Below are 56051 nucleotides of genomic sequence, written 5' to 3'. Positions count from 1 at the left end.
CTACCTGAAGCAGTACGAGGTGGCCCTGGACCCGGAGCGGCTGCGCTCGCTGGGCGTGACCATCAACGAGGTGTACCAGGCCGTGGCCGCCAACAACCAGAACGCCGGCGGGGCCTACCTCGACCAGAACCCCACCGCCGCCTTCATCCGCACCGAAGGGCTGGCTACGAGTCCGGCCGACATCGGCAACATCGTCGTCCGCAGCACCAGCACGGGCCTGCCCGTGCTGGTGCGCGACGTGGCCGAGGTACGCTTCGGCGCGGCCGTGCGCTACGGGGCCATGACGCTGAACAACCAGGGCGAAGTAACCGGCGGGCTGGTGCTCATGCTCAAGGGCGCCAACGCCGCCGAGGTTATCAAGGCCGTGAAGACGCGCATGGCCACCATCCGCAAAACCCTGCCCGAAGGGGTGACGGTGGAGCCCTTTCTCGACCGCTCCGCCCTGGTGAACCGGGCCATTAGCACGGTCACCAAGAACCTGCTGGAGGGGGCGCTGATTGTGATTTTCGTGCTGGTCCTGTTTCTGGGCAACTGGCGCGCGGGCCTGGTGGTGGCCTCGGTGATTCCGCTGGCCATGCTCTTTGCCGTGAGCATGATGCGCCTGTTCGGCGTGTCGGGCAACCTGATGAGCCTCGGGGCCATTGACTTCGGGCTGATTGTCGACGGGGCGGTCATCATCGTCGAGGCCATCGTGCACCGCCTGCACGGCGGGCACGCCCCGGGCCACGCCGAGGGCGGCCGCCTCACGTCGGAAGAAATGAACGATGAAACTTACCAGGCGGCGAGCAAAATCCGCTCCTCGGCCGCGTTCGGGGAAATCATCATCCTCATTGTCTACCTGCCGCTGCTGGCCCTGGCCGGCATCGAGGGCAAGATGTTCCGGCCCATGGCCGAAACCGTGGCCTTTGCCATTCTGGGGGCTTTCATCCTGAGTCTGACCTACGTGCCGATGATGTCGGCGCTGGCCCTGAGCCGGTCCACGGCATCCGGCAAGACCTTTTCCGACCGGATGATGGCCTTCTACACCCGGCTCTACCACCCCCTGCTCAAGGGCGCGCTCCGGCACCAGGCGGTGGTGCTGACGGCGGCAGTGGGCCTGCTGGTGGGCGCTTTTTTCCTGTTCCGCACCCTGGGCGGCGAGTTCATTCCCCAGCTCACCGAAGGCGACTTCGCCGTGGAGATGCGCACGCTCACGGGCTCCTCGCTGAGCTACACCATTGAGAAAAGCCAGCAGGCGGCGGGCATCCTCAAACAGCAGTTTCCCGAGGTCAAGGAAGTGGTGGCCAAGCTCGGCTCCAGTGAAATTCCCACCGACCCCATGCCGGTGGAAGCCGGTGATTTGATGATTATCCTCAAGGACCAGAAGGAGTGGACCTCGGCCCATTCCCGCGAGGAGCTGGCCGATAAGATGGCGGCGGCCGTGAGCGTGATTCCGGGCGTCACCTTCAGCTTCCAGCAGCCCATTCAGATGCGCTTCAACGAGCTGATTTCGGGGGCCAAGCAGGACGTGGTGCTCAAAATCTACGGCGAGGACCTGCAGCAGCTGGCCGACTACGCCCAGCAGGCCGGCCGGCTCGCCCGCCAGGTCAAGGGGGCCGAGGACGTCTACATCGAGCAGGTCACCGGCCTGCCCCAGATTGTGGTGCAGCTCGACCGCAACCGCCTCGCCCAGTTCGGCCTGAACGTGGCCGACGTGAACCGCACCGTGCAAACGGCCTTCGCCGGCGAAACCGCCGGCCAGGTGTTCGAGCAGGAGCGCCGCTTCGACCTGGTGCTGCGCCTGCGCCAGGACTTGCGCAAGGACATCAACAGCGTGCGCCGCCTGTTCGTGGCTGCCCCGGATGGCCGGCAGGTGCCCCTGGAGCAGGTGGCCAGCGTGGAGCTGCGCGAAGGCCCCAACCAGATTCAGCGCGACGACGCCAAGCGCCGCATCACGGTGGCCTTCAACGTGCGGGGCCGCGACGTGGAAACAGTGGTCCACGAGCTGCAGGGCAAAATTGACCGCCAGCTCCGGTTCGCGCCGGGCTACTACACCACCTACGGCGGCCAGTTCGAGAACCTGCGCCAGGCCACCGAGCGGCTGGCCGTAGCCGTGCCGGTGGCGCTGCTGCTCATTTTCGTGCTGCTGTTTTTCACCTTCCGCTCGCTCCGGCAGTCGGTGCTCATTTTCACGGCCATTCCGCTCTCGGCCATCGGCGGGGTGCTGGCCCTGTGGCTGCGCGGCATGCCCTTCAGCATCTCGGCCGGGGTGGGATTCATTGCCCTGTTCGGGGTGGCCGTGCTCAACGGCATCGTGCTCATCGGCTACTTCAACCAGCTCAAAGCCGAGGGCGTCACCGACCTGATGGAGCGCATCCTGCGCGGCACGGAAGTGCGCCTGCGCCCGGTGCTGATGACGGCCACCGTGGCCTCGCTGGGCTTTCTGCCCATGGCCCTGGCTCAATCGGCCGGCGCCGAGGTCCAGCGCCCCCTGGCCACGGTCGTCATTGGGGGCCTGATTTCGGCCACCCTGCTCACCCTGCTGGTGCTGCCCGTGCTCTACGCCCTCTCAGAGCGCAAACAAGTGCCGAACTCCGCCCCGCAACCCGCTCCATCGGGCAAGGCCCTCCCCGTGGCCTCCCTGCTGCTCCTGCTGATGCTGCTGCCCCGTTTAGGGCAGGCGCAGGGTCCCCTTACCGCGCCGCAGGCCGTTACTCAGGCGCTGCAAACCAATGGTACGGTGCTGGCCGGGCAGCGGGCCCTGGAAGCGCAGCAGGCCATTCGCAAAACCGCCTACGACTTTGGCCGGACCACGCTCAGCGGCAGTTACGGGCAGTATAACTCTCAAAACCGGGACAATCAGTTCACGCTCACGCAGTCCGTGGCCCTGCCCGGCGTGTACCAAAGCGCCGCCGGCCTGGCGGATGCGCGCATTACCGGCCAGCGGGCCCGGCTGGTGCAGGTGCAGGCGGAATTGCGCCGGCAGGTGCGGCTCACCTACGAGCAGGCCGTGCACGCCCGCCAGCGCCTGCGGGTGCTGCGCGGGCAGGACAGCGTTTACACCGAGTTTCTGCGCTCGGCCAACCTGCGCTTTAAAACCGGCGAAGCCGCCCGTCTCGAACCCGCCACCGCATTGGTGCAGCAGGGCGAAATCCGCACCCAGCTGCTGGCGGCCCGCACGGATTTCCGGGTCGCCCAGCGCCAGCTGCAGGCCCTGCTCCAAGTGCCCGCCGCCGTGAGCGTAGCCGACAGCGTGCTGCATCCGCTGGCGCTGCTGGGGGCCGCCACGCTGGCGGACTCTACCGCGCCCGCCCTGGCGGATACGCTGCTGAAAATCAACAACCCCCAGGCCCGGGTGCTGGCCCAGCAGGTGGCCGAGCGCCGCGCCGAAACCCGGGTGGCGCAGGCCGCGGGCCTGCCCGAGTTCACGGTGGGCTACTTCAACCAGAGCATCATCGGCTACCAGCGCCTCGACGCGGCGGGCACGGAGCGCTACTTCGGCCCCGGGGCCCGCTTTCAGGGCGTGCAGGCCGGCGTGGCCGTGCCGCTGTGGCGGGGACCGCAGAAGGCCCGGGTGCAGGCCGCCCGCCTGCAGGAGCAGGTGGCCCAGGCCGGCTACGAGCGGTACCGGGCCGAAGCGGCCGGCCAGGTGGATGAGCTGCTGGCCCGCCGCGCCGAGCAGCAGCAGCGCCTGCGCTACTTCGAAACCACCGCCCTGCCGCAGGCCACGGTCATCACCCGCCTGTCCACCATCGCCTACAAAGCCGGCGAAACGGGCTACTCCGAATACCTGCTAAACCTGGAGCGGGCCCGCCGCCTGCGCCTCGACTACCTCGACGCGCTGCTGCAACACAATCAAACCATCATCGAGCTGGAATACCTGCTCGGCGGCCAATAGGGTGCCCCGGCACCCATCGAAACCCACCAAAACATGAAGTCATTACCGATGTATCTGCTCCTGCTGTTCGGCCTGCTGGCGGGCTGTGGGGAGAAAAAAGAACCGCAGGACGAGGCGGCGAAACCGGCTGCTGCTCCCGGGCCCGGGGCCGAGGCGGAAAAGGCCACCCCGGACCGCGTAACCCTGACGGCCGCCGAGCGGCAGATGGGCGGCGTGCGGCTGGGCACCCTCACCGAGCGCCCGATGAGCGGCGGCCTGAAAGTGAACGGCGTGCTCGATGTGCCCCCGGAAAACCTGGCCTCCGTCAGCGCCCCGCTGGGCGGGTTCGTGGACCGCACCGACCTGCTGCAGGGCTCGCGGGTGCGCAAGGGCCAGGTGCTGGCCGTCATCCGCAACCCCGACTTCGTGCAGCTCCAGCAGGACTACCTCGAAACCCGCACCCAGCTCACGCTGGCGCAAGCTGAATACGAGCGGCAGGCGGAGCTCTACCGCCAGGAAGTAGCGCCCCAGAAAAACTACCAGCGCGCCCGGGCCGAGTACCAGGGCCTGCAGGTAAAAAGCAGCGCCCAGGCCGCCCGGCTGCGGCTGGCGGGCCTGCCCGTGGGCGGCGCCATCGTGAGCACGGCCAGCGTGCGGGCCCCGAAAAGCGGGTTCGTGAAGGCCGTGAACGTGAGCGTGGGCCAAAGCGTGACGCCCACCGACGTGCTGTTTGAAATTGTGAACCCCGATCACCTGCACGTCGAGCTCACCGTGTTTGAGAAGGACGTGCCCCAGCTCAAGGAAGGCCAGCTGGTGCGCTTCACGCTGGGCAACGACTCGGTGAGCCGCGAGCGCACGGCCCACATCTACCTCATCAGCAAAACCATCAGCGCGGAGCGCACCGTGCGCATTCACGCCCACCAGGACCGCGAGGATGAGCAGCTGCTGCCGGGCACCTTCGTGCGGGCTGTCATCGAAACCAACCGGGTGACCGTGCCCACGCTGCCCGAAAAAGCCGTGGTGCAGTTCGGCGCGCAGGCCTACGTATTTGTCGCGGCGGACTCGGCCGCCAAGGCGGGCACCGCAACTTACCGCATGGTGCCCGTGACGCGGGGCGTGAGCGAGGACGGCTATACCGAAGTGCATTTGAACGCCGCCGAGCAGGGCAAGCCCTTGCGCTTTGTGACCGAAGGCGCGTACTCGTTGCTCAGCAAGCTTAAAAACGCCGAAGAGGAAGAATAAGCCCCGTCCTGTACCATGCTCCCCCTCATCCGACCCTTACTGGTATTCCTGCTCGCCGGCCTCTGCGAAATTGGCGGGGGCTACCTGATGTGGCAGTGGCTCAAGGCCGACCGGCCCGGCTGGATGGGCGCGGTGGGGGCCGTACTGCTCATGCTCTACGGGTGGGTGGCTACCTGGCAGCCCACTTCCTTCGGCAAGACTTACGCCGTATACGGCGGCATTTTCATCGTCATGTCCATTGCCTGGGCCTGGTACTTTGACGGCTTCCGGCCCGACCGGTTCGACGTCATCGGCGGGGTCGTCTGCTTCGTCGGCATCGGCATTATCCTGTTCTGGCCCCGCCCCTGATTTTTATGCCTGCTTCCTCGCTATTCGCGCCCTTCCGCAGCCTGCGCAACCCCGTCTTTGCCCGGCTTTATGCCGCGCAAACCACCTCGCTGCTCGGCGATGCCCTGACCTGGGTAGGCCTAGCCCTGCTGGCCTTCGAGCTGGGCGGCAGCCATTCGGCGCAGATTCTGGCCTTCGCCCTGACCCTGCGCGTGACGGCCTTCGTGCTGCTCGCGCCCCTAGCCGGGCTGCTGGCCGACCGCCTGAACCGCAAAACGATTATGGTCACGGCTGACATCGTGCGCATGGTCATCATCGGCCTGCTGCCCTTCGTCACCCAGGTCTGGCAGGTGTACGTGCTCATGTTCACCGTCAATGCCTTCACGGCCTTTTTCACGCCTACCTTCCAGGCCACCCTGCCGGCCGTGACCACGGCCGACGAAATGCCGCAGGCCCTGAGTTTGTCCAGCGCCACCAACGAGCTGCTGGGCGTGCTCGGGCCGGGCATCGCCGGGGCGGTGGCCGCGTTCCTGGGAACCCGCGACATCTTCTACATTGATGCGGCCACCTTCCTGATTTCCGGCATCCTGATTTTCACGCTGCCGGCCCGGCTGCGCAATGAGGAGGCTTCGGTGAATGACGACGAGCGCGTGACCGTGGCCGCCGTGCTCGAAGGCACCCGCCTGCTCTGGCGCAACGCCGTGATGCGCTACGCCCTGCTGCTGGAGCTGGTGGCCGCCGTGAGCGGCGCCCTGATTCTGGTGAACACCGTGGGCCTGGTGCGCGGCCAGCTGCACCTGCCCGAAGCGCAGTACGGCTGGGTGATGGCCGCCTTCGGCATTGGGGCCACGGCGGCGGCCCTGCTGGCGGGCGCGCTCACCCGGCGCATCGCCCATACTACTTTTCTCATCCTCGGGGCGGTGCTCACCAGTCTGGCCGTGCTGCCGGCCAACCACGCCGGCCTCTGGCCGCTGATGGGCCTGTGGCTGCTGGCCGGCGCGGGCCAGAACGCCGTCAACCTCGCTACCCAAACCCTCATTGCCGAGCAAACCGACGAGGCCCACCAGGGCCGCGTGTACGGCGCCCACTTCGCCTGGAGCCACCTGTGGTGGGCCTTTGCCTACCCGCTGGCCGGCTTTCTGGGCACGCGCTTCGCCACGGGCTCCTTTCTCTACGGCGGGCTGGTGGCCCTGGCCCTGCTGGCCGGCACCGGGCTGCTGCGGCGCGGGGTGATGGCCGCCGCCACGTCCAAGATTCACCCCACAACCCCCTGACTTGAGGCGGGAACTCCTCATCGGGGCCGTGCTCGTGGGGGTCGGCATCGCCATCTTTTTTCGTGGACTGGTAAGCCCGGTGGCTTCCCTCCAATTCAGCTAACTCACCTGACCTTATTGCCATGCCTGACCCCACTTCCTCCAATACCGACGAAGAGCTGAACACCGCCAAGCAGGTGCAGCCCGAAAACGTGGGCGCGCTCAGCCGCGACCAGCTCACGCCCGAAGCCGCCGCCCAGCCCCAGGGCCACGACGTGCCCGGCCACGACCACGCCCCGACCGCAGGCCCGGATGGCCGCGCCGGGCAGGCCCGGGGCACTTCCCAGCGGCCCCGCCCGCCCGCTGACTCCTGCTGCAGCGTGGAGCCGCCCGCCCGGGCCGCCGTGGAAGCCGATGACCACGACCACGACGACCACGACGACCACGACCACGGCCCGGCTGGCGACAACCCCTACCTGGTGCCGGGCATCAGCTTCGCGCTGCTACTGGCTGGCATCGCGCTGGACTACTACAAAGTCGGCTTTTTCAGCGGCTACGTGCGCCTGGGCTGGTACGGGCTGGCCTTTGTGCTGGTGGGCTGGAAGGTGGTGAAAGCCGCCGTGCTCAGCATTCCCAGCGGCAACATCTTCAACGAGTTTCTGCTCATGAGCCTGGCCACGCTCGGGGCCTTTGCCATCGGCGAGTACCCGGAGGGCGTGGCCGTGATGCTGTTCTACACCGTGGGCGAGCTGTTTCAGGACGCGGCCGTGAACCGGGCCAAGCGCAGCATTCGGGCCCTGCTCGAAATCCAGGCCACCGAAGTGACGGTGGTGCGCGACGGCCAACCGCTCGTGCTCGACCCGAAAGCCGTGCAGGTGGGCGACGTGATGGAAGTGAAGCCCGGCGAGAAAGTAGCCCTCGACGGGACGCTGAATACCGCGGCGGCCAACTTCAACACGGCCGCGCTCACCGGGGAGTCGGCCCCCCAAACCAAGCAGCCGGGCGAGGCCGTGCTGGCCGGCATGATTAACCTGGAAAGCCTGATTCAGGTGAGCGTGACGGCGGCTTTCCAGGACACCAAGCTCTCGAAAATCCTGGCCATGGTGCAGGACGCGGTGGGCCGCAAGGCCAAAACCCAGCAGTTCATCACCAAGTTTGCCAAAATCTACACGCCCATCGTGGTGGGGCTGGCCGTGCTGCTTGTGCTGGTACCCTACTTCGTGGTTGGCGACTACGTGTTCCGCGACTGGCTCTACCGGGCGCTGGTGTTTCTGGTCATTTCCTGCCCCTGCGCGCTGGTTATCAGCATTCCGCTGGGCTACTTCGGCGGCATCGGGGCGGCCTCCAAAGCGGGCATTCTGTTTAAGGGCTCCAACTTCCTCGACGTGCTGCGCGAGATTGATACCGTGGTAATGGACAAGACCGGCACGCTCACCCAGGGCGTATTTGCCGTGCAGCAGGTGCAGCCGGCGGCCGGCACCACCCCCGAGCAGCTGCTGCGCCTGGTGGGGGCGCTGGAAACCAAATCGACCCACCCCATCGCCAAGGCGGTGGTGGCCCACGTCGGGGCGGCCGCGACGGGGGTGCCCGTCGATAACGTGGAGGAAATCGCCGGCCACGGCCTGCGCGGCAAAGTAGATGGCCGCGACGTACTGGCGGGCAACACCAAGCTGCTGGCCAAGTTCAGCGTGGCCTACCCGCCGGAAGTCGACCAGGTGGTGGACAGCATCGTGGTGGCCGCCGTGGACGGCCAGTACGCCGGCTACCTCACCGTGGCCGACGCTCCGAAGGAGGACGCGTCCCGCGCCGTGCAGGAGCTGAAAGCCGACGGCATCCGCAAGCTGGTCATGCTCTCCGGCGACAAGGACAGCATCGTGCAGCGCGTGGCCAAAGAGCTGGGCATCACCGAAGCCCACGGTGGGCTGCTGCCCGAGGACAAGGCCCGGTACGTGCAGCAGTACCTCGATGCGGGCCACAAGCTGGCCTTCGTGGGCGACGGCGTGAACGACGCGCCCGTGGTGGCCCTGGCCGACGTGGGCATCGCCATGGGCGGGCTGGGCTCGGATGCCACCATCGAAACCGCCGACGTGGTGATTCAGACCGACCACCCGAGCAAGATTGCCACCGCCCGCCGCATCGCCCGCGCCACCCACCGCGTAGTGTGGCAGAACATCTGGCTGGCCTTTATCGTGAAGGGCATCGTGCTGGCGCTGGGGGCCGGCGGCGTGGCCACCATGTGGGAAGCCGTGTTTGCCGACGTGGGCGTGGCCCTGCTGGCCATCCTCAACGCCGTGCGGATTCAGCGCATGAAATTCTGATGGGTCGCTTCGCCTACCTCACTCGGGCCGTCTGGCTACTCTCGCTCATCAGCCTGTTTACCGACCTGGCCAGCGAGATGCTCTACCCGGTCATGCCGCTGTATTTGCAATCCATTGGCTTTTCCGTGTTCTTCATCGGGCTGCTCGAAGGCGTGGCCGAAGCGGTGGCCGGCCTGAGCAAGGGCTACTTCGGCCAATGGTCCGACCGCCTCGGCCGGCGCGTGCCCTTCGTGCAGGGGGGCTACGGCCTGAGTGCGCTCTCCAAGCCCCTGCTCGCCGTGCTGGCCACGCCCGCCTGGGTGCTGCTGGCCCGCACGCTCGACCGCCTCGGCAAAGGCCTGCGCACCGGGGCCCGCGACGCCCTGCTGGCCGACGAAACCACGCCCGCCGACCGGGGCAAGGTGTTTGGTTTCCACCGGTCGATGGACACGTTGGGGGCCGTGTTCGGCCCCTTGGCCGCCCTGGCCTGGCTGGCCGCCCACCCCGGCCAGTTCCGGCCCTTATTTCTGTGGGCGTTCGTGCCGGGGGTGCTGGCCGTGGGCATCAGCTTTGCGTTGCGGGAGCGGCAAGCCGTGCCCTCGGGCCGGCCGGTGGTGCCCGTCTGGGCCTCGTTTGGCTATTGGCGGGTGGCCCCGCCGGCGTACCGGCGCGTGGTGGGCGCGCTGCTGGTGTTTGCCTTGTTCAACTCCTCCGATGCCTTTCTGCTGCTGCTGGCCCGGCAGCGGGGCCTCTCGGCCACGGCCGTCATCGGCTGCTACGTGCTCTACAACCTGACCTACGTGCTGAGCGCCTGGCCCCTGGGCCATCTAGCCGACCGCCTGGGCCCGCGGCGCTTGCTGGTCGCGGGCTTTCTGGTGTTCGCGGGCGTGTACGGGGGCATGGCGCTGGCCACCAACGCGTGGGCCATTGGCTCGCTGTTCGCCGTTTACGGGCTTTACGCGGCCGCCACCGAAGGCATTGGCAAAGCCTGGGTGAGCACCCTCTGCGCCAAAGCCGATGCGGGCGCGGCCCTGGGCACCCTCGGGGGCCTGAGCAGCATCGCGGCCCTGGTTGCCAGTGCCTTTGCCGGTTTGCTGTGGCAGTGGCAGGGCCCTTTGCTGCCCTTTGGGCTGGCGGCGGCTGTTGGCATTGGCGTAGCCCTGTACCTGTCCCAAATTCGTTTAAGCCCATTCGTTACTACTTAATCCATGTCCACTTCCACTCAAGCCGCTCCCACCAACCGCGAACGGGCCGAGCGCGGCCAAACTTCCACTCTCATTGGCATTGGGGCCAACATTGCGCTGGTGCTCGGCAAGGGCACGGCCGGCGTCCTGGGCCATTCCTACGCCCTCATTGCCGAAGCCATCGAGTCCGGCACCGATATTTTTAGCTCCCTCATCGTGTGGCTCGGCCTGCGCCATGCCGCCCGCGAGCCCGACGAGAACCACCCCTACGGCCACGGCAAAGCCGAGCCGTTGGCCGCCATCATGGTCGCCGTGGCCCTGCTCGGGGCGGCGGCTTACATCGCCACCGAAGGCATTATTCACATCATTACGCCCCACCAGCTGCCCGCGCCCTTCACGCTGGCGGTGCTGGCCGTGGTGATTATCATCAAGGAAACGCTTTACCGGCGCGTTAATAAAGTCGGCGAGGAGGTCGACAGCAACGCCGTGAAAGCCGACGCCTGGCACCACCGGGCCGATGTCATTACCTCCTGCACGGCCTTCGTGGGCATCAGCATTGCCCTGCTCGGCGGCAAAGGATGGGAGGCCGCCGACGATTGGGCCGCGCTGGTGGCCTGCTGCTTCATCGTCTACAACGCCTACCACATCTTCCGGCCGGCCTTTGGCGAAATCATGGATGAGGCCCCCGAAGGCACCTGGACCGAGGATATCCGCGCCCTGGCAGCAACCGTGCCCGGCGTGCTGGCCACCGAGAAGTGCTTCGTGCGCAAAATGGGCTTTGAGTACTTTGCTGACCTGCACGTGATTGTTGACGGCGACATCAGCGTGCGGGACGGGCACTTTATTTCCGGGGCCGTCAAAGCCGCCATCATCCGGGCCAAGCCGGCCGTGTACAACGTGCTGGTCCACATCGAGCCACTGGAGTAAGCCCCGTTCATAACCATCCACTGCCATGAAAACGCACCCTATCTTTTTGCTGCTGCTCGGTGTGAGCCTGGCCATGGGCAGCTGCAGCTCCCGGCACGACACCGACGAGCACGAGCAGGAAATTCACGCCGGCGCCAAACCCGCGCCGGCGGCGAAGCGCCCAACCTTGCTGCGCGACACGCTGCAGCTGCTCGGACGGCAGCTTGATACCGTGCGGCGCATTGGCTGCTGGGACCAGGACTTTGCCCGCCTGATGCAGGTGCACCACGTGGGGGCCCAGCGCCTGGCAGCCGTCGAAGTGGCGCAGGGCAAGGATTCGACGCTGCGCGCGCTGGCGCAGCACGTGCTCAAAGGCCACGAGCGCGACAACCACGTCCTCACCCTGGCCCTGACGCGGGAGCCGCCCGGCGGGCAGGAATACCGGCCCGGCAATGCCCGGGACCCGTTTGTCAGGCACATCGCGGCCGCCCTGGCACCGCTGCGTGAGCTGCCGCTCCCCTTGGGGACCCTTGACGCAGACTTTGCCACCCTCATGCAGGTGCACCACCAAACCGGCGCGGCCTTGGCCCAGGTCGAGCTGGCCTTCGGCAAAGACGCCGAGCTGAAGGACGCCGCCCGCCGCATTGTCCGCGACGAGCAGGCCGAAATCAAGCAGTACCAGCGCTGGCTCAAAGCCCACCCCACCAACTAGCTCCCCCATGCTGCTCACCATTCCCACCGCCGTCACCCCGCCCTGGACCACCATGCTCGGCTTCTCGGTGCTGCCGGCCGTCGTCATGATTGCCGGGGCGGCCCTGGCCGTGTGGCGCGCCCCCGGCCCGCAGCTGCGCAGCGCCATCCTGCACTTCGCGGCCGGCGTCATCTTCTCCGTGGTCGCCGTCGAGCTACTGCCCGACATCGTCCAGCACCACGCCCCCTACGAAGTGGCCCTTGGTTTCGGCCTCGGCGTAGCCACCATGCTCGGGCTGCGCTACTTCACCCAACGCCTCGAAAAAAAGGAAGCCGCCGGCAAAGAAGCCCAGCCAACAGCCACCGGTTCCGGCCCCACCCAGGCCACTGCCGCCGCGCTGCCGTGGGGCCTGCTCGTGGCCATTGGCATCGACATTTTCATCGACGGCTTGCTGCTCGGCATCGGCTTTGCTGCCGGGGCCAAGGAAGGCACGCTGCTGGCCATTGCCCTCACCATCGAGCTGCTCTCGCTGGGCCTGGCCACCGCCGTGGAGCTGCGCCAGGACGGCCACGGCAAGGGCCGGGCCGTGGCCATTGTGGCGGGCACCTCGCTCATGCTGCTCATTGGGGCGGGCATCGGCACCACCGTGCTGCGGGGGGCTACCGGCAATATGCTCGAAATCGTGCTTTCCTTCGGCCTGGCCGCGCTCCTCTTTCTCGTTACGGAGGAGCTGCTGACCGAGGCCCACGAAGAACCCGAAACCCCGCTCATGACGCTGGCCTTTTTTGTGGGCTTTCTGCTGTTTCTCCTGCTGGGCATGGTTGCCTAGCTCATTTCTCTATTCTCCTATTATGCACACCGCCAAAATCGACCTGACCCTGGAGCCCACCGGCCGCCACATTGATTTTTCCAAAGAAATGCTGGAAGTCGCTCACGTGTTTCGTCGCGTGGGGGGCGAGGCCGCGCCCTGGCAGCGCGTGGCCGTGAACGCCCGCTCGCCCTTCCTCGATACCGACACTTTTGCCCCGGGCACCTTGCTGGAATACTATGTGCAACACGAAACGCAGCAGGGCGAGCCCGAGGCCTGCAGTCACGTCGTCAGTACGACCACGGCATGAGCAATCCATCCACCGGCCACCGGCTCTTGCTTCTGCCCGTCCGCGCTTTCGTAAGCATGGTACTGGCCCTTGCCCTGCTGGCCAGCGGCTGCCAGGGGTCGGCTGATGATACCAACGGGACCGGGGTAAGTGAGCTGCCGCCGACCATGATGGCGGCTTTGCATACCATGGTGGAACGCTCCCGGGCCTTGCCGCTGACCGACAACCTCGACCTATACTTTGCCTTGCTGCTGCGGGAAAACCACCGGGCCGCGGTGGCCATGTCGGCCCTGGAACTGAATAAAGGGCAAGACCCGGCCTTACGTTCTGCGGCCGAGCACATCAACCACGACCACCAGCAACTCATTCTCAGCCTGGAATCGGCAATCCGCCGCCTGCGGGCGCTGCCCCTTGCCTTTCCGGAGCACACGATGCAAAGCGAACGGTTTGGCCGCTTGCTGGACGCGGCTACCAGTGGCCTGCATCCCGCCGCCCACCGCAGTATTGCCCGGCTGGACGCCGGCGCGGACTCCCTCCACGCGCCCAGCAGTCCGCAGCAGGAAGATGCCGGCACGGGCAGCACCGACCGCGACTTTGCGGCCCTGCTGGTGCCCCACCACCAGAACTCCATCACCCTGGCGCGGGCCGAGCTGGAGCTCGGGCGGGACGAGGCCCTGCAAAAAGTGGCCTACCTCATCCTGCAGGACCAGCAGCGGGAAATAGAGCAGGTGCAGGCCTGGCTCCGCCACCATCCCGAGAAGCGAAAATGAGGCGCACTGTTATTGCCTTGAATAACAAGCTCAATACCCGCACTCGCAAAACGCTTAACTGAATGTGTAGTGGTAAAAGCCCCGCCTCCCTGCCCGGCCGTGGCTGTTCACGGCTGAAGTAGCCTAGCGGGCCAATTTCGCCAGCTGCTCCAATGAGGCCTTGAACTCGGGCGTATCGTACTCGGCCATGCCATCGTGGCGGGCGGCCACCCGCCCATCGGGCCCGAGGATAACGGTGGACGGGATAGAGTTGGAATCGAATGGCGCGGGCAGGTTGCCGGTGCGCAGGAACACGGGAAAGGTGTAGCCCTGACTCTGCACGAACTTGCGGGCCTTGGCCGCGTCATCATCGAGCGAGAGCATCACGAAGGCAATTTTCGAGTGGTCGACTTTTTTGTACAGGGCTTCAATGCCCGGCATTTCGGCGCGGCAGGGCGGACACCAGCTGGCCCACAAGTTCACGAATACGACCTTGCCTTTTAGGTCGCTCAGGTTAATCGCCTTGCCATCGAGCGTAACCAGGGGCAGGTTGTGGGGGTAATTTGCGCCGCCGGTGAGCACCACCGGCATTTTGGCGGCCGGAGTCGCGGGCGCGGCAGCGTTCCATAGGCCGGTGGCCAGCAGGCCCCGCTGCAAGCCGCCGAGCACGATGGGCCGCAGGGGCGTGAAAAGGACGAGGGCAAACAGGGCCAGCGGCAACCAGGAGGTGAGGGACTTGCGGTTCATGGGCGGAAAATGAAGGAGTGGGCCGGGATATTTATCAAGTTCCTTTGGCCCCAGCCGATGGAAATAGAACCAGGAAAGATGAGCTGGCGGGAACAAATGTAGGGGCAACACTTGTATGAATGAACAAATGTTCATAAGTTTGTACGAGTTATGACTGCAGCGACCCCTCCTTCCGTTGATATGGGCCTCTCCGTTGAAAAAATGGAGAAAGTGGCCTTCATTCTTAAAACCACGGCCCACCCCACGCGCATTGCCATCGTGCAACTATTGGCTGCTCACGACAACCTGTCCGTGACCGACATCAGTGAGCGGCTGAACGTAGAGCAAAGCCTGCTGTCGCACCACCTTTCGGGCATGAAGCTCAAGGGCATCCTGAGTAGCTTCCGCGAGGGAAAGAACATCTTTTATTCGCTGAAAATGCGCGAAGTCATTGATGTGATTCAGTGCCTGGCTGCGTGCACCTTTCTGTAAGCGGCGCGGCTTTTTTTTACCAAAACACATGAACAAACTATCATAATTTCATACGTTTCTTCTCACCCGCCATGCTTCACTACTTCGGCTACTTCGCCGCCATCTTCATTGGCCTCTCGCTCGGCATTATGGGCGGGGGCGGCTCCATCCTCACCGTGCCGGTGCTGGTGTATTTGATGGGCGTAAGCCCGGTGCTGAGCACGGCTTACTCGCTGTTTGTGGTGGGCAGCACCTCGGTGGTCGGTGCTTCGGGCTACTTCCGCAAGGGGCTGGTGTCGCTGAAAACCGCCATCGTCTTTCTGATTCCTTCCCTAATGGCGGTGTTTGCGGTGCGCAAGGTGCTCATGCCGGCCATTCCGCACGTGCTGTTCACGGTGGGCAGCATCGTCTTCACTAAGGATTTGCTGGTGCTCGTGGCTTTTGCGGTATTGATGGTGGGGGCGGCCACGTCGATGATTCGCAGCAAGCAGGCCGAAGTGGTGCTGGACGAAGAGCTGCACCATAAGCACGCCTTCAACTACCCGCTCATTCTCACCATTGGCCTGGTGGTGGGCACGCTCACGGGCTTCGTGGGGGCGGGCGGCGGCTTCCTCATCATTCCGGCGCTGGTGCTGGGCGCGCGCCTGCCCATGAAGCTGGCCGTGGGCACCTCCCTGGCCATCATTGCCCTGAACTCACTCATCGGCTTTACCGGCGACCTCAGCGCGGGCACGCCCATCGCTTGGTCGTTTTTACTGGGCTTCCTCGCCTTTGCCCTCGGCGGCATTGTGCTCGGCACCTACCTGGCCCGCTTCATTCCGGGGGCCAAGCTGAAGCCGGCGTTCGGTTGGTTCACGCTGGCCATGGGCACGTTCATTCTGACCAAAGAGCTGCTGTTCCACCACGTCTAATCAATCAATTACCGCTTTTCCACTCCCGTTTCTTTCACCCGTTTTTTCGTTGCCAACCATGAAAATCGAACAGTTTGAAGACAAGGGCCTGGCCCACTTCTCCTACGCCATCCTCAGCGAGTGCGCCCGCGAAATCGTCCTCATCGACCCGGCCCGCAACCCGCAGCAATACTACGACTACGCCAAGGCCAATGAGGCCAAAATCGTGGCCGTCATCGAAACCCACCCCCACGCCGACTTCGTGTCGTCGCACCTGGAAATCGCGCAGGCTACCGGAGCCGTTATCCGCGTGAGCAAGCTGCTTGGGGCTGATTATGCCCACGAGGGATTCGACGAGGGCCAGGAGTTCACCGTGGGCAAGCTCACCTTCCGCGCCCTGAACACCCCCGGCCACTCGCCCGATTCGCTCAGCATCGTGCTCAGCCGCGAGGGTAAGGACGTGGCCGTGTTCACCGGCGATACGCTCTTCATCGGCGACGTGGGCCGGCCCGACCTGCGCGAAAAGGCGGGTAACCTGACCGCCAAGCGCGAGGAGCTGGCCAGGCAGATGTACCACTCGCTGCGCGATAAGTTGATGCCGCTGGCCGCCGACGTGCTGGTGTACCCCGCCCACGGCGCGGGCTCGCTCTGCGGCAAGGCCCTGAGCGGGGCCAACAGCAGCAGCATTGGGGCCGAAAAAGCCGGCAACCCCATGCTGCGTCCCATGAGTGAGGAGGAGTTCGTGCAAGAGCTGCTGGCCGACCAGCCGTTCATTCCCAAATACTTCGGCTACGACGTGGCCCTAAATAAGGCCGGCGCGCCCGCCTACGCCCTGAGCGTGCAGCAGGTGCCGCGCCTGGCCCCCGGCACGACGCTGGAAGCCGGTGCAGTGGTCATCGACACCCGGCCCGAAGCCGAGTTCAAAAAGGGCCACGTGGACGGGGCCATCAACATCCAGCAGGGCGGCAAGTTCGAAACCTGGCTGGGCTCCATCGTGGGGCCGGAGGAGTCGTTCTACCTGATTGCGGCCGACGAGGCCACGCGGGAAGACCTGATTCAAAAAACTGCCAAAATCGGCTACGAGCCGCTGATTAAGGGCGCGCTGGTGGGCACGCCCGCCACCGAGGCCACCATGCCGGTACTCGATGTGCCGACCTTCCGCGAGCACCCGGAGAACTATACCATCGTGGACATCCGCAACCCCGTGGAGCACCGCGACGAGCCCATTTTCGAGGGCTCTATCAACATTCCCCTGCCCGAGCTGCGCGAGCGGGCCGGCGAGATTCCGACCGATAAGCCGGTGGTGGTGCACTGCGCCGGCGGCTACCGCTCGGCGGCCGGCAGCAGCATCGTGGCCGACGCCCTGCCCGGCACCGAGGTGCTGGATTTGAGCGAGGCCGTTAAGTCCTTCCAGACCGCGACGGCGGCACACTAATCCCTTTGACGGGTTGGCTCCGGCATCAGTTCCGGGGCCATTATCCGCTAATTCTCATGCTTTCCTTTTCACTTCTGATACTCCTCCGTCATGTTCGGTTTCAATAAAACTTCCGCTCCTGCTTTTCAAAACCTTACGCCCGCGCAGTTTGCCGAGGGCCTGCGCCAGCCCGGCGCGGTGCTCGTGGACGTGCGCCGGCCCGACGAATTCGCCGCCGGCCACCTGCCCGGCGCCGTCAACATCGAAGTCACCGCGCCCGACTTCGGCCAGCGCGTGGCCGCCCTGGACAAAACCAAGCCCACCTACGTGTACTGCCGCAGCGGCGCGCGCTCGGCCAACGCGGCCGGCCAGCTCACCACCGCCGGCTTCGCGCAGGTAAGCAACCTGCTCGGCGGGGTGCTCGACTGGCCGGAGCAGCTGACCACTAAATAAATAGCTTATCTCCTTACGACCTCTGTTTTCATGCTTGAACTCCTGCAACAACCCTGGCCCTGGTACGTGGCCGGCCCTTTGATTGGCCTGACGGTGCCCGCGCTGCTGCTCGTGGGGAATAAGGCGCTGGGCATCAGCTCCTCGCTGCGCCACGTGTGCGCGGCCTGCGTGCCGGCCGGCATTCCCTTTCTGACTTATAACTGGCGGGCCGAAATCTGGAACCTGGTGTTCGTGCTCGGCATCGCGCTGGGCGGCTTCATCGGCTACCGGCTCATGGGCCACCCCGACGTTATCGGCATCTCGGCCGCCACGGTGCGGGACCTGAAAGCCGAAATGCACCTCACGGACTTCACCGGCCTGCTGCCCCGCGAGCTGTTTGCCCTCGACAACCTCGCCAACTGGAAAGGCTGGGTGTTCCTGGTGCTGGGCGGCTTTCTGGTGGGCTTCGGCACGCGCTACGCCGGCGGCTGCACCTCGGGCCATGCTATTTCGGGCCTCTCGAACCTGCAATGGGTATCGCTGGTGGCCGTCATCGGCTTCTTCGCCGGCGGCCTGCTCATGACCTGGGTGATTTATCCGATGCTGTTTTAATCCCTTTAATCACCGTTTTATGGAAGCGCTTGCCCCCACCGCCGTTGATTTCTGGGATGCCCGCTACGAGGGCGAAACCTACGCCTACGGCACCGAGCCGAATGCTTACTTCCGCCAGCAGCTGGAGGCGCTGCCGCCGGGCCGCCTGCTGCTGCTGGCCGAGGGCGAGGGCCGCAACGCGGTGTACGCCGCCAAGCGCGGCTGGCAGGTGACGGCCGTGGATTTCAGCGACGAGGGCCGCGCCAAGGCCCTGCGCCTGGCCGTGGCCCAGGGCGTGCGCCTCAACTACCAGGTGGCGGACCTGACGGCGCTGGGCTGGCTACGCCCCGGCCACTACGACGCCGTGGGCCTCATTTATGCCCACCTAGCGCCCGAAGACCGCCGGGCGGTGCACGCCGGCGCTACCGCCAGCCTGGCTTCCGGCGGCCACCTCATCCTGGAAGCCTTCAGTTCCCGCCAGCTGGGCCTGCCCTCGGGCGGCCCCAAGTCCGCCGACCTGCTCTACGAGCCGGCCACGCTGGCCGAAGACTTTGCCGGGCTGAATATCCTGGAAAACCACGCGCTGGGCGTGGTGCTGCACGAAGGCAGCTTCCACGCCGGCCCGGCCAACGTGGTGCGCCTGCTGGGCGTGCGCGATTCCTCCTCCGAACTCACTTACTGCATATGAAATATTTCAAATACCTGGTGCTGGGCACGTTGTTCGGCATCATTCTCACCAAAAGCGAAGTCATCAGTTGGTTCCGGATTCAGGAGATGTTCCGCTTCCAGAGCTTCCACATGTACGGCGTCATCGGCTCGGCCATTCTGGTGGGCATGATTTCCATTCAGCTCATCAAGCGCAACCGCCTCAAGTCGATTGATGGGGAAGAAATCAAGCTGGCCGACAAGCAATTCAACCACGGCATCTGGATTGGGGGCTTCATCTTCGGCCTCGGCTGGGCACTCACCGGGGCCTGCCCCGGCCCGCTGTTCGCGCAGCTGGGCAGCGGCGTCGGCTCGGCCGCCGTGCTCATTCTGGCCGCCCTGGCTGGCACCTGGACCTACAGCGCCCTACGCGAAAAGCTGCCCTACTAACCGCTTCACTTTTAACGCCTCCCCGCCATGAAACCCACCGATGAACGGGTGCAGCAGCTGCCCCAACTCGTGCGCCTGCTGATGGTGCTGACGGCGGCCGTGGTGCTGGTCATCGTGGTCGTGGTTACCCAGCTCTACGGGCCGCCGGCCGCGCCCGCGCCCGTGGCGACGGAGGACGAAGCCAACCAGGGGCCGCCCCCGGTGGGCAGCTACCACCGCCCGGCCACGCCGGCCCCGGACACGGCCACCATTCCGCGCACAGCCGCCGGCCGCCAGATTCGCTACGGGCGGGAGCTGATTGCCCACACGGCTCAGTACCTAGGCCCCAACGGCTCGGTGGCCCACCTCACCAACGGGATGAACTGCCAGAACTGCCACCTGCAGGCCGGCACCCAGGGCTTCGCCAACAACTACCTGGCCGTGGCTTCGACGTATCCCAAAATGCGCGCCCGCTCGGGGTCGGTGGTGGGCATCGAGCAGCGGGTGGGCGACTGCATGGAGCGCAGCCTCAACGGCCGCGCCGTGCCCGACAGCAGCCGCGAGATGCGCGCCATCGTGGCCTACATCAAGTGGCTGGGGAAGGACATTCCCAAAGGGAAAAAGGTGTACGGCACGGGCTTTATGAAGCTGCCCTACCTCGACCGGGCCGCCGACCCGGTGATTGGCGAAGCGGTGTTCGCGGCCAAGTGCCAGAGCTGTCACGGCCCCGCCGGCCAGGGTCAGCAGCTGGCCGATAACAGCGGCTACCAGTACCCGCCGCTGTGGGGACCGGCCAGCTACAACGACGACGCGGGCCTGTTCCGGGTGTCGAATTTTGCCAAATACGTGAAGGCGGCCATGCCCTTCGGGGCCACCTTCGACCACCCGCAGCTAACCAACAAGCAGGCCTGGGACGTGGCCGCGTTCGTGAATTCACAGCCCCGCCCCCATATGGCCACGCCGCGCGACTGGCCCGACATCAGTAAAAAGCCGGTGGACCATCCCTTCGGGCCTTACGCGGATAAGTTCTCCGAAAAGCAGCACAAGTACGGGCCGTATCAGCCCATCGAGGACGCCCACCCGCAGCCGGCCAAAGCCAATTAACCCGCCCTTGTGATGAACCGCCTTCTTCGTTTTTGCGCGGCCGGCCTGCTGCTGGCCCCAGCCGCCGCGCGGGCGCAGCAGGCCGAGCCCGCCCCCACGCGGTCCGTCACGGGCCGTAACCAGCTCCTGCCATACCCGCCACCGGCGGACACCGTGCAGGCCCGCACGCTGGCCGAAGCCTTCGGGCGGGGCCAGTGGCACGGCCGGGTGCGCAACTACTTCATGGCCACCCTCAACCAGGGCGACCGGCCCGACTACTACGCCAACGGCCTCGGGGCCGGGGCGCGGTTCGAGACGGCCCCGCTGCACGGCTTTCAGCTGGGCGTGGGCGGGTTTTTCTGGGCGAACCTGGCCTCCAACGACCTGGCTACGCCCGACCCCGCCACCGGGGCGGTGAGCCGCTTCGAGGTGGGCCTGTTTGACGTGACTGCCCCCGCCCGCCGCCAGCTCACGGGGCGGCCCGAGGAGCTGTTCGCCCGCTACCGCTGGCGGCAGTCGGTGGCCACGTTTGGGCGGCAGCTACTGGTGACGCCCCTGCTCAACCCGCAGGACGGCCGCCTGAGCCCGAACTACGCGCAGGGCCTGTGGCTGGAATTCAACGAAGTAAAAAACACGACCCTCACGGCCGGCTGGCTCACGCACATGGCCACGCGCTCCACGTCGGAATGGGCCTCGGTGGCCAACTCCCTCGGCCTGTACCCCACCGGCGTGGACGACACCGGCAAGCGGGCGGGCTACGCCGGGCAGCTGAGCAGTCGGGGCCTGGGCATCGTTGGCGCGAGCCGGCAGCTGGGGCCGCGCACCCGCGTGCAGGTCTGGAACTACTATGCTGACAAGCTGTTCAACGCCACCATGGCGGAAGCCACCACCGGCTGGGCCGTGGGCGCGGGCCAGCTCAGCCTGAGCGGGCAGTACCACTACCAGCGCACCGTGGGCAACGGCGGCAACGCCGACCCGCGCCTGGCCTACAGCGCCCCCGGCCGCCAGGCCCATGCCCTGAGCGCCCGCCTGGGCTACCAGCGCGGCCCCTGGAGCGTGAGCGCCAACTACACCCGCATCACCCGCACCGGGCGCTTCCTGTTTCCGCGCGAGTGGGGCCGCGAGCCGCTCTACACCTTTCTGCCCCGCGAGCGGGAGGAAGGCTTCGGCGGGCTCGACGCGGCGGCGCTGCTGGCCGGCCGCACCTTTGCCCGGGTGCCGGGGCTGAAAGTGGAAATCGGCTACGGCCACTACTACCTGCCCGATGTGCGCGACTTCGCCCTCAATAAGTATGGCATGCCCTCGTACCGCCAGCTCAACGCCTCGGTGAGCTACCCGTTTGGCGGCTGGGCGCGGGGCCTGCGCGGGCAGCTGCTCTACATTTACAAGGGCGGCCTGGGCGCCACCTACGGCGAGGCCCGCTACGTGGTGAACAAGGTGGACCTGCACCAGCTCAATCTCATCCTGAATTACGATTTTTAGGGTCGCCGACCCGTTCCCATCCCCTCCCAATTCCCTGCTTCCATGCTGACCATTCGCCCCCTGCTTACCGCGCTGCTGCTGACCGGCGCGGCCCTCACCGCCACCGCCCAAACGCCTGCTACGATGCCCGCTACTCCCCCCGCCACCACGCCCGCCACGCCGCCCGTGCTCACGCCGCCCAACGCCGCCTTTGCCGCCAAAGCCGCCAGCTTCGCGGGTGCGCCCGCCACCCAAAAGCACTATCGCGCCGTGTACCAGCTCGATAGCAGCGAGCCCAAGCTCATCAACCAGACCCTGCACAACATGAAAAATGCGCTCGAAGACCCGCGCCTGAAGGGCAAGCTGGAGCTGGAGCTGGTGGTGTTCAGCGGCGGCACGGTCGTGTTCAAAAAAGACCAGCCCTACGAGGCCGACGTGCTGGCTTTGCAGCAGGCCGGCGTCATCCTGGCCCAGTGCGCCAACTCGCTCAAGGCCTACAAGCTGACCAAGGACGATATGCTGCCCTATATCTCAATCGTGCCCACCGGCAACGGCGAGCTGATTATCCGCCAGGCCGAGGGCTGGGTGCTCGTGCACCCGTAACCACTTCGCTATTCCCCCTCTTTATATGACTACTCAACTTGGTTTGCGCGAAAACTGGCGGCAGTTCAGTTTGCTGGTCCTTGTCAACGCCTTCGTCGGTGGCATGGTGGGGCTGGAGCGCAGCATCCTGCCGCGGCTGGCCGAGCAGGAATTTCACCTGGTGGCCCGCACGGCCATTCTCTCCTTCATCGTCGTTTTTGGCCTCACCAAAGCCGTGGCCAACTACTACGCCGGAGCCTGGGCCAATAAGATTGGACGCAAAAACCTGCTGGTCATCGGCTGGCTGTTCGGGCTGCCGGTGCCGCTGCTGCTGCTCTGGGCGCCCAGCTGGGGCTGGGTGATTGCGGCCAACGTGCTGCTGGGAATAAACCAGGGCCTGGCCTGGTCGAGCACGGTGGTCATGAAAATCGACCTCGTGGGACCAAAGCAGCGCGGCCTGGCCATGGGCCTGAATGAGTCGGCCGGCTACCTGGCCGTGGCAGCCACGGCCTTTGCCTCGGGCTGGCTGGCCACCGAATACGGCCTGCGGCCCTACCCGTTTTACCTGGGCATCGGGCTGGCGGTGCTGGGCCTGCTGGGCTCGCTGCTGGTGCGCGATACCCGCCACCACGTAGCGCTGGAAGCGGCGCAGGCCCCGGCCGCGCCGGCCGGCCCGCCACTTTCCTTCTGGGACGTCACGTGGCGGCACCCCAACCTGGGCTCGGTCACGCAGGCCGGGCTGGTGAACAACCTCAACGACGGCATGGTGTGGGGCCTGCTGCCGCTGCTGCTGGCCAGCAAGGGCTTTACGCTCACCCAAATCGGTACCGTGGCGGCCGTGTACCCGGCCGTGTGGGGCCTGGGCCAGCTGCTCACCGGCCCGCTGGCCGACCGACTTTGTAAAAAGGACCTGCTGTTCTGGGGTATGCTGCTGCAAGGGGCGGTGCTGCTGGCCATGCTCTTTACCGACACCTACCCCGTGTTTGTGCTGCTGGCGGCGCTGCTGGGGGCGGGCACGGCGCTGGTGTACCCCACGTTCCTGGCGGCCGTGGCCGAGTACGCGCCGCTCCCGCAGCGGGCGCACAGCGTGGGCATCTTCCGCTTCTGGCGCGATGCCGGCTACGCCATTGGGGCACTGCTCACCGGCCTGCTGGCTGATGCTTTTGGCCTGGGGGCCGCGCTGGCGGCCATTGGCGGGCTCACGGTGCTCTCGGCGCTGGTCATCCAGCGGCGGATGTACTGCCTGCCGGGGACAGCTGAAGTAGGCCCAACGCGAAGCTGTTCCCGGCCAATGTCCGTTGCAAATCATGAATCTAACCGGGGACCAGGCGTTGGTTTTCGGACCAGTTTCAGCGTAGCCTGATACTAGCGGCAAGGCTATCTCTTTGCTGCCTATCGGGCCATGCGGCCGCACTCTCATTGACTTGCTCCTTTTGGGGGCAACACGAGTGCGGACCAACTGGAACCCGTCAGCAGCCACTCGCTGTTGGCGGGCTATGTGTAACCACCACAAACCAGCGCAGAAACTCCAACGCTTCGGCATCTACATTGCCGTGGGCGTCCTGGTGCTGATAAGCCAGTATTATACCCTCTAAACCAGGCTCCGCCTGCGCATCGCTCAGCCTGTTCAGTTGGCGCTGCAACACCCGCCGCGCCCTTGAATTTGAATGGGTGGGCAGGGCACCGTACCGTACGAGCAGAACACGCAGCAGTCACCGGCCAGGGGCTTGAGCACCGTACCGCAGCTGGTGCACTCGTAGAACCACTGACATGCCTCGGTGGGCATCTGCTCGGCTTGTGCGTGCTGGCAGAACGGGCAGGTGAGCACCGAGGTCAGTTCGGGAGTCGTGGTGGCAGGGGGCGTGAGGGGAATCATAGCCAGGACGATTAGTGGGCGGTGGTGGGGTTCAACACCAGGTAGCCAGTGCCGTTGATGGCTTTCTCTACCTGGGCAACGGGAGTCACTTTTGAGTCAAAGCGTACCTGGGCGGTGCCCTGGTCATAGGACACCCGCACGCGCTGCACGCCCGGCACTTGCTGCACGGCGTGCTCGACGTGGCGGGCACAAGCCTCGCAGGTCATGCCCCCGATGCGGTAGGAACTGGTTTGCCACACCGGGGCAGCGCGGACCGCCGCCACCGGTTTGGGCGCCGCCGACGGGTAGAACCGGGCACTGTAATAGGGAAATGCCAGCAGCAGCCCGGCCAGCACCGTCACACTCGCCAGAAAGCCACGCGACTGCATCAGGGAGGGATTACCCGGCACGGGGCAGCCGCAGTCGTCGTCCGCCCCGGGCGCGGGCCGGAGCTGCTGGTACCAGGCGAAGCCCAGCACGCCAACCGTCAGCGCTATCAGGTAGGGGCGCAGGGGCTCCAGCCACGCGAAAGTGGAAGCGACGCCCCCCAGCCCTCCAACGATGGCCAGCAGCGGGGTGATGCAGCACAGCGAGGCTGCCAGCGCCGCCAGCAGGCCCGTTCCGGCCAGCGACCTGGTGGGAGTAGAAGCTGAATGGTTCATGCGACTGGGGCAGTGAGGGAAGTGGAAACAGATGCCAGCAGGGGCTGCACCAGGGGTCGCAGGGCGGGCGTCAGGGTATAGAATACCGTCTGCCCGACTTTGCGGGCCTGCACCACGCCCCCGTCCTTGAGCTTGCGCAGGTGCTGCGAGATGGCCGACACGTTCATCTGCAGCACGTCGGCCAGGTCACACACGCAGAGCTGCTGCTGGTCCAGCAGCAGGAACAGCATCTTCAGGCGCACCTCGTTGCCGGCCAGGGCCAGCACGGCGGCCACGGCTTCGATGCCCGGCGCAGCCGCGGCCAGGCGCTGCTTGCTGTGTTCAATGTGGGCGGCGTCAGCAAAGACGCGGATGCAGGAAGCGGCCATAACTCTTGATTTCCCCAAAATTACTACTTTCTTATTTAAGCAAACGCTTAAATAAGAATCAAAAAACCGAATCAGGCCTCGTTTGCCGCTTTTCGCTTTCATGCTGGTTACCCAGCAGCTGATAATGAAATCCTGCTCCCTGGCAGTTTGTCCATTGCTGGCGCTGACGCACCCATTACATTCGCTCGCTTATTTTACAAGCCCAAGCATCCTGCCCGCAGAGGAGAGCCTCCGGCAGTGGTTCGGGTGACAACTGCCCGGCTCCCAGCTATTTTACTTGCCGGTGCGCTTGCGCAATCGCGGCAGTGCGTTCCTCACTCATGCCAGCCGTAGCGGCAAACTCCGGCCACCGCGCCACGTGCGTCAGCACGTCGTCAATGAGTTCGTCGGCCCCGCGGATGTTCATTTCCCGCGCCACGGCCTTGAGGTCGGTCCGGGTAAAGCCGTCCCGCTTGCCGTTCAGGGCCATCTGGTGCTGGCTGGTCCAGCGGTTGCCGGGCTGGTAGGCGTAGGCGACGTCATAGGCCGGGGCCAGTTGCCACTGACCCGCCGTATCCATCAGAAAGGAGATGTTCTTGGTGTGGTCGTCCTGGTTGCGGGCCACCACGTTGAACACCATTCGCCGAAAGAACTGCTCGGCCGCCGTGTAGGGCAGCCGCAGGTCGCGCATGACCTGGAAGGCCTGCTCGTAGGAATAGGCGGGCTGGTTGTAGTCGTAGTGGGCCAGCGCGCACAGGGTCTGCGCGTGGATTTTCTCCCCCTCCGCGGTCCGGTCAAAGCGCCGGGTCATGAAGTGCGCCCGCGGCCCTTCCTCGTAGAGGCGGCACTCGCTCATCTGCAGGCCGCTGGCGGTGGCCATGAGGTAATAGGCATATTCCAGCCGGCCAAAGTCCTGGGGGTCGGCCAGGGCCAGGTCGCGCACGCCATCGAGTTTGAGCAGCCAGTAGCCGAAACCGGACGGGGCTTTCACCTGGCCCGAGCGCACTTCGCCGCTTTCCTCGTTGAAGGCAATAATGGCCTTGGGCCGGGCCCCACCCGCCGAGGTGCCCACGGCCAGCAGGGCCGCTAACCCATCAGCTGCCCCGTCGCGCAGGTTGACCTGGAAGGCCTCGCGCTGGCCCACCACCTGCTGCGCCAGCTCCACCAGCGCAGCCACTTCCAGTGATTCGCCTCCCGTCGCGGCCACATTGCCCACCTGGGGCTCGAACTCCAGGGCGCCCATGCCGCGGTTGGCGATGTAGCACAGGCGCTCCACCGGCGAGAAGTCGGCGGGGGCGCGGCCCTGCGTGGCCAGCCAGGCGTCAATAAGCTGATTACCGAACCGGTCGGGCAGCGCATCGGCCAGCAGCCCGGGCAGGCCGTGGTAGGTGTCGGGGTTCAGGCGCGGAAACGCGTATACCTGGTCGGCGCGGGCCGTCAGCGGCATCTGCAGTGGCGCCACGTTCAGGCCGGACTTCACAAAGCCGGGGTCGTAGGCAAACGTGGCCAGCGACCGGGCCGCGTCCCAACGCACGACTCCGACCGGCTGGCCCCACAAGCGAACAAAAGCGAGGTCTACCATTCAGCGGGTGGGGGTGGGGGAGGAGTGGACGAGGCGGGAGAAGCGTTGCGGCGCTGCTTTTTGGCGAGGCGGGCCAGCGCCAGGGGGCTGATTTCGGCTTTGGTCACCAGGCTATCCAGCAAATCGAGCTGCTCCAACGTGCGCAGCAGTTGCACGAAGGTGAGCAGCGAGGTGGGCCGGCCGTGCTCAATCTGACTCAGCGTGGCCCGGTCAATGCCCGCGGCGTCGGCCACCGCTTGCTGGGACTGGTTGCGGTTGAGCCGAATCTGGCGCAGGCTGCTGCCCAGCTCGCGCAGGATGGCCAAGTCGGAAAGAGAGTACCAATTCATGTTGTATAGGCGCAACAAAGAAGGTCAAATATAACGTCTTTGTTGCGTTTGTGCAACAGAATACCTGACCCTGCTGTGCTGAGCAGCGAAACCTGCACCCTAAACTCCTCTTGCAATCTTCCGCATGGCCGCAGGCGAGTCCCCAAACTTGCACAGCGCCTCGCAATGCTGCCGTAGCTCGGAAAACAGAATGTAGTGGATAGTCGCCCCGGCGGCCCGGATGGCTGGCCGCGAGAGCTGAGCCTGTACCTCCTTCTCGCGGGCATCAGGCACGACCAGGTACAATGCCGTTTCGTTCTCGGGCATGGAAAACGCCAGGTCCGTCAGGCGCAGGATGCCGCTGTAGATGCTGGTACTCTTCTCCACCTCGAAGGCCGCCACCACTCTACTCGTACCGGGCGCAAACCACACGATGTCAATCAGGCGGATGGTACTGGCCACATCGGCCGGCACCGGCAGCTCGGGGTGCTGGTCGAGGCAGAGAAACGAGAGCTTCTGCCCGCCGCAGAGGCGGTTGCGGTCGTTGATAGCCGTGGTCACGTCGCAGCCCAAGGCCTTGCCGATGCGCAGCAGGTGGTGCTGCATCTCGGTGTGCTGGTTTTCTTCCTGGGCCTCGGTCTGCACCTCTTTGTGGCGCTTCTGGGCCTGCTGCTGGTACTTGTCGCGGTCCTCGTCGGTGGCAAACTGCTGGTCGCCGGCAATCATCTTTTTCACGCCCACGTCGAAGAGCAGCCCACTCAGCGCGCCGTAGTCGAGGCTGAGATGCTGGCGGTGCTCCTGGTTGAGGTCGCGCAGCCGGTCACGCATCCGCAGGTACTCCGACCAGGAGCCGAGCTTGATTTTCTCCCCGAACAAGGCGTTGAACCCGTTGACGATGGCCGTGTTGCAGGGCGGCATCAGGGTCGGGTGCAGGAAGTAGAGGATGCTGGCCACGGCCGGCCCCAGTCCCTTGATTTTGCGGCGGTCGAGAATGTCAATTTCCTTGAGCAGTTGCTGCTCGGTGGTGGCGGCCAGGCAGCTTTCCAGAAATTGCCCAAAGGCCCGCTTGTTATCCTCGTGCTCGTAAATATCGGGAATGCGCAGCTTGGGCTTCCAGTAGAAGGGGTGGGCCGCGCCCTGGAACACCTGCTTTTGCTCGCTGATAACGCTGAGCACGAATTCGAGCGAGGTACCCTTGAAGTCGTTGCCGAAGCTGCCGGCCTTGATGTCCTTGACCACCTGCTGCACCCCGCGCCGGATGGAGCGGAAGGCCTTCAGGCGCTCCTCGTTGTTGATGAACCAGGTGTTGTAAACAGACTCGGAATCAGCCTTGTATTGCTGGATAAGGGGCGGTAGTGCGGCCGACATAAAAGGGAACGGGATAAATGGAATCACGAAGATGCGCAGAATCCCGGGGGCCGCCAATAAGCGGGGCCAACTCCCACGGCCAGCCGTTCGGAGCGCCCGTGGGATGGGTATATAGCCGGCGCAGCGAAACCGGAAAAACAAAAAGCAGCGAGCCATCGGGGCCCGCTGCTTCTGCCAGGTAGCGCAAACGCCGGGGCCTTAGTAGCCCTTATTCTTGAGCAGCCATTCCTGCATCTCCTTTATTTCCATCATTTGGGAATCAATAATTTGCTGGGCCAGAGCCTTGGTTTCCATGTGCCGGCCTAGGTCCAGAATGGCCTGCGAAGTTTCGATAGCGCTCTGATGGTGGTCCTGCATCAGTTGGGCGAAGTCGCGGTCAGTATTGCCGGTGATAACGCGCAGGTCGTTGGCACGCATCATTTTATCCATGGCCATCATCTGGCGCGTGTTAAACGCCGGTACGAGTGGCGTCTCCACCCGGTGCCCAGCCAAAAACGCGTTAAACTGCGTAATCTCGGCCTGTTGCGCGGCAATGATGCGCGTGGCCAGGTCCCGCATCTGGGTGTCCTTGCCATTTTTCAATTCCTCCTGGGCCATGGTAATGGCTCCCTGGTGGTGCATCACCATCATCATGGCGTAGTCCTGGTCGGGGTCCTGGGTTTTCGTCATGGCATCCATCTTCTTCATCATGTCGTGCATGAGGGTCATCATGGTGTTCTGGTCGTGGGCCTGCACTTTCAGGCTGTCAGAATCGTCTTTGTTGCACGAGGAAACGAGCGTAACGGAAGCCAGCAGCAGGGCCAGCAGGGGAAGGCGAAATAGCTTGTTCATAAAATCAAGTTGGGAGGATGGTTTTTAGATTGCTAAAACGGACCGCCTCTTCCCAGGATTTATAACAGTGAGACCCCGACTTACATAATTTCCAGTTCAAATCAGCGAGTCCAAACTGCGGCGGGCGTGGCTGGCGGGTCCCAGCCGCTGAAACTCGGTGGGGGTGAGGCCGGTCACCTGCCGGAACTGGCGCGAGAGGTGCGCCGGGCTGCTGTAGCCGAGCTGCTGGGCCACCTCGGCCATGGGCAGCTCGCCGTAGCCGATGAGTTCCTTGGCGCGCTCCACCTTCTGGCGGATGATGAATTTCTCAATCGTGAGGCCCTCGGCAGCGGAGAACAAATGGGAAAGATAGTGGTAGTCCTTGCTCAGGTGCTCCACCAGATAATCCGAGTAGTTGAGCAGGCGCGGGCCGGGCGGCGGGTAGTGAATCAGGGCCACCAGCAGGGTTTTGATGCGGTCTACCAACTGGTCCCGGGGGTCTTCCAGCAGCTCGAACCCGGCATCCTGCAGGCTGGCCCGGATGGCTGCCCAGTCGGGGGCCGCCCCGTCGGGCGTGCTTACGTCGGCTTCGCCCAGGGCCACGCGGTGCACCGTCAGGCCCAGCGCCGTCAGCTCCTCGCGCACCACCCGGATGCACTGCGGACACACCATGTTCTTAATCAGCAGCCGGTGCGAACCGGACGGCGGCAGGACGTGGGCGATGCTGACGTCGGCTTTCATGGGGTGCGGCATTATTTCACCACTAAGCTACCCCGCAGCATGCCCATGCCGCAGGTGAAGGTAAATGTCCCGGCTTCTTTGGGCAGCAGCTCCACCAACGTGGTTTTAAAGGCCGGCAGGTCGCGGCGGATGCTGAAATCCGGCATCAGCAGCTCCTCCGAACAGCTGTTTTCCTCGTCGCGGTAGAAGCTCAGCTGCACGGGCTTGCCGCGCTCCACCTCAATCACGTCGGGCGAGTAGCCACCCTTCACGGTGATGGCCACCTCCTGCACGCCGCCGGAAGTAGACACGGCGCTGGCCGTCTGGCGGGCCGAAAAAAAGAAGTACCACAGCACAAACCCAGCAAGGGCCAGGCCGGCGACGGTCACGATAATGGCGGGGGTATCCATAGCAGAGCGGAATTAATGGTTGTCGAAGGAGCGCAGGCGCAGCGAGTTGGTCAGCACCGACACCGAACTAAGGGCCATGGCCCCGGCCGCCAGCATGGGCGAGAGCAGGATGCCGAAGAAGGGGTAGAGCAACCCGGCGGCGACGGGAATGCCCAGCGTGTTGTAGACGAAGGCAAAAAACAGGTTCTGTTTGATGGTGCGGATGGTCTGGCGACTCAGCTCGATGGCCGTCACCACCCCGTTCAGGTCGGAGCGCATGAGCGTGATGCCGGCCGCTTCCATCGCCACGTCGGTACCCGAGCCGATGGCCAGCCCAATGTCGGCCTGGGCCAGCGCGGGTGCGTCATTAATGCCGTCGCCGACCATGGCCACGATGCGGCCTTCGGCCTGCAGCTCCTTCACCTTGCCGGCTTTATCGGCGGGCAGCACCTCGGCGAAGTAGCGCGTGATGCCCACCTGCCCGGCCACCTGGGCGGCCGTTTCGGCGTTGTCGCCGGTCATCATCACCACCTCAATGCCCAGGGCCTGCAGCTTTTTGATGGCGGCGGCCGACGTATAGCGCACGGTATCGGCCACGCCCACCAGACCCACGGCCTGGCCGGCCACGGCAATGTAAAGCACGGTTTTAGCCTGGCTCAGCAGCTGCTCGGCCTGCGCAATCAGGTCGGGCGAGAGACTCACGCTTTCGTCGGCCAGCAGGCGGCGGTTGCCGATGAGCACGGCCTGGCCGCTCACGGTGGCGGCGGCCCCTTTGCCTTCCACGGCCCGGAAGCCGGTCGCCGTCAGGCTGGCCGCGCCCTGCGCCTCGGCGTGGCGCACCACGGCCTCGGCCAACGGGTGCTCGCTCTGGCGTTCCACGGCGGCCACTACTTGCAGCAGTTGGCCGGCCTCCTGGGCAGCCCCGGTAGGGCCGGGCAGCGTCCAGAAATCCGTCACGGCGGGCTCGCCGCGGGTGATGGTGCCGGTTTTATCGAGCAGCACGGTGTTTACCTGGTAAGCCTTTTCCAGCGCCTCAGCGTTGCGAATCAGTACCCCGTGCTCGGCCCCCTTGCCGGTGCTCACCATGATGGCCGTGGGCGTGGCCAGCCCTAGCGCGCACGGGCAGGCAATGATGAGCACGGCCACGAAGTTGACCAGCGCCAACGGCAGGCGGGTACCGGCCGGGGCCAAATCAAACCAGAGCACGAACGTGAGAATGGCAATGACCACCACCGTGGGCACGAAAATGGCGCTGACCTTATCGGCCAGCCGTTGAATGGGCGCGCGGCTGCCCTGGGCATCTTCCACCAGCTGAACAATCTGCGAGAGCATGGTGTCGGCCCCTACTTTGGTCACCCGAAAGCGGAAGGAGCCGGTTTTGTTGAGCGTAGCCCCGAACACCGGGTCACCGGCCTGCTTCTGCACCGGCAGGCTTTCGCCCGTGAGCATAGCCTCGTCGAGGGCTGAGCTGCCTTCGGTAATGAGGCCGTCGGTGGCCACCTTCTCGCCCGGGCGCACCACGACGATATCGCCCAGCTGCACCTGCTCGATGGGCACGTCGACTTCAGCGCCATCGGGCCGCACCACGCGCGCCGTTTTGGCTTGCAGGCCGATGAGGCTGCGCATGGCGGCCGAGGTCTGGGTTTTGGCCCGCAGCTCCAGCACCTTGCCCAGCAGAATCAGGGCAATGATGGTGGCCGTCGTGTCGTAGTACACCTCGGGCATCAGGCCCCGGCTGGTGAAAAAGCCGGGCACCACCGTAGCCGCCAGGCTGTAGAGGAAGGCTGCGCCGGTGCCCACGGCAATGAGCGTGTCCATGTTGGCGGCCCGGTGCTTGAAGCCGTTCCAGGCCGATTCGTAGAACTCGCGCCCGCTGTAAAGCAGCACGGGCAGCGTGAGCAGCAGCAGGGCGTAGTTGAGCCACTGCATATTGATGCGCGCCATCATGGCCGGCCAGAGCATGAGCATACTCAGCGGCATGATAAGGAGGGCCAGGCCCACGGCCACCCAGAAGCGGCGCTTGAGCTTGGCGTAGGCCACGGCCTTCTGGCGGTCGATTTCGGCGCTGCGCTCGGCGGCGCTGGTGTCGGGGGCGCGCTCCACGACGCCGTAGCCGGCGTTGATGACGGCTTCCTTGAGCGTGGCCGGGGTAGCTTCGGTGGGCACGTAGTCCACGGTGGCCTTCTCAGTAGCAAAGTTGACCATCGCCCGCTGTACGCCCGGCGTGCGGCTGAGCGACTTCTCGACGGCGGACGCGCAAGAGGCGCAGGTCATGCCTTCGATGTCGAGGGTTTCGGTTTTAGTGGCAGGTTCCATAAAAAGCGGCGTAATGAGTGGTTTTTGAGCCATTTAGCCAGTTGGCGAAAGCCCATAATCACGCTACAAAGGAACGGCGGCCGGAGAGCGAAGTTGGTACTAAATACCGCCGCAGAATTGCATAATTTGACGGGTTGGTGTTCTTCGCTTTTAAGCCCAATTTAACTTGTCATTGAATAAGTGGGTTCTACTATTGGTAAGCGTTAAGCAACAACCAAGCTATGAAAAGCCAAGAAGTTACTAAACAACATTTCGTCCCGCGCACCTACCTAAAGCACTTCGGACAGCAGGAGAACGGACAGGATAAAATATACCGCGCTATGCGCGATGATGCCGACCCTGCCAGTGTACGCCAAGTATCTGTGGCATCCGTGTGCTTTCAAAACGACCTATACACTTTAGAAGGTGAAAGCAGTGCTGAGCGTATGGCCTTGGAAGATTTCTACCGCACCAGCGTAGAAGATGAGTATGACGCTTTGCGTGAGGTACTGCTCGACCAGCACCAGAAAACTGCCTCGGAAGAGTTGCGCAGCCAAGTCTTACACACCGTTGCCACTATGCTCATGCGTACTACCAAGCTACTGTCGCGCAGCAACACGCTTATGGACCGAGTGCTGGAGCGAATGATGACGCTTTGCGAGCTTACGGGCAAGCAGGCATTTGATTTCGAGGGCGAGATGCATTCCGTCAAAGGCAAAACCTTGGCTGAATTACGGCGCGAGTTTCGCAAGCAGAACCAACCAAGTCATGCGCTCACTCAGGTCGAACTGGCCTTACGGCTAGGGGAAGCAAAGCAAAATGACTTTGGAATCGTAGTTCTCACTATCGACGAGGCTGCAGGAGAATACATTACCAGCGACAATCCGGTGCTGATTTCGAGTTTAGACCGTTTCAACACCGCTTTCAATCCTGACGCGGCGCTCCGGCTGCCATTGGGGCCTAAGCATATGCTCTGGTTAATGCCAAAGGCGCATGACATGCTCAAAAATCGCATAACGCGATGGTCAATGGGTGGGGACCAAGCTAAACTGGAACGCATGGCCGCCAATATTACTCAGCAACACAATGCTGAGCGCTGGTTATTAGGCAACCAAGCGGCTGTACAGCTTCACATTCGGGAAAGGGTTACCATGCAGTATGACCTCGATAATCCGACACCTGAAACAATGGGACAAGCTGTTCATGAGCGAATGAAACGGTTGGGTTTTCTGTAAGCAAACCTGAAATGGTAAGAGCAGGCAGCATTCTGCTTGGATGCCATGATTACAAAATCACGCAGCCAACTTGCATAATTTTGCTCTCCCCCTTCGTGTAGCGCTGGCTAGCATGGTGAGTAGATGGCCGTGAGAAGCTCAGCAGCGCCGTTTTACCATCCTACCGTCACTACGCTCACACTACCCCCGGAACCCTTTCGGGGCATTGCGGGTAGATATGCAGTCCTACTCCTTACCGGAGATAAGTCTAATTTTGCGGTTGCTAAGTGCCCGTTATGTTCCGTAGCCTGTTCCCCTTCCGCCGTTTGCTGGCGACGAGCTTCCTGCTCGTCTTCGTCAACGTGTTCGTGGGGCAGTGCTGGTGCGCATCGGTGAATCCTGCCCAAATGGCTCCGCCAATGGCGGCCATGAGCCACCACCAGGCGGAAAAGCCTGCGCATCCGGGCTGTCACGGTCACGGCGCAATAGCCGAGCACCATGGCAAGCACGACGGCCACCAGGGCAAGTCCACTCGCAATCACGACTGCTGCAAGGACAAATCGGCCTCGCTGCTTTCGTCGCTGACTTCTCCGGCGCAGAAGCAGCTGCTGGTGCCCGCTCCGGCATTATTGCCCGAAGCCATGGATTTTCACTTCCGGCCCGCCGCCGGCAAGTGGGACCGTACCTGCGCGGTTACGCTGGTGCCTAGGGAGCACCTGCCGCCTAAAATACCCGACATTCGTATTTTCATCCAGTCGCTGACTGTCTGATTGTTCCGACGCGCTAAGGCTCGCGCCGGCATAGCTATGCTATGTCCGGGGCGGGCCTTTTCGTTTGCTCGTTTGCGTGGCCCGGCCGCGCCCCCTTCCCCCAATTTCCTGGTTTTTCCTCCCGCGCAATGAAGAGTTGCTGTCAGGAGGCCGGTGCGCCGCCCCCGCGTGGGCCGGGCCGTCGCTGGCTGTCCTACTTGCTCTACGCCGGGCTGGCTGCCGCCCTGGGCTTCGTGCTCTGGCAGCAGTGGCAGGCGTAGGCCCCACCGGCCTTTTTGGCCCCGCATTTCCCATCCAATACCCGTTTTCATGAACCGCTTTCTTGTTCCGCTGCTGGCCGCTGCCAGCGTTTTCACCGTTGCCAGCTGCTCCTCGGATTCGTCGAGCAGCAGCGCCACCAACACCGTTACCACGCCCGCCGGCACCGCGCCCGACAGCACGGCTGCCCACGCCGGGGGCCACACCTACGCCTGCCCCATGCACCCGGAGGTGACCAGCACCAAGCCCGGCGAGAAGTGCCCCAAGTGCGGCATGGAGCTGGTGCACAACGACCAGGTGAGCAACGGCAAGAGCTACCAGATGCAGTTCGAGCCCAAGCCCATGCACCTGGTGGCCGGCCAGCCCGTTACGCTCACCTACACCCCGCAGGAAATCGGCAACGTGAAAGCGCCGGTGCCGCTGGCGGTGGTGCACGAGAAGAAAATCCACCTCATCATCGTCCGCAAGGACCTGTCGGTGTTCGACCACGAGCACCCCGAGTTCACGGCCGATGGCAACTACAAGGCTGCGTTCACCTTCCCCAAGGGCGGCGACTACGTGCTGTTTCAGGACTACACGCCCGATGGCAGCGGCCACCAGCTCGGCCGCCAGGTGGTGAGCGTGCAGGGGCCGAAGTACACGCCCGTCAAGTTCAGTAAAGACCAGATGCAGTGGAGCAAGGATGGCTACCAGGCCACCCTGGCTTTTGACAAGGAGCTGAAAGTGGGCCAGCTGCTGGGCATGAAAATCACCCTCAGCAAAAACGGCCAGCCCGTGACGGACCTCGACAAGTACCTCGGGGCGCTGGGCCACGTCGTGGTCATCAGCGAAGACACCGAGCGCTACCTGCACGTGCACCCCAACGACCAGGCCGACAAGGGCCCGGTCATCGGCTTCAACACCAACTTCGAAAAGCCCGGCCTGTACCGCGTTTTCCTGCAATTCAACCACGGCGGGCAGATTCACACCGGCGACTTCACCATCAACGTGAAGGCCTAGCCCACAATCCGACACCTCGTTTTTTCACCGCTTACCCCAACCCAAACCCCATGAAAAAGTCCGCATTTTTCCTTGCCGCCCTCTGCTCGGGCACCCTGCTGCTGGGCAGCTGCAACTCCGATAAGTCGGCCGACACCACGGCAACGACCTCGGCCCCGGCCGATACCACCGCCGCGGCCGGCGACATGGCCGGCATGGACCACTCGAAGATGGCTGATGGCACCGCCGGCACCTCGCCCCTAGTGGCCTCGATGAACGAGATGATGGCCAAGATGGACGCCATGAAGCCCAAGGGCAACACCGACCACGACTTTGCTCACATGATGATGGAGCACCACAAGGGGGCCATTGCCATGGCCGACATCGAGCTGCGCGACGGCAAAGACGCCACCATGCGCCAGCTGGCCGAGAAAATTAAGGCTGACCAGCAAAAGGAAATCGGCGAGCTGGAGCCCATTGCCGAGCGCCTCGACTCGGCCCCGACCAACTACAAGCCCCAGGACCCGACCGACCCCTTCACGGCCCAGATGAAGACGTCGATGGACCATATGATGAAAAATATGCCCGCGACGGTGGCCGATGCGGATATGAACTTCAACATGCTGATGACCGTGCACCACCAGAGTGCGATGGACATGGCCGAAGCCGAGCTGGCCCACGGCAAGGACACCAAGCTCAAGGAGATGGCGCAAATGATGATTGACGCCCAGAAAAAGGAGATTGAGCAGTTCAAAGCCTGGCACGCCAAGAATGCCGGCAAGATGCAGTCGGCCGGGGCGGCCTACGTGTGCCCGATGAATGACGGCGGCCAGAGCAACGCCCCCGGCAAATGCCCGAAGTGCGGCATGGACCTGGAGAAAAAAGCGTAGCCCATCCCTTTTGACCGTGCTGCTGCATCGCCCCATGAAAATGCTCCGCCCCTTCCTCGCTGCGCTGGCTCTGCTGGCCGCCGCGCCCCTCGCCCACGCCCAGCACGCCGAAATGGCGGCGGGTGAAACCCACGCCCACGTCGCGCCCCACGGCGGCGTGGTGCGCTCGGCCAGCCCCTACCACCTGGAGCTGGTGGCCCAGCCCACCGAACTGGCTTTCTACCTGCTGGGCGCCAAGATGAGCGCCGTGCCCAACAAGGGCATGAGCGGCTCGGTGCTGGTGCAGCTGAGCACCAACGCCACCGTGACCGTGCCGCTGGCCCTGGCCGGCGATGACCACCTCACGGCCAAGCTGCCCGCCGGGGCCAAGGTGCGCACCGCCATCGTGACGATGAACACGGCCGACGGCAAGGCCCTGACCGTGCGCTTCGACAAGCTGGATGAGGCCCACGGCCACAAGGCCGTGGGCGCGGCCTTTGCCTGCCCCATGCACCCGGAAGTGGCCGCCACCGAGCCGGGCAAATGCCCGAAGTGCGGCATGGCGCTGGTCAAAAAATCCTAGCTGCGGGCGGTCCGCTTCCGGGCCGCCCTTCGTGTACCGCTCCCCTCCGCTGGCTGCTGCCGGTGGAGGGGCCAGCGGCCAAACTACTGCTTATGAATACTCTTCCCATTCGTTACCGCCGGCCCGGGCTGGTGCTCTTGCTGCTACTGCTGGTGCTGCTGGCTGGTCCGGCGGGGGCGCAGCAGGTCGTGGTGCGCCTCGATAGTGCCGAGCAGCTGGCCCTGCGTCGGCACCCGCGCCTGCGCCAGTCGGCCGAGGAAATCGCGGAGCAGCGCGCATTAAAGCGCGGCAGCTTTTCGCCCACCAACCCGGACTTTCTGTTCTCCGCCCCCACGGGCGAACGCTGGGCCCCGGGCGTGGTGCAAACCATCGATTTCCCCACTGTGTACCGCCGGCAGGCGCAGGCCGCGCAGGCCGGCATCACCCTGGCCGAGCGGGGCCTGGACGTGAACCGGGCCACCGTGCGGCGCGACGTGCGCCAGGCCTACCTGAGCCTGCAGTTTGCCGAGGCGCAGGTGCGGCAGCTCACCTACCAGGACAGCCTGTTTCGGACGCTGCAAGTGGCCACCGACCGCCTCTTCAAGGCCGGCGAGGTAACCGCGCTGCAGCGCGTGAGCACCGAGGCCGAATCCCGACAGGTACGCAACCAGCTCGACCAGGCCCTGGTGGACCAGCGCTCGGCGCAGCGCCGCCTGGGTTTGCTGCTCGGGCAGCCGGAAGCCAACCTCACCGCCGACACCGACCTGCGCCAGACCGGCCCCGAGCTGGCCCGCGCCGGCGCGGAGCTGCTGGGCACGCTGCCCACCCAGGACAGCGCCGCCGTGGCATTGAGCCCCACGCTGGCTTACTACGGCCAGAACGTGGCGCTGAGCCAGTCGGGCATCAGCCTGGTGCGCGCCCGGCGCACCCCGGCCCTCACCCTGGGTTATCAGAATCAGGCCTACGGTGATTCGCCCTACCGCTACCGCTTCCAGTTCGGGGTGTCGGTGCCCATCTGGTTCTGGACCTACCGCTCGCAATTGCAGGCGGCCACGGCGCGCAGCAAGGCCGCGCAGGCCCAGCTGCAGGTGCAGCGCCTCGACCTGGGCACCCAGTACCAGCAGGCGGTGGCCGATACGCGCAAGTTCGCCGCCTCGCTGACCTACTACGAGCAGACCGGCCTGCCCCAGTCGCGGGCCATCATCAGCCAGTCGCAGCGCCTGTTCAAGGCCGGCGAAATCAGCTATCTGGTGCTGATTCAGAGCCTGAACCAGGCCTTTACCATTCAGAATACCTACCTGACCACCATCCGCGACTACCGTCAGGCCATCGTTGCACTTAACTACCTGCGGGGACAATAATGAAGAATCTCTTCCTGCTTTTGCTGGCCCTGCTGCTGGCCACCGGGGCCCGCGCCCACGGCGGCGAAGACCATGGCGACGCAGCCAAGCCCTCGGCCGGGGCGGTGGCCACCACCTTCTCGGTGGCCGCGCTGTCCGAAAGCTTCGAGCTGCTGTTGCGCTTCGAGCCCCTGAAAAAGGGCGCAGACGCCGACATGCGGCTGTTCGTGTCGGACTACGCCACCAACGCGCCCATCAAGGGGGCCAAGCTGACGGTAACCTGCCCGGAAGCAGCCGACCTGAAATTCACGGTCAGCGAAAAGTCGCCGGGGGCCTACCTGGTCGAGGGCACGTTCCCGGCCGATAAGAAATACAGCCTGGCCGTGAACATCGTGGCCGGCGACAAGGCGGATTTGATGCTGCTCTCCGGCATCGAGGTCGGCAAGCTGCTGCCCGTGGCGGCGGCCCCGGCTCCGGCGGCGGCTCCGCTCATTGGCTCCTGGAAAACCGTGCTGCTGCTCTTCGGGGCCTTCGCGCTGGGCATTGCCGCCACCGCCCTGGTTATGCGCCGCCGTCGCCCGGTGGCGGCCGTCCCCACCTCAACGCCCGCAGTTTATGAAAACCACGCATAAATTCCTCGCCGCCACGGCCTCCCTCGGCCTGGCCTTTTCCGTGCTGCTGCCGCCGCCCGCTGCCTTGCTGGCGCACCCCGGGCACGACGAAGCAGCCAAACCCAGCTCCGGGCCGGCCCTGACCGATGCCGTGGCGTTGCCCAAGGAAAGCCAGTTCCTGTTCGGGGTGCGCACAGCCCTGGCCGGCTACTCCGACACCTACAACCGGCTGACGCTCTACGGCACCGTGGCCTCGGCCGCTGGGGGCGAAGGGCGGGTGGTGGTGCCCCAGACCGGGCGCATCGTGAGCCTCTCGGCCAAAGTGGGCCAGCCGGTACGCGCCGGGCAGGTGCTGGCTGTCATCGACCAGACCCTGGACGCCACCCAGCAAATCGGCCTCAGCACCGAGCGGGCCAACGCCCAGGCCGAACTGCGCGCCGCCCAGCAGGACTACGCCCGCCTGCAGACCATCGCCGACATCGCCGCCCGCAAGGACGTGGTGGCCGCCGAGCTGCGCCTGCGCCAGGCCCGCCAGAACGCGGGCATTCTCAACGGGCAGGCCAGCAACCGCCGCGTCACGATTACCTCGCCCATCAGCGGCACCGTGGACGTGTTCACCCTGGCCGTGGGCCAGCAGGTGACGCAGGGCGATGAGCTGTTCCGGGTGCTCAACCCCGGCAAGCTGCGGGTGGAAGCGCAGGTGTTTGCGCAGGATTTGGATAAGATTCCCACCGGGGCCCAGTTCCAGGTGGAAGGCCTGCAGGGGCAGGCCGGCAGCGCCCCGGCCCGGCTGGTGGTGTTCAGCAACGTGGTGAACCCGGTGAACCAGGCCCGCCAGCTGATTCTGGAGCTGGATAATAGTGGCGCCAACCTGTTCCGTGCCGGCCAGGCCGTGAACGTGCAGGTGCTGGGCCGCAGCGGCAGCGGCAAAAAGCAGCTTGTGGTGCCCACCTCGGCGCTTACTGACCTCAATGGCAAGCCGGTGGTCTTCGTGCACACCGACCCGGAAACCTTCAAAATCCGCTACGTGCAGCCCGGCGCGGCCAACGGGGCGCAGACCGTGCTGCTGGCCGGCGACGTGAACGAAAACGACCGGGTGGTGAGCGTGGGCACCTACCAGCTCAAATCCATCTACCTCAACCAATAGCGGATGCTCGATAAAATCATTCGTTTTGCCATGCAAAACCGCCTGCTCATGCTGGCCCTGGCCGCAGGCCTGCTCATCGCCGGCACCTACACGGCGCACCAGCTGCCCGTGGACGTGCTGCCCGACCTGGACCGCCCCCGCGTGACCGTATTCCTCGAAGCGGCCGGCATGGCCCCCGAAGAAGTGGAAGCCCTCGTGACGCTGCCCGTGGAAACGGCCCTGAACGGGGCTACCGGCGTGGCGGCCGTGCGCTCCAACTCGGCCATTGGGCTGGGCATGGTGTTCGTGGAGTTCGACTACGGCACCGACATTTTCACGGCCCGCCAGATTGTGGCCGAGAAGCTGCAAACCGTGAGCGGGCAGCTGCCCACCGGCATTACGCCGGTGCTGGGGCCCATTTCCTCGGTCATGGGCCAGATTATGCTGGTAGGCCTCTCGGGGGGCAACCAGACCAACGCGGCCGACCTGCGCACGCTGGCCAACTACACCGTGCGCCAGCGCCTGCTCAGCATTCCCGGCGTGGCCCAGGTCATTCCCATCGGCGGCGACAACCTGCAGTACCAGGTGCTGCTGGACATGCCCCGCCTAAATGCCACGGGCCTGACCGTGACGCAGGTCGAAGAAGCCCTGCGCCGCTCCAACCTCAACACCACCGGCAACTTCTTCGACCGCAACGGCTCGGAAGTACTGATTCGCAACCTGGGCCGGCTGCGCTCGGTGGCCGACATCGAGAACATCATCGTGGGCTACCGGCAGGGCTCGCCCATCAGCGTGAAGCAGGTGGCCAATGTAGCCTTCGGGGCCCGCTTCAAGCGCGGCGACGGCAGCGTAAACGGCAAGCCGGCCGTCATTCTGAGCATCGAAAAGCAGCCCGGCACCGCCACCGTGGGCCTGACCCAGGCCGTAGAACAGGCGCTGGTCGAGCTGAAGCCCTCGCTGCCGAAGGACGTGCAAGTGAACACGCGCCTGTTCAAGCAGGCCGACTTTATCGAGTCGTCGATTACCAACGTCGAGGAGGCCCTGCGCGACGGGGCCATTCTGGTGGTCATCGTCCTGTTTGCCTTTTTGCTGAACGTGCGCACCACCTTCATTTCGCTGGTGGCCATTCCCTTGTCGCTGCTGGTCACGGCGCTGGTGTTCCGCGTGGCCGGCATCAGCATCAACACCATGACCCTGGGCGGGCTGGCCATCGCCATCGGCGAGCTGGTGGATGACGCCATCGTGGACGTGGAAAACGTGTTCCGCCGACTACGCGAAAACCAGCACCTGCCCCAGCCCAAACCGGCCCTGCGGGTGATTTACGCGGCTTCTTCCGAGGTGCGCAACTCCATCGTGTACGCCACCATTATTGTGGTGCTGGTGTTCCTGCCGCTGTTTGCGCTCGAAGGGATGGAGGGGCGCATTTTCGCCCCGCTGGGCATTGCCTACATCACCAGCATCGTGGCCTCGCTATTCGTGTCGCTCACCATCACGCCGGTGCTCTGCTACTACCTGCTGCCCAAGATGAAGCAGATTCGCGGGGCCGAGCAGGAGGGGGGCCTGGTGCGCTGGCTCAAGCGCAAGGATACCGGCCTGCTGAACTGGGGCCTGTCCCACCCAAAAATGGTGCTCACGGTGACCGGGCTGCTGTTTGCGCTGGCCGCCTCCCTGGTGCCCTTCTTCGGCACCGAGTTCCTGCCGCCCTTCAACGAGGGCTCACTCACGGTCAACTTCTCGGCCCCGGCCGGCACCTCGCTCACCGAGTCCAACAAGCTGGGCACCTTGGGGGAGGAGCAGATTCTGCAGCTGCCCGAAGTGGCCTACACCGCCCGCCGCACCGGCCGCGCCGAGCTGGACGAGCACGCCGAGTCGGTCAACAACTCGGAAATCGAAGTCGCCTTCAAAACGCCCGAAGAGCTGAAACAAGCGGGAAAAACTATGCGCAGCCGGGAGGAAATCCTGGCCGACCTGCGCCAGCGCCTGGGCCTGATTACGGGCGTGAACGTCAACATCGGCCAGCCCATCAGCCACCGCCTCGACCACCTGCTGAGCGGGGTGCGGGCGCAGGTCGCCATCAAGGTTTTCGGCAACGACCTGCTGGAGCTGCGCCGCTACGCCAACGAAATCCGCACCGCCGCCGGCGCGGTGCCCGGCGTGGTGGACCTGCAGGTAGAAAAGCAGGTGCAGATTCCGCAGCTGCTGGTGCGCCCCCGCGAAGCCGCCCTGCGGGCCTACGGCCTGGAGCGCGGCCAGGTGGTGGCCACGCTCGAAACCCTGTTCCAGGGCGACGTGGTGTCGCAGATGCTCGACGGACAAAAGCGCTTCGACCTCATCGTAAAGCTGCCCGAAGCCCAGCGCAACGACATCGCCACCATCGCCCAGACCCGCATCGAAACGCCCGCCGGGGCGTTGATTCCGGTGAGCCAGGTGGCCGACGTGAGCTACGAGCCCGGCCCCAACACCGTGAACCACGAAAACACCCAGCGCCGCATCACCGTCTCGATGAACGTGGCCGGGCGCGACCTGGGCTCCACCGTCAAAGAGGTGCAGGCCCGCATCAACCAGCAGGTGAAGCTGCCGGCAGGCTACTACCTGACCTACGGCGGGCAGTTCGAGAGCCAGCAGTCGGCCTCGCAGAAGATTCTTTGGCTAAGCTTGTTCTCGCTGGCCGGCATCTTCCTGGTGCTGTTCTCCCACTTCAAGTCGGGACTGATGGTGGGGCAGATTATGCTCAACATCCCGCTGGCCCTCATCGGCTCGGTGGTGGCCGTGCTGCTCACGGGCGGCACCTTCAGCATTGCCTCGCTGGTGGGCTTCATCACGCTCACCGGCATTGCCTCGCGCAACGGCATCATGATGATTTCGCACTACATCCACCTCGTGGAGCACGAAGGGGAGCAGTTCAGCAAGGAGATGATTATCCGGGGCTCGCTCGAACGCCTGGTGCCGGTGCTCATGACGGCCCTGGTGGCCGCGCTGGCCCTGGTGCCACTCACGCTGGCCAAGGACGCGCCGGGCAAGGAAATCCTCTACCCGGTGGCTACCGTCATCCTCGGCGGCCTGCTCAGCTCCACCTTCCTCGACATCGTGGTGACGCCGGTCGTGTTCTGGCTTTTCGGCGAAAAGGCCCTGGCCCAGTACCAGCGCGGCCACCACGAGGTTAGCCTCGATGCCCACCCGCAAGAGCTGGACGCCCAGCCCCTGACGCCGCCTGCCGACCTGAACCCGGTGCAACCCACCGCCTAAGCCCACTTATGTCCCTCGCGCCACCCTTCCTGTCCGACGATGCCGGCTGTGTGCTCTACATCAAGCACATGGTCTGCGCGCGCGGTATCCGGGTGGTGCGGCGGGAGCTGGAAGGCCTGGGGCTGCGGGTGCTCGACGTGCGGCTGGGCGCGGCCACGGTGGCGAACCCGGCCGGGCAGCTGGATTGGGCGCGCATTCGGGCAGCCCTGACCACGGCCGGCTTTGCGCTGCTGGAAAGCCCCACGCAGGCGCTGGCGGACCGGGTGAAGCTGGCCGTGGCCGGGCTGCTGCGGCGGCCCGTCACGCTGCGGCACCGCGAATTCATTCCCGCCCTGGCCCGGGAGATGGGCCTGGACAGCCGCCGCCTGCACGCGGCCTTCACCCAGCTGCCCGGTCACGAAAGCCTCATCAGCTACATCACCAGTCAGCGGCTGGCCTACGCCCAAGAGCTGCTGGCGACATCCCGGCTCGACATCGGGCGCATTGCCCGGCAGCTGGGCTACGGCAGCCTGGCGCACTTTTCCGGCCAGTTCCGGCGATTCGCGCAGTGCTCGCCCTCGGCCTACCGGCAGCAGCTGGAAATAAGTGTGATTAAGGAATAGGGGCTGGCTGGGCTGGGGCAGAGCATACTACCTTGCCAGCGATAAGCATCCACGAAGCACGATGGCTAAAATAACCGCCGCTCACCTGGCAACCGAAGCTTTTACCCAACTAGAGGCAAATAAGCCAGTAGCAGATGTTAGAGCCGACCTGGCTATTGGCGACAGCACCATGTGGAGCAAGGTAAGCGCACTGGTTTATGAGAAAGCCAAAGCGGCGGCCCGAAAGGAGCGTGACCAGGATGCCCGGCGGCCCCACGTTTCTACCACGTCTAACGCGGAGATAACGGACTTACTGGCCTTGAATGAGCAGCTGGCCAACTATGCCCTGTTGACTCCAGCTACCATGACGACGGCCGATTTTAGGAGAATCGGGCAGCTCGCCGCTGAGTTACCGGCTTCCGAAGCCGCTATTCTGGCCTACCTGGACAGTATCATCACATCCCCCAAGATATGCGCCATCCTGAAGCAGGGGTTTGAATATTCCCCCGCTTTTCAATCATTTACCCCGCTGGTGGAGGCGGCTATCATCGCGTACTACCAGGAAAATTATGTTAGCGCCTTCCTCACGTTGGTCCCCGTGGTGGAGGGTCTGATTCTGCGCTGGAGTGGGTTTGACGGCACCGGTCCCGAGCCCAAGCCGGAATTTGAAACCATCCGCAAGTTTGTGGGCAACTCCTGCCTGCGCCAGCCAAGCCCCGGCAACGTGCTTTTTCACGACGTGTACGTGAAAGCCAGTCAGGCTATCTTAACCAAGCACTTGTACCTGAATTCGGAGACTGGTTCGGCCTACGCAAATTTCAGTCGGCATCTGGCGGCTCATTTGCTCAGCAACGAAGCTTTCGCGACCCAACCCAACTGCGTCAGGCTGTTTATCCTGCTCGATGCCCTACTCAAAGTCTACATCTATGAAACCAAGCCCGCCAAAGACCCGCGGTTCCATGTGGACGAATCGATGCTGCAACGGGATGTGCTACGCTACCAATTTATCATTGCACAGCAGCGCACGTTGAGCAAAGTGCTTGCGCAATTCTTCCCGGCAGCGCCAAATGATGCAAGCCACGAGGCAATTGATGTAAAACCAGGCTGAGCACGGCGGGTATAAGCAGAAGTAATTCCGGCGTAACGCCGTTCACTTTTAATTCTCTTACCTATGCACGCTCAGAACCAATCCCTCCTCGACGCCCTCAACGCCTGCATCGCCGCCTGCGAGCACTGCGCCACCGCCTGCCTGCAGGAAGAAGACGTCAAAATGATGGCCCGCTGTATTAGCCTCGACCGCGACTGCGCCGATGTCTGCGCCCTGACGGCCCGCCTGATTGCCCGTGGCTCGGAGCATGGCCCGCACCTGCTGCGCGAGTGCGCCGAAGTGTGCAAGGCCTGCGGCGATGAGTGCGAAAAGCACGGTGCCCACATGCAGCATTGCAAGGAGTGCGCCGAGGCATGCCGCCGCTGTGAGGAGGCCTGCCGCGCTGGCATGAGCGTAGCCGCCTAAATCTGGTGTTCCTGGCCGAGTGACGGGAAATCATGCAAGTCCCCTGCGCAATTCTATACCCCTGGCGTGCCACTCTGGCCGCAGCTTTGCGTGTTGTATTGGCACGGACCCGGTGCGGGTTCCTTAACTCAACTCGTCATGAAAACCCTGCAATTCAAAACCAACATCAACTGCGGTGGCTGCATCAAAGCCGTCACGCCCGCCCTCAACCAGCAAGCTGGTGCCGGCAACTGGCAGGTCGACACGACCAACCCCGATAAGATTCTGACCGTCAGTTCCGACCAGCTCACTTCGGAACAAGTCGTGCAGGCCGTGGAAAATGCCGGCTTTAAAATTCAAGCGGCCTAATCCTTCGCTAAACCAAAAACGCCCGGCTGAGCCGGGCGTTTTTGGTTTAATGGGGTTCCACCTGCTGAATTCCATCGATTTCGCAACAAGTACCGCCGGGTCGGCTAACATGACAAAGCTCATGCATTAGCCCCGCGCTTGTCATGGCACCCCATCCAGCCCCGGCGGACCTTTGACACGGCTGGTTCCGCGCCTGCACCTTGCGCTACTCCTGGTGAACGAGTAGCTCGTGGTCCGGCCAGTTACGCACCCGTTCTCCCATAACAACCATTTCCCCCTCCCATGAAAAAGCTCCCCTATCTGCTGGCCACCCTCCTGATTGCCGGCCTGACCAGTGTTTCCTTCGCCCAGACGGCCCCGAAGACCGCTCACGCGCATTCCGCCACCAAGTCGTCGCACCAGGACTGTTGTATGATGAAGGACGGCAAGATGACGATGATGAAAGGCGGCAAGATGATGCCGATGACCGCCGACATGACTATGGCCGATGGCACCGTGTGCATGACCGACGGCACTTGCAAAATGAAGGATGGCACCACCATGAAAATGAAGGACGGCCAGTGCATGATGATGAGCGGCAAGATGAAAATGCCCGCCGGCTCGAAAGGCCACCACAAAATGGACGGCATGAAAATGTAGTCGGCCGGTCCGGTTTCGGTGGTCGCGGCTAACCGCCGCGAGCGTTGAAACTACTCCTTTGACTAGCGGACTCGCGGCTGGCCGCGAGTCCGCTTTTTTTTACACTTCGCCTAGCTCCCCACCGGATGATTCACTCCCACGACCCCGCCATGGCCCAACGCCCCCTGTCCGCGCCCGCGCCCGCTACCGCAGGCAACGGACCGCAGCCGATGGACCACAGCCAGATGGACCACGGAAAAATGGACCACAGTCCGACGGGCGGCCACGACCACGGGGCCATGATTGCCGACTTCCTGCGCCGGTTCTGGGTGTGTCTGGCGCTGTCGGTGCCCGTGGTGGCCGGGTCGATGATGTTCCAGAACCTGGTCGGCCACCAATTTACTTTTCCCTACAGCACCCCGCTGCTGCTGGGGCTGGCCACGGCCATTTACCTGTATGGTGGCTGGCCGTTTCTCAGCGGCACGGTAAGGGAGCTGCGCAGCCGGCAGCCCGGCATGATGACCCTGGTGGCCGTGGCCATCAGCGTGGCCTACGGCTACAGCGTGGCCGTGACCCTGGGCTGGCTGCGGGGCATGGACCTGTTTCTGGAGCTGGCCACCCTGATTGACATCATGCTGCTGGGCCACTACCTGGAGATGAAGTCGGTGGCCGGGGCCTCGCACGCCCTGGAGCTACTGGTGCAGCTGCTGCCCGCCGACGCCCACAGAAAGGAGGGCGATACTATTCGGGACGTGAAAGTCACGGCCCTCGCCGTTGGCGACGTGGTGCTGGTGCGGCCCGGCGAGCGGATTCCCACCGATGGCGAAGTGACGGACGGCAGCAGCGCCGTGAACGAGAGCATGCTCACGGGCGAAAGCGTGCCGGTGCAAAAGGCGACGGGCGGCAAGGTCATCGCCGGGGCCGTCAACGGCGAGGGCGCGCTCAGCATCCGGGTCACGCACCAGGGCGCGGACAGCTACCTGAGCAAGGTGGTGAAGATGGTGGGCGAGGCCCAGAACACCAAGTCGCAAACCCAGACCCTGGCCGACCGCGCCGCCGGCTGGCTCACGGCCGTGTCGCTGGCGGGCGGCCTCGGCACGCTGGCTGCCTGGCTGTGGCTGGGCAAGGGCGCGGCCTTCGCCATCGAGCGCATGGTGACGGTGATGGTGACGGCCTGCCCCCACGCGCTGGGCGTGGCCATTCCGCTGGTGGTGGCCATTTCCACGGCTATTTCGGCCCGTAAAGGGTTGTTGATTCGCAACCGCACGGCCTTCGAGGAAGCCCGCAAAATCACGGCCATGGTGTTCGATAAAACCGGCACCCTCACCGAAGGGGCGTTCGGCGTGACCCGCGTGAAAGTGCTGGCTACCGGCCTCGACGAGGCCGCCCTGCTGGGCATGACCGCTGCGTTGGAGCAGCAGTCGCAGCACCCCATCGCCCAGGGCATCGTGCGCGAAGCCCATAAGCGGGGGCTGGCCCTGCCCTCCGTTCAGGACTTTCAATCCCTGACGGGCAAGGGCGTGGCCGCTACGGTAACCGGCCGGCCAGTCGTGGTGGCCAGCCCTGGCTACCTCCAGGAAAAGAACATCGCCCTGCCCGCCGATGCCGTTAGCAACGGGACCGAAACGGTGGTATTTGTGCTGCTGGATGGGCAGCTGGCGGGCTACGTAGCCCTGGCTGACCGCATCCGCACCGATTCCAAAGAGGCCGTCCAGCGCTTGCAGGCCCAGGGCATTAAAGTATACATGGCGACCGGCGACAATCAGCAGGTGGCCGATGCCGTGGCAAAAGAGCTGGGCCTCGACGGAGTGTACGCCCAGGTTTTGCCCGACCAGAAAGTTAAAATCGTGCAGGACCTGCAGGCGCAGGGCCAGTTCGTGGCCATGACCGGCGACGGCGTGAACGACGCCCCGGCCCTGGCCCAGGCCAACGTGGGCATCGCCGTGGGCTCGGGCACCGACATTGCGGCCGAAACTGCCGACATCATCCTGGTCAACAGCAAGCCTACCGACATCACCAACCTGGTGGAGTTCGGCAAGGCCACCTACGGCAAGATGATGCAGAACCTGTTCTGGGCCACGGGCTACAACGTCATCGCCCTGCCGCTGGCGGCCGGGATACTGTACCCGCACTTCGTGCTGAGCCCGGCCATTGGGGCGGTGCTCATGAGCGCGAGCACCGTCATCGTGGCGCTGAACGCGCAGCTGCTGCGCCGGTCCCTGAAGTAGGTAGGCACAACTACTAAGCAGCCGGACCGGTCGGCCAGCGGGCGGGCGCTGGCCGACTGAAAACCGCTGAAATTATGCAACTCTCCACCCCAATCGCTGCAAACATTAGGAGACGGGGTCCACGTAAAGGGATGAGGGCTGGCTGACGCTAAGGTCCGGCAGGGGAAGGGGTTTGGGTGGCCATGGCCGCGTTTGGGGTGGGCAGCCGGCTCTTCCGGCTATCAATCCTAATCGCTATGCCATCGCCGGCCCCCTGCTACCGCTAGGGAGAATTCTCCCAAATTCCTGCCTGCCTTGCTTTCGATGCCGCCTATGTTTTCAGATTTCCCCAACCTGCACCCCCTGGTGGTGCATTTTCCCATCGTCCTCATTCTGCTGGCCGCTGCTTTTCAGGCGGTGCTGGTATTTAAAGACTGGCCAACGGTGCGCTGGGTTACCCTAGTGGTGATGGCCGGCGGCTTTGCCGGCGCGCTGGCGGCAAGCACCGTGTTTCACGCCGAGCCCATGGGCCTGGGACCCCGGGCGGCGGCCGTGTTCTCGGCCCACGAAAAGTACGCGAGCTATACACTGTGGCTGTCCGGCATCACGCTGCTGCTGCGCGGCGTCGGCGATTTCTTTAAAATCCAGCGCCGGGCCTACGAAATCCTGGTGCTCGCCTTTGCCCTGGCGGCGGCCGGCGTGCTGTCGGTGGCCGGCCACCGGGGCGCGCAGCTGGTCTACGTTGAAGGGGTAGGGCCGCAGGGGCACCTGCTCGATAAAAACCACGGCCATAGCCACGGTCACGAGGAGGCCGGTGCGGCTCACTCGGAAATGGAAGCCGACCACCACGCCGAACCAGCTGGTACTGGCAGCCCGCAATCCCCCGCGGCCGATATGTCGGGCATGGATATGGGCACTCCAGCCACTGCGCCCAAAGCTCCGGCTAAGGCTTCGGCGGGTGAGATGGGCACCATGGAAATGACTGGCTCGAAGCCCGCCCGCCCGGCTGCCAAAGCAGGGGCCATGGCCGACATGCCCGGCATGAAGGCTCCCGCCGCCAAATCCTCGCAACAGATGCCGCAGGGCATGGACATGAGCCGGCCGGCCCGCCCGAATCAGCCGAAAGAAATGTCCGGCATGGCCAATATGCCGGGAATGAAGCGCCCGGCAGCGGGGGCAAAAAAGCCTGGCAAGGCCCCATCAGGAATGGCGGGAATGGCGGATATGCCCGGCATGAAGTCCGCGCCCGCTGCGCAGCCCGCGCCGGCCCCGGGCAACATGGCCGATATGCCCGGCATGGAAAAAGGCCATGCGATGCCGGCGACGGGCTCAATGCCTGGCATGACGATGCCCAACCCCCTGGACAAGTTCCGCTTCAAGGACAACAACCCGGCCCGGAACCACCCCACGCCCAAGCAATAGCGCTATGAGAGTTCTGATTTTACTTACCCTGCTGCTTGCTACCCTCGGGGCCGGGGCGCAGTCGATGCCTGGCATGGCCATGCCGAAAGAAAAGGAGCCCTACCTCACCCAATCGGCCCCGCCGGATAAGCAGCAGCTGGGCACCGTCGCTATGCCCCGCGCCGGCTACGTGGGCAAGCGGGTTGAGTACGACCTGTACGTGGAAGACCGGATGGTCAACTTCACCGGCAAAATGCGCCACGCCATCGGCATCAACGGCCAGATTCCGGCCCCCACGCTGCGCTTCAACGAGGGGGACACCGCCGTTATCCGGGTGCACAACCAGATGCAGATGGAAACCTCCGTGCACTGGCACGGGCTGCTGGTACCCAATAAATATGACGGCGTGCCCTACCTGAATACGGACCCCATCAAGCCCGGCACGGTGCACACCTACACGTTTCCGCTGCGCCAGAGCGGCACCTACTGGTACCACTCGCACACCATGGTGCAGGAGCAGTCGGGCCTGTACGGCTCCATCGTGGTGCAGCCCAAGGAAATTCAGTATCAGCTGAAAGAGTACGTGCTGGTGCTCTCCGACTGGACCGACCACCGGCCCACGGAAGTGCTGCGCTACCTCAAGCGGGCCGGCGAATGGTTTGCCGTGCAGAAAGGCGCAACCCAGAGCTACGGCGAGGCCCTGGCCGCCGGCTATTTCAAGGATAAGCTCAAGCAGGAGTGGCAGCGGATGCCGGCCATGGACGTGGCCGACGTGTTCTACAACAAGTTTCTGATGAACGGGCAGGAACTGAACTACTTTAAGGATGCCCGGCCCGGCGAGGTGGTGCGCCTGCGCGTCATCAACGGCGGCGCCTCAACCTACTTCAAGCTGCAGTATGCCGGTGGACCCATGCAAGTTATCGCGGCCGATGGCATCAACGTGGAGCCCTTCCCGACCAGCAAGCTGGAAATTGCCACCGCCGAAACCTACGACCTGCTCATCACCGTGCCCCCGATGGGCGCGGCCGAGCTGCGGGCCACCTCCTCCGACGTGTCGGGCTACACCTCCGGCTACTTCGGGCAGGGCGAGCCGATGCGCACCCCCGACCTGCCCAAGCTCAACTACTTCCAGATGACGCGGGAGATGAACAGCATGGGCAACATGAGCGGCATGAAAATGGGCGGAGCGGGCCAAATGGACGCAAAAAAAGCATCGGGCCAGGCTGGCAACAGCATGAAAGGCATGAACATGAGCGGCGGCCAGGCCGCGAAAGCGCCCACGGCGAAAGGCGAAGCCCCCATGGCGGGCATGGACATGCAGCAGGGCACCGCACCGGCTACCTCCACGGCCCCGCCCCGCAACCGCCCGATGAACCAACAGGAAAAGGGCGGCATGGGCATGGGCAGCCTGCAGGATTCGGGCAGCATGGGTGGCATGGATATGGGCGGCATGGCCATGGGGGGCATGAGCGGCGACTTCAACTACAACCAGCTGCGCGCCCTGCACCCCACCACCCTGGACTCGACGAAGCAGTGGCGCGAAATCCACCTCACCCTGACCGGCAACATGCTGCGCTACGTCTGGTCGTTCGACAACAAAACCCTGTCCGAGTCCGACAACATTCCCATCCGCAAGGGCGAAAACGTGCGCATGGTCTTCCAGAACATGACCATGATGCGCCACCCGCTGCACCTGCACGGGCACTTTTTCCGCCTCGTGAATGCCCAGGGCGCGTACTCGCCCATGAAGCACACCTTCGATATTCAGTCGATGGGCAAGGTCACCATCGAGTTCGACGCCAACGAGGACCAGGACTGGTTTTTTCACTGCCACACCCTCTACCACATGATGTCGGGCATGGCCCGCGTCATCAGCTACGAGGGCAGCCCCCAAAACGAGTACGCCCGCACGGGCTACCGCCACCTCAAGCGCGAAGACAACAAGCTCTACCCCTGGGCCGATTTGGCGGTGCATTCGCAGGGCAGCTTTCTGGAAGCCAACCTCTCCAACAACAAAAACGCCCTCGAATTTGAGGGCCGGCTAAATTACCAGGGCAACTACGAAACCGAAACCCACCTGCTGCGCTACCTCGACAAGCGGCAGTTCCTGGCCGCTTTCGTGGGCTACGACCTGCGCGACAACAAAACCCTGCGCTCCGCCTCCGACACCGAGGGCGGCAACCGCCGCACGGCGGAGAACAACCGCAACTTCCGCCGGCAGGCCGAAGTCGGCGTGTACTACCTGCTGCCCCTGCTCGTGCGCGCCGAGCTGCGCACCGACCTCACCGGCCAGCTGCGGGCACAGCTGGAGCGCCGCGACATCCCTTTAAGCAGCAACGTCTTCATGGACATCCGGGGCAATACCGACCGGGAGTTTACCCTCGGCTTCCGCTACATGGTGAGCAAGTACGCCTCGCTCAGCACCAACTACGACAACCAATACGGCTGGGGCGCGGGCCTCACCTTCCACTACTAACCCATTTTTCCCTCACTTTCCTCCGCGTTATGAACAAGGGCAGCTACTCCAAATTCTTCCTGATGCTCGCCGCATCGTTCGTCGTGATGCACCTCATCACCTACCTGAACACCTACGAGTGGGACCACATCTACCCCAGCATCAACCGCTTCTACATGACCACGCTCATGGTGTCGGCCATGGGCCTGCTCATGCTGGGCTTCATGGCCCACATGTACCCCGACAAGGGCAAAAACCGCCTGATAGCCCTGGGCTGTGTGGTCGTGTTTGGGGGGGCGCTGGCCATGCTGCGCAGCCAGACGCTGGTCAATGACACGCGCTTCATGGAATCGATGATTCCGCACCACTCCATCGCCATCCTGGTCAGCGAGCGGGCCACCCTCAAAGACCCCGAAGTGCGCACGCTGGCCGATAGCATCATCAGCGCCCAGAAGCGCGAGATTGGCCAGATGAAGCGCATGCTGCACCGGCTGCAGTAGGCCTTGCCGGCCCGCGAGCTATTTACACGCCTGCACCAGAGCGCTCACGCTCAGCGTGGCCGTGGCATCGGTGGTGTAGTTGTCATTGTTCACGCACACGAAAAGCTGACGTGTGCCGGGCGGCAGGCTAATGGGCCGGGTTTCCTGGGGCGTATTCGACGCGGCCCGCAGGCAGGCCTGCGCGTTCGCAATAGTGCCTTTCGTCGCCATAAACTGGTCGGCCGCGGCCGGGTCGGCGGTGATGTACCAGTGGCATTTGGTACTGACCGTGGGCGGGGCGTTGTTGCCCTGCTTGGTCAGGGCCGAAGCGGCAGCGCCCAGCAGGGCCGGGGCCGCCGTGCCGCCGGAGCCTACCACCGCGGCCATGGCCAACGCCGTGGACCAGGACACCGGTGGCTGTCCTTCGTCGCGCACATCGAGTTTGTAAACGATGCCCACCGTGCCGTCCGGAATATCCACCGCAAATACCTTGCGGCTGGAGTGCATGCAGTTGCTGCAATGAATCGAGGCGTTGCTCAACGGCAGCGCCTCTACCAGGCGGGAGGCACACTTGATTTCGCGGCCGTCGGGCCGCCAGCTGCGGAAGTCCGCCTGCTGCACCCCGTTGACATAAGTACCCCGGAAACTGACTTGGCCGTTTTCGTGCCAGCCGCAGCAGATACCGGTGGGCTTGTCGGGCTTTTCGCTGGCCATCTTGCCTTCCCACTGCTTTTTCCAGGAAGGATAAAAGTAATCGCGCACGGTGCCCACCGCTTTGCCGCGTGCGTCGTGGTGGGCAATGCGGGCGTAGGAAACTTCCTCCAGGGTTTCGGTGCGCTCCCAGTCCCGGTCGAAATACACGGTATCGGCTGGGGGAAGGCTCACGGCCGCCGGCTTGGGTCGCTGGGCCAGCGCGGGCAGGCAAAACAGAAATAACAAGGCATGGAGAGCGTAGCGTTTTATCATCGTGTGAAAACGGGTAGAACTAAGCGGATTGCGGTCGGTAAATATAGCAGCCTGTTTGCTTGGCTTTGAAGCACTGACAGCATTTCGCGGTAAGGTCAGGCCGAGTGGAAAAGGGGTGTTGGTAAACTGGCGTGGTGCTCACAGGGTGAACATGACCAAGGTCAAGCGGAAGGGTGGCAGTAATCATGGTGTGGAGACTGCTCCACGGCGACCTTCACTTGGTCTTTCAGTCCTGCCCATTGCTTTTCCGGGAATGAATGAGCTAAGGCCGCTTTTCTTTATTGCTGACCATGCGCACTACCTTTCTTGTACTCGTGAGCCTTTTGGCTTTGGCAGCCAATTCCACTGCGCAAACGGCACCGCTGGGCGGCGGACTCTATAAAACCGCCGAGGACTTTCGCCGTCACCGCCTTACGCTGGCCGTGAACTGCCAGACCGAAACCCACAAGCTGCGCCTGCACGAATTCAGCGGCAAGCCTTACGTGACGGTCGTGCACGCAGGCAAGCCGTATCAGGTAGCCAAAGACAGCCTGTTCGGATTCCGCGACTGCGACGGGCACGAATACCGGTTCGCGGCGGGTAACGAGCACTACCCCATCCTGAATCCCGGCGAGGAGCTGCTGCTCTATAAGGTGGAAAGACCAACCGTGGGGAAGAACCCCGGCTCCGTGCGGCTGTACTTCAGCCCGACGGCCGCCGCGCCCATTCAGCCCCTGACCCTGCTGGCCGTCAAGCAGGCTTTCCCCGACAACCACCGCTTCCATGATTTGCTCGATGCCCAGCTCCCGCCGGGCACTGACCTGACCGCCTACGACCAGATGCACCGCATGACCAAGCTCAACTGGCTGCTGCGCCAAAGCCGGTCGGAAACTGCGGCGCACTAAGCTGGCGGGCACCGCGTCGGCGCTACGCATAGGCTTTCAGCCCTCAAGCCAAGCCATTATCAGGCGGTCAATTCGTTGCTAGCCCACGACCATTACCGCTCCAACTGCTGCGGAGCTGGCCGACCTTCCTGACTGTGGCGGGCAGCCTCCTGCCGCTCGGCCCGGTCGCTGCCGTGCTCAAGCACGTGGTTGCCGCTCTGCCGGGCCACGGCGTCGAGCGCCTGGCTCACCTGGGCAAGCTCAGGCTGGTCGGTGCGGTAAGAGACCTTCATCTCCGAGTGCCGGATGCCTGCGGCGTCAACTGCACTATGTAGTTCGCCGGCTTTCGCGCCGCTGGCAGTAAGGGCCGCTTGCACCGCTTCGGCCTGGCCCCGCTCGCCGCGTGCTACGGCCGGCTCGTCTACTTTGATAACTACCAGCTTCTCGCTGCCAGCGGCCGCGGGGCGGGCGGCCTCCTTTTCAGCTGCCGGGGCGTCGATACCGGGTTTGGCAGCCACATCCAGGCTCCGGTCCCGGTTGTGGGGCTGAATGGCCGCGGCTGCTGCGGCCTGCTGCCGGGCGGCCCGGTCCGCCTCGGACTCGACTACGTTCACGCCGGCATACTTTTCATGGCCGGCCTCCGCGCGGGCCGTGGTGTTGGTCACGATGGCGTGAATGATGGCAATATCCGGCTGGTCGTTGCGGTAGGTCATATCAAACTCTGCCCGCCGGATGCCCTGCTCATCCACGGTGCTGCGGACCGCACTCGTTTGCATGGAGTAGCCGGAATTATCCAGAATTGCTTTCCAGGCCTCCGCGCGCCCGCTGGTGTCGGGCTGCAGTTCATCCACCTTCCACGTCACGGTTTTCTCCCCGGTGACTGCTGCCGTGGGCGAGTTGACGCCCACGGCGGCCTCGGCGTGGCGGGCGCGGGCACGCAGCTCTTCCCGCTCGGCTTCATCGACTTTCAGGCCCGCCGGCGGG

Annotated in this window: 55 protein-coding genes (1 of these 55 running past the window's edge); 42 read left to right on the top strand and 13 right to left on the bottom strand. The window is 64.3% G+C overall.

Features of this window, described 5'->3' with window-relative positions:
* The 11 genes from H9I52_RS20715 to H9I52_RS20665 form a co-directional block, all read left to right on the top strand.
* Positions 1 to 3877: the 3' portion of a CusA/CzcA family heavy metal efflux RND transporter gene (locus H9I52_RS20715; RefSeq protein ID WP_187455442.1), read on the top strand. The gene continues 557 nt to the left of window position 1, outside the view; 3877 of the gene's 4434 nt are visible here — the last part of the coding sequence; its start codon lies beyond the left edge, outside the window; its stop codon occupies positions 3875 to 3877.
* A gap of 33 nt (positions 3878 to 3910) precedes the next feature.
* A complete protein-coding gene (locus H9I52_RS20710) occupies positions 3911 to 5098 on the top strand; it encodes an efflux RND transporter periplasmic adaptor subunit (RefSeq protein WP_187455441.1) in 1188 nt (395 codons plus the stop codon).
* Positions 5099 to 5113: 15 nt separating this feature from the next.
* Positions 5114 to 5446, top strand: a complete 333-nt coding sequence (locus H9I52_RS20705) for a YnfA family protein (protein ID WP_187455440.1) — start codon at positions 5114 to 5116, stop codon at positions 5444 to 5446.
* A gap of 5 nt (positions 5447 to 5451) precedes the next feature.
* On the top strand, positions 5452 to 6699 hold the full coding sequence (locus H9I52_RS20700) for an MFS transporter (RefSeq protein ID WP_187455439.1): 1248 nt from the start codon (positions 5452 to 5454) through the stop codon (positions 6697 to 6699).
* A gap of 122 nt (positions 6700 to 6821) precedes the next feature.
* Positions 6822 to 8996, top strand: coding sequence for a heavy metal translocating P-type ATPase (locus H9I52_RS20695; RefSeq protein ID WP_222940590.1), 2175 nt, complete (start codon positions 6822 to 6824; stop codon positions 8994 to 8996).
* Complete coding sequence (locus H9I52_RS20690; RefSeq protein WP_187455438.1) at positions 8996 to 10180, top strand: MFS transporter; 1185 nt, start codon at positions 8996 to 8998, stop codon at positions 10178 to 10180. Before H9I52_RS20695 ends, H9I52_RS20690 begins: the two co-directional genes overlap by 1 nt.
* A gap of 3 nt (positions 10181 to 10183) precedes the next feature.
* Entirely contained in the window at positions 10184 to 11086 is a 903-nt protein-coding gene (locus H9I52_RS20685) for a cation diffusion facilitator family transporter (RefSeq protein ID WP_187455437.1), read from the top strand.
* Between the two features lie 25 nt (positions 11087 to 11111).
* Positions 11112 to 11777, top strand: a complete 666-nt coding sequence (locus H9I52_RS20680) for a DUF305 domain-containing protein (protein WP_187455436.1) — start codon at positions 11112 to 11114, stop codon at positions 11775 to 11777.
* 7 nt (positions 11778 to 11784) lie between these two features.
* Positions 11785 to 12585 carry a ZIP family metal transporter gene (locus H9I52_RS20675; protein WP_262386165.1) on the top strand — a complete coding sequence of 267 codons (801 nt, stop codon included), beginning with the start codon at positions 11785 to 11787 and terminating at the stop codon, positions 12583 to 12585.
* A gap of 22 nt (positions 12586 to 12607) precedes the next feature.
* The gene (locus H9I52_RS20670; RefSeq protein ID WP_187455435.1) at positions 12608 to 12874 is read left to right on the top strand and encodes a hypothetical protein; all 267 of its coding nucleotides are present in this window, start codon (positions 12608 to 12610) and stop codon (positions 12872 to 12874) included.
* On the top strand, positions 12871 to 13623 hold the full coding sequence (locus H9I52_RS20665) for a DUF305 domain-containing protein (protein ID WP_187455434.1): 753 nt from the start codon (positions 12871 to 12873) through the stop codon (positions 13621 to 13623). Before H9I52_RS20670 ends, H9I52_RS20665 begins: the two co-directional genes overlap by 4 nt.
* Before the next feature lie 123 nt (positions 13624 to 13746).
* Here H9I52_RS20665 and H9I52_RS20660 read toward each other — a convergent pair whose 3' ends face one another.
* A complete protein-coding gene (locus tag H9I52_RS20660; RefSeq protein WP_187455433.1) occupies positions 13747 to 14349 on the bottom strand; it encodes a TlpA family protein disulfide reductase in 603 nt (200 codons plus the stop codon).
* Positions 14350 to 14499: 150 nt separating this feature from the next.
* Here H9I52_RS20660 and H9I52_RS20655 point away from each other — a divergent pair, with 150 nt between their 5' ends.
* The 11 genes from H9I52_RS20655 (at position 14500) to H9I52_RS20605 (ending at position 23689) form a co-directional block, all read left to right on the top strand.
* A complete protein-coding gene (locus H9I52_RS20655) occupies positions 14500 to 14820 on the top strand; it encodes an ArsR/SmtB family transcription factor (protein ID WP_262386164.1) in 321 nt (106 codons plus the stop codon).
* A 71-nt stretch (positions 14821 to 14891) separates the two neighbouring features.
* Entirely contained in the window at positions 14892 to 15710 is an 819-nt protein-coding gene (locus H9I52_RS20650) for a sulfite exporter TauE/SafE family protein (protein ID WP_187455432.1), read from the top strand.
* 58 nt (positions 15711 to 15768) lie between these two features.
* Complete coding sequence (locus H9I52_RS20645) at positions 15769 to 17124, top strand: MBL fold metallo-hydrolase (protein WP_187455431.1); 1356 nt, start codon at positions 15769 to 15771, stop codon at positions 17122 to 17124.
* Between the two features lie 90 nt (positions 17125 to 17214).
* Complete coding sequence (locus H9I52_RS20640; protein WP_187455430.1) at positions 17215 to 17556, top strand: rhodanese-like domain-containing protein; 342 nt, start codon at positions 17215 to 17217, stop codon at positions 17554 to 17556.
* Positions 17557 to 17586: 30 nt separating this feature from the next.
* Positions 17587 to 18147 carry a YeeE/YedE family protein gene (locus tag H9I52_RS20635; RefSeq protein WP_187455429.1) on the top strand — a complete coding sequence of 187 codons (561 nt, stop codon included), beginning with the start codon at positions 17587 to 17589 and terminating at the stop codon, positions 18145 to 18147.
* 19 nt (positions 18148 to 18166) lie between these two features.
* On the top strand, positions 18167 to 18814 hold the full coding sequence (locus H9I52_RS20630) for a class I SAM-dependent methyltransferase (protein ID WP_187455428.1): 648 nt from the start codon (positions 18167 to 18169) through the stop codon (positions 18812 to 18814).
* Positions 18811 to 19221, top strand: coding sequence for a DUF6691 family protein (locus H9I52_RS20625; RefSeq protein ID WP_187455427.1), 411 nt, complete (start codon positions 18811 to 18813; stop codon positions 19219 to 19221). Before H9I52_RS20630 ends, H9I52_RS20625 begins: the two co-directional genes overlap by 4 nt.
* A gap of 27 nt (positions 19222 to 19248) precedes the next feature.
* A complete protein-coding gene (locus tag H9I52_RS20620; RefSeq protein WP_187455426.1) occupies positions 19249 to 20304 on the top strand; it encodes a c-type cytochrome in 1056 nt (351 codons plus the stop codon).
* A gap of 12 nt (positions 20305 to 20316) precedes the next feature.
* Positions 20317 to 21765 carry an OprD family outer membrane porin gene (locus H9I52_RS20615; RefSeq protein ID WP_187455425.1) on the top strand — a complete coding sequence of 483 codons (1449 nt, stop codon included), beginning with the start codon at positions 20317 to 20319 and terminating at the stop codon, positions 21763 to 21765.
* 42 nt (positions 21766 to 21807) lie between these two features.
* Complete coding sequence (locus H9I52_RS20610; RefSeq protein WP_187455424.1) at positions 21808 to 22347, top strand: DsrE family protein; 540 nt, start codon at positions 21808 to 21810, stop codon at positions 22345 to 22347.
* Positions 22348 to 22372: 25 nt separating this feature from the next.
* Positions 22373 to 23689 carry an MFS transporter gene (locus H9I52_RS20605; RefSeq protein WP_187455423.1) on the top strand — a complete coding sequence of 439 codons (1317 nt, stop codon included), beginning with the start codon at positions 22373 to 22375 and terminating at the stop codon, positions 23687 to 23689.
* A 264-nt stretch (positions 23690 to 23953) separates the two neighbouring features.
* On the opposite strand, the gene H9I52_RS23130 is transcribed toward H9I52_RS20605, so the two are convergent.
* The 10 genes from H9I52_RS23130 to H9I52_RS20560 form a co-directional block, all read right to left on the bottom strand.
* On the bottom strand, positions 23954 to 24202 hold the full coding sequence (locus tag H9I52_RS23130) for a GDCCVxC domain-containing (seleno)protein (protein ID WP_227787559.1): 249 nt from the start codon (positions 24200 to 24202) through the stop codon (positions 23954 to 23956).
* Positions 24203 to 24213: 11 nt separating this feature from the next.
* The gene (gene merTP / locus H9I52_RS20600) at positions 24214 to 24843 is read right to left on the bottom strand and encodes a mercuric transport protein MerTP (RefSeq protein ID WP_187455422.1); all 630 of its coding nucleotides are present in this window, start codon (positions 24841 to 24843) and stop codon (positions 24214 to 24216) included.
* Positions 24840 to 25211: an ArsR/SmtB family transcription factor gene (locus tag H9I52_RS20595; protein WP_187455421.1), complete on the bottom strand. Its 372-nt coding sequence runs from the start codon at positions 25209 to 25211 to the stop codon at positions 24840 to 24842. Before H9I52_RS20595 ends, merTP begins: the two co-directional genes overlap by 4 nt.
* 268 nt (positions 25212 to 25479) lie before the next feature.
* Complete coding sequence (locus H9I52_RS20590; RefSeq protein ID WP_187455420.1) at positions 25480 to 26772, bottom strand: type II toxin-antitoxin system HipA family toxin; 1293 nt, start codon at positions 26770 to 26772, stop codon at positions 25480 to 25482.
* Positions 26766 to 27101 carry a helix-turn-helix transcriptional regulator gene (locus H9I52_RS20585; protein WP_187455419.1) on the bottom strand — a complete coding sequence of 112 codons (336 nt, stop codon included), beginning with the start codon at positions 27099 to 27101 and terminating at the stop codon, positions 26766 to 26768. The genes H9I52_RS20590 and H9I52_RS20585 overlap by 7 nt, the downstream gene beginning before the upstream one ends.
* A 99-nt stretch (positions 27102 to 27200) precedes the next feature.
* Positions 27201 to 28448: a hypothetical protein gene (locus H9I52_RS20580; protein WP_187455418.1), complete on the bottom strand. Its 1248-nt coding sequence runs from the start codon at positions 28446 to 28448 to the stop codon at positions 27201 to 27203.
* Positions 28449 to 28646: 198 nt separating this feature from the next.
* Positions 28647 to 29279, bottom strand: coding sequence for a DUF305 domain-containing protein (locus H9I52_RS20575; protein WP_187455417.1), 633 nt, complete (start codon positions 29277 to 29279; stop codon positions 28647 to 28649).
* Between the two features lie 96 nt (positions 29280 to 29375).
* Positions 29376 to 29999, bottom strand: a complete 624-nt coding sequence (locus H9I52_RS20570; protein WP_187455416.1) for a helix-turn-helix domain-containing protein — start codon at positions 29997 to 29999, stop codon at positions 29376 to 29378.
* 11 nt (positions 30000 to 30010) lie between these two features.
* Entirely contained in the window at positions 30011 to 30388 is a 378-nt protein-coding gene (locus H9I52_RS20565; RefSeq protein ID WP_187455415.1) for a cupredoxin domain-containing protein, read from the bottom strand.
* A 12-nt stretch (positions 30389 to 30400) separates the two neighbouring features.
* Positions 30401 to 32683, bottom strand: coding sequence for a heavy metal translocating P-type ATPase (locus tag H9I52_RS20560; RefSeq protein WP_187455414.1), 2283 nt, complete (start codon positions 32681 to 32683; stop codon positions 30401 to 30403).
* A gap of 221 nt (positions 32684 to 32904) precedes the next feature.
* Here H9I52_RS20560 and H9I52_RS20555 point away from each other — a divergent pair, with 221 nt between their 5' ends.
* The 19 genes from H9I52_RS20555 to H9I52_RS20470 all read left to right on the top strand — a co-directional run bounded on the left by H9I52_RS20555 (position 32905) and on the right by H9I52_RS20470 (position 53259).
* A complete protein-coding gene (locus H9I52_RS20555) occupies positions 32905 to 33897 on the top strand; it encodes a DUF4238 domain-containing protein (RefSeq protein ID WP_187455413.1) in 993 nt (330 codons plus the stop codon).
* Positions 33898 to 34172: 275 nt separating this feature from the next.
* Positions 34173 to 34646, top strand: a complete 474-nt coding sequence (locus H9I52_RS20550; protein WP_187455412.1) for a hypothetical protein — start codon at positions 34173 to 34175, stop codon at positions 34644 to 34646.
* A gap of 128 nt (positions 34647 to 34774) precedes the next feature.
* On the top strand, positions 34775 to 34906 hold the full coding sequence (locus H9I52_RS23125; protein ID WP_262386163.1) for a hypothetical protein: 132 nt from the start codon (positions 34775 to 34777) through the stop codon (positions 34904 to 34906).
* 49 nt (positions 34907 to 34955) lie between these two features.
* Positions 34956 to 35903, top strand: coding sequence for a heavy metal-binding domain-containing protein (locus tag H9I52_RS20545; RefSeq protein WP_187455411.1), 948 nt, complete (start codon positions 34956 to 34958; stop codon positions 35901 to 35903).
* Positions 35904 to 35953: 50 nt separating this feature from the next.
* Complete coding sequence (locus H9I52_RS20540) at positions 35954 to 36772, top strand: DUF305 domain-containing protein (RefSeq protein WP_187455410.1); 819 nt, start codon at positions 35954 to 35956, stop codon at positions 36770 to 36772.
* Positions 36773 to 36806: 34 nt separating this feature from the next.
* On the top strand, positions 36807 to 37334 hold the full coding sequence (locus H9I52_RS23120; protein WP_187455409.1) for a heavy metal-binding domain-containing protein: 528 nt from the start codon (positions 36807 to 36809) through the stop codon (positions 37332 to 37334).
* A gap of 92 nt (positions 37335 to 37426) precedes the next feature.
* Positions 37427 to 38674: a TolC family protein gene (locus H9I52_RS20530; RefSeq protein ID WP_187455408.1), complete on the top strand. Its 1248-nt coding sequence runs from the start codon at positions 37427 to 37429 to the stop codon at positions 38672 to 38674.
* A complete protein-coding gene (locus H9I52_RS20525; RefSeq protein WP_187455407.1) occupies positions 38674 to 39285 on the top strand; it encodes a hypothetical protein in 612 nt (203 codons plus the stop codon). The genes H9I52_RS20530 and H9I52_RS20525 overlap by 1 nt, the downstream gene beginning before the upstream one ends.
* A complete protein-coding gene (locus H9I52_RS20520) occupies positions 39269 to 40411 on the top strand; it encodes an efflux RND transporter periplasmic adaptor subunit (RefSeq protein WP_187455406.1) in 1143 nt (380 codons plus the stop codon). Before H9I52_RS20525 ends, H9I52_RS20520 begins: the two co-directional genes overlap by 17 nt.
* 3 nt (positions 40412 to 40414) lie before the next feature.
* Positions 40415 to 43636: an efflux RND transporter permease subunit gene (locus H9I52_RS20515; RefSeq protein WP_187455405.1), complete on the top strand. Its 3222-nt coding sequence runs from the start codon at positions 40415 to 40417 to the stop codon at positions 43634 to 43636.
* An 8-nt stretch (positions 43637 to 43644) separates the two neighbouring features.
* Positions 43645 to 44238, top strand: coding sequence for a helix-turn-helix transcriptional regulator (locus H9I52_RS20510; RefSeq protein ID WP_187455404.1), 594 nt, complete (start codon positions 43645 to 43647; stop codon positions 44236 to 44238).
* Between the two features lie 61 nt (positions 44239 to 44299).
* Positions 44300 to 45325 (top strand): hypothetical protein, encoded by a 1026-nt coding sequence (locus tag H9I52_RS20505; RefSeq protein ID WP_187455403.1) that lies wholly within the window; start codon positions 44300 to 44302, stop codon positions 45323 to 45325.
* 63 nt (positions 45326 to 45388) lie between these two features.
* A complete protein-coding gene (locus H9I52_RS20500; RefSeq protein WP_187455402.1) occupies positions 45389 to 45730 on the top strand; it encodes a four-helix bundle copper-binding protein in 342 nt (113 codons plus the stop codon).
* A gap of 138 nt (positions 45731 to 45868) precedes the next feature.
* Positions 45869 to 46078: a heavy-metal-associated domain-containing protein gene (locus tag H9I52_RS20495; RefSeq protein ID WP_187455401.1), complete on the top strand. Its 210-nt coding sequence runs from the start codon at positions 45869 to 45871 to the stop codon at positions 46076 to 46078.
* Between the two features lie 282 nt (positions 46079 to 46360).
* The gene (locus H9I52_RS20490; protein WP_187455400.1) at positions 46361 to 46717 is read left to right on the top strand and encodes a DUF6799 domain-containing protein; all 357 of its coding nucleotides are present in this window, start codon (positions 46361 to 46363) and stop codon (positions 46715 to 46717) included.
* Between the two features lie 149 nt (positions 46718 to 46866).
* Positions 46867 to 48924 carry a heavy metal translocating P-type ATPase gene (locus H9I52_RS20485; RefSeq protein WP_222940593.1) on the top strand — a complete coding sequence of 686 codons (2058 nt, stop codon included), beginning with the start codon at positions 46867 to 46869 and terminating at the stop codon, positions 48922 to 48924.
* Between the two features lie 312 nt (positions 48925 to 49236).
* Positions 49237 to 50325: a DUF2231 domain-containing protein gene (locus H9I52_RS20480; RefSeq protein WP_187455398.1), complete on the top strand. Its 1089-nt coding sequence runs from the start codon at positions 49237 to 49239 to the stop codon at positions 50323 to 50325.
* A 4-nt stretch (positions 50326 to 50329) separates the two neighbouring features.
* Positions 50330 to 52780: a multicopper oxidase domain-containing protein gene (locus H9I52_RS20475; RefSeq protein ID WP_187455397.1), complete on the top strand. Its 2451-nt coding sequence runs from the start codon at positions 50330 to 50332 to the stop codon at positions 52778 to 52780.
* A 29-nt stretch (positions 52781 to 52809) separates the two neighbouring features.
* Complete coding sequence (locus tag H9I52_RS20470) at positions 52810 to 53259, top strand: DUF305 domain-containing protein (protein WP_187455396.1); 450 nt, start codon at positions 52810 to 52812, stop codon at positions 53257 to 53259.
* Positions 53260 to 53277: 18 nt separating this feature from the next.
* Here H9I52_RS20470 and H9I52_RS20465 read toward each other — a convergent pair whose 3' ends face one another.
* Positions 53278 to 54204 carry a toxin-antitoxin system YwqK family antitoxin gene (locus tag H9I52_RS20465; RefSeq protein ID WP_187455395.1) on the bottom strand — a complete coding sequence of 309 codons (927 nt, stop codon included), beginning with the start codon at positions 54202 to 54204 and terminating at the stop codon, positions 53278 to 53280.
* 290 nt (positions 54205 to 54494) lie between these two features.
* On the opposite strand from H9I52_RS20465, the gene H9I52_RS20460 reads away from it, so the two are divergent.
* On the top strand, positions 54495 to 55088 hold the full coding sequence (locus H9I52_RS20460) for a hypothetical protein (protein WP_187455394.1): 594 nt from the start codon (positions 54495 to 54497) through the stop codon (positions 55086 to 55088).
* 92 nt (positions 55089 to 55180) lie between these two features.
* Here the strand turns inward: H9I52_RS20460 and H9I52_RS20455 are convergent.
* The coding region (locus H9I52_RS20455; protein WP_187455393.1) for a hypothetical protein at positions 55181 to 56051 on the bottom strand (871 nt) is incomplete at its 5' end.

The organism is Hymenobacter sp. BT491 (assembly GCF_014349165.1).
GTDB lineage: Bacteria > Bacteroidota > Bacteroidia > Cytophagales > Hymenobacteraceae > Hymenobacter > Hymenobacter jejuensis.
Note: the sequence above shows the minus strand (reverse complement) of the source record. Positions and strands in the feature narration are given on the sequence as shown.

What these genes read in the sequence shown, in the direction of transcription:
- H9I52_RS20710 (WP_187455441.1), top strand. Translation starts at nt 3,911, where the DNA reads ATGAAGTCATTACCGATGTATCTGCTCCTGCTGTTCGGCCTGCTGGCG.
- H9I52_RS20705 (WP_187455440.1), top strand. Translation starts at nt 5,114, where the DNA reads ATGCTCCCCCTCATCCGACCCTTACTGGTATTCCTGCTCGCCGGCCTC.
- H9I52_RS20700 (WP_187455439.1), top strand. Translation starts at nt 5,452, where the DNA reads ATGCCTGCTTCCTCGCTATTCGCGCCCTTCCGCAGCCTGCGCAACCCC.
- H9I52_RS20695 (WP_222940590.1), top strand. Translation starts at nt 6,822, where the DNA reads ATGCCTGACCCCACTTCCTCCAATACCGACGAAGAGCTGAACACCGCC.
- H9I52_RS20690 (WP_187455438.1), top strand. Translation starts at nt 8,996, where the DNA reads ATGGGTCGCTTCGCCTACCTCACTCGGGCCGTCTGGCTACTCTCGCTC.
- H9I52_RS20685 (WP_187455437.1), top strand. Translation starts at nt 10,184, where the DNA reads ATGTCCACTTCCACTCAAGCCGCTCCCACCAACCGCGAACGGGCCGAG.
- H9I52_RS20680 (WP_187455436.1), top strand. Translation starts at nt 11,112, where the DNA reads ATGAAAACGCACCCTATCTTTTTGCTGCTGCTCGGTGTGAGCCTGGCC.
- H9I52_RS20675 (WP_262386165.1), top strand. Translation starts at nt 11,785, where the DNA reads ATGCTGCTCACCATTCCCACCGCCGTCACCCCGCCCTGGACCACCATG.
- H9I52_RS20670 (WP_187455435.1), top strand. Translation starts at nt 12,608, where the DNA reads ATGCACACCGCCAAAATCGACCTGACCCTGGAGCCCACCGGCCGCCAC.
- H9I52_RS20665 (WP_187455434.1), top strand. Translation starts at nt 12,871, where the DNA reads ATGAGCAATCCATCCACCGGCCACCGGCTCTTGCTTCTGCCCGTCCGC.
- H9I52_RS20660 (WP_187455433.1), bottom strand. Translation starts at nt 14,349, where the DNA reads ATGAACCGCAAGTCCCTCACCTCCTGGTTGCCGCTGGCCCTGTTTGCC.
- H9I52_RS20655 (WP_262386164.1), top strand. Translation starts at nt 14,500, where the DNA reads ATGACTGCAGCGACCCCTCCTTCCGTTGATATGGGCCTCTCCGTTGAA.
- H9I52_RS20650 (WP_187455432.1), top strand. Translation starts at nt 14,892, where the DNA reads ATGCTTCACTACTTCGGCTACTTCGCCGCCATCTTCATTGGCCTCTCG.
- H9I52_RS20645 (WP_187455431.1), top strand. Translation starts at nt 15,769, where the DNA reads ATGAAAATCGAACAGTTTGAAGACAAGGGCCTGGCCCACTTCTCCTAC.
- H9I52_RS20640 (WP_187455430.1), top strand. Translation starts at nt 17,215, where the DNA reads ATGTTCGGTTTCAATAAAACTTCCGCTCCTGCTTTTCAAAACCTTACG.
- H9I52_RS20635 (WP_187455429.1), top strand. Translation starts at nt 17,587, where the DNA reads ATGCTTGAACTCCTGCAACAACCCTGGCCCTGGTACGTGGCCGGCCCT.
- H9I52_RS20630 (WP_187455428.1), top strand. Translation starts at nt 18,167, where the DNA reads ATGGAAGCGCTTGCCCCCACCGCCGTTGATTTCTGGGATGCCCGCTAC.
- H9I52_RS20625 (WP_187455427.1), top strand. Translation starts at nt 18,811, where the DNA reads ATGAAATATTTCAAATACCTGGTGCTGGGCACGTTGTTCGGCATCATT.
- H9I52_RS20620 (WP_187455426.1), top strand. Translation starts at nt 19,249, where the DNA reads ATGAAACCCACCGATGAACGGGTGCAGCAGCTGCCCCAACTCGTGCGC.
- H9I52_RS20615 (WP_187455425.1), top strand. Translation starts at nt 20,317, where the DNA reads ATGAACCGCCTTCTTCGTTTTTGCGCGGCCGGCCTGCTGCTGGCCCCA.
- H9I52_RS20610 (WP_187455424.1), top strand. Translation starts at nt 21,808, where the DNA reads ATGCTGACCATTCGCCCCCTGCTTACCGCGCTGCTGCTGACCGGCGCG.
- H9I52_RS20605 (WP_187455423.1), top strand. Translation starts at nt 22,373, where the DNA reads ATGACTACTCAACTTGGTTTGCGCGAAAACTGGCGGCAGTTCAGTTTG.
- H9I52_RS23130 (WP_227787559.1), bottom strand. Translation starts at nt 24,202, where the DNA reads ATGATTCCCCTCACGCCCCCTGCCACCACGACTCCCGAACTGACCTCG.
- merTP (WP_187455422.1), bottom strand. Translation starts at nt 24,843, where the DNA reads ATGAACCATTCAGCTTCTACTCCCACCAGGTCGCTGGCCGGAACGGGC.
- H9I52_RS20595 (WP_187455421.1), bottom strand. Translation starts at nt 25,211, where the DNA reads ATGGCCGCTTCCTGCATCCGCGTCTTTGCTGACGCCGCCCACATTGAA.
- H9I52_RS20590 (WP_187455420.1), bottom strand. Translation starts at nt 26,772, where the DNA reads ATGGTAGACCTCGCTTTTGTTCGCTTGTGGGGCCAGCCGGTCGGAGTC.
- H9I52_RS20585 (WP_187455419.1), bottom strand. Translation starts at nt 27,101, where the DNA reads ATGAATTGGTACTCTCTTTCCGACTTGGCCATCCTGCGCGAGCTGGGC.
- H9I52_RS20580 (WP_187455418.1), bottom strand. Translation starts at nt 28,448, where the DNA reads ATGTCGGCCGCACTACCGCCCCTTATCCAGCAATACAAGGCTGATTCC.
- H9I52_RS20575 (WP_187455417.1), bottom strand. Translation starts at nt 29,279, where the DNA reads ATGAACAAGCTATTTCGCCTTCCCCTGCTGGCCCTGCTGCTGGCTTCC.
- H9I52_RS20570 (WP_187455416.1), bottom strand. Translation starts at nt 29,999, where the DNA reads ATGAAAGCCGACGTCAGCATCGCCCACGTCCTGCCGCCGTCCGGTTCG.
- H9I52_RS20565 (WP_187455415.1), bottom strand. Translation starts at nt 30,388, where the DNA reads ATGGATACCCCCGCCATTATCGTGACCGTCGCCGGCCTGGCCCTTGCT.
- H9I52_RS20560 (WP_187455414.1), bottom strand. Translation starts at nt 32,683, where the DNA reads ATGGAACCTGCCACTAAAACCGAAACCCTCGACATCGAAGGCATGACC.
- H9I52_RS20555 (WP_187455413.1), top strand. Translation starts at nt 32,905, where the DNA reads ATGAAAAGCCAAGAAGTTACTAAACAACATTTCGTCCCGCGCACCTAC.
- H9I52_RS20550 (WP_187455412.1), top strand. Translation starts at nt 34,173, where the DNA reads ATGTTCCGTAGCCTGTTCCCCTTCCGCCGTTTGCTGGCGACGAGCTTC.
- H9I52_RS23125 (WP_262386163.1), top strand. Translation starts at nt 34,775, where the DNA reads ATGAAGAGTTGCTGTCAGGAGGCCGGTGCGCCGCCCCCGCGTGGGCCG.
- H9I52_RS20545 (WP_187455411.1), top strand. Translation starts at nt 34,956, where the DNA reads ATGAACCGCTTTCTTGTTCCGCTGCTGGCCGCTGCCAGCGTTTTCACC.
- H9I52_RS20540 (WP_187455410.1), top strand. Translation starts at nt 35,954, where the DNA reads ATGAAAAAGTCCGCATTTTTCCTTGCCGCCCTCTGCTCGGGCACCCTG.
- H9I52_RS23120 (WP_187455409.1), top strand. Translation starts at nt 36,807, where the DNA reads ATGAAAATGCTCCGCCCCTTCCTCGCTGCGCTGGCTCTGCTGGCCGCC.
- H9I52_RS20530 (WP_187455408.1), top strand. Translation starts at nt 37,427, where the DNA reads ATGAATACTCTTCCCATTCGTTACCGCCGGCCCGGGCTGGTGCTCTTG.
- H9I52_RS20525 (WP_187455407.1), top strand. Translation starts at nt 38,674, where the DNA reads ATGAAGAATCTCTTCCTGCTTTTGCTGGCCCTGCTGCTGGCCACCGGG.
- H9I52_RS20520 (WP_187455406.1), top strand. Translation starts at nt 39,269, where the DNA reads ATGAAAACCACGCATAAATTCCTCGCCGCCACGGCCTCCCTCGGCCTG.
- H9I52_RS20515 (WP_187455405.1), top strand. Translation starts at nt 40,415, where the DNA reads ATGCTCGATAAAATCATTCGTTTTGCCATGCAAAACCGCCTGCTCATG.
- H9I52_RS20510 (WP_187455404.1), top strand. Translation starts at nt 43,645, where the DNA reads ATGTCCCTCGCGCCACCCTTCCTGTCCGACGATGCCGGCTGTGTGCTC.
- H9I52_RS20505 (WP_187455403.1), top strand. Translation starts at nt 44,300, where the DNA reads ATGGCTAAAATAACCGCCGCTCACCTGGCAACCGAAGCTTTTACCCAA.
- H9I52_RS20500 (WP_187455402.1), top strand. Translation starts at nt 45,389, where the DNA reads ATGCACGCTCAGAACCAATCCCTCCTCGACGCCCTCAACGCCTGCATC.
- H9I52_RS20495 (WP_187455401.1), top strand. Translation starts at nt 45,869, where the DNA reads ATGAAAACCCTGCAATTCAAAACCAACATCAACTGCGGTGGCTGCATC.
- H9I52_RS20490 (WP_187455400.1), top strand. Translation starts at nt 46,361, where the DNA reads ATGAAAAAGCTCCCCTATCTGCTGGCCACCCTCCTGATTGCCGGCCTG.
- H9I52_RS20485 (WP_222940593.1), top strand. Translation starts at nt 46,867, where the DNA reads ATGGCCCAACGCCCCCTGTCCGCGCCCGCGCCCGCTACCGCAGGCAAC.
- H9I52_RS20480 (WP_187455398.1), top strand. Translation starts at nt 49,237, where the DNA reads ATGTTTTCAGATTTCCCCAACCTGCACCCCCTGGTGGTGCATTTTCCC.
- H9I52_RS20475 (WP_187455397.1), top strand. Translation starts at nt 50,330, where the DNA reads ATGAGAGTTCTGATTTTACTTACCCTGCTGCTTGCTACCCTCGGGGCC.
- H9I52_RS20470 (WP_187455396.1), top strand. Translation starts at nt 52,810, where the DNA reads ATGAACAAGGGCAGCTACTCCAAATTCTTCCTGATGCTCGCCGCATCG.
- H9I52_RS20465 (WP_187455395.1), bottom strand. Translation starts at nt 54,204, where the DNA reads ATGATAAAACGCTACGCTCTCCATGCCTTGTTATTTCTGTTTTGCCTG.
- H9I52_RS20460 (WP_187455394.1), top strand. Translation starts at nt 54,495, where the DNA reads ATGCGCACTACCTTTCTTGTACTCGTGAGCCTTTTGGCTTTGGCAGCC.